Source organism: Paenibacillus sp. Y951 (genome assembly GCF_056786395.1).
The window spans coordinates 1-55,690 of the sequence record NZ_JBXCIY010000025.1 but is presented as its reverse complement, the minus strand read 5'-3'; the positions used below and the strand labels follow the sequence as shown (position 1 = coordinate 55,690).

Genomic DNA, 55,690 nt, shown 5'->3' with positions numbered 1-55,690 from the left:
TATTCAGCTTCCTTGGCCTTCGTCTATATGAGCGAGACTCAGCTTCCTCTTGTCCCTCTTGCGAGGCCTTTTTGACGACGCGGCAGGATTCACTTTATGTTACGGCCTGGCATGTTGCTCGCCCTATCTCTGACAGGTACTTTCGTTGATACGCTTCTACGCACAGATTTCGCCATACGCAGGTATCCCAGCTACGAAGGTGGCTTGGTCCCTCCTTCGGTTGGACTTTCACCAACTAGATAATGTGTGCCTCTGGGCACGCCCCACAAAAATAAGACGTCTGTTAAACACAGACGCCATTGCATTAATCATTTACAATCCTCTAACCAGTCCTACTACCACAATTCATACTCAACACTAACATGACACAACAGCTTATACTCTATATCTTTGTACCTACATCGTGCTGCATAATTTCCTCTTATATCTGAACTTATAATTTCACCCCAATATGGGATATTTCTTTTTAATCTACTTATACATTGGCGAATCGAATCGACTGTAACTGTAACATCTATTTCTAAAGCTTCAATTTTATCTCGGATATCTTTTGCTTCAAGATATAGCGAAGACATCATAATATGATGTAAAACAAATAATTCTGTTAGCGATATAGCAATTGGTTGCATCCCCTTATAAAGTATCTCTCGTTTGTACAGACCATAATTAATAACTAGTTCATTTTCTTTTACCACCTTAGTTTCTTGTACATACATTTCATCTGATATATTTTCAACACTCTTCGGATCTACCCGTATGTACATGCACTCTTCTAATCTTTCTTCATAATCAGTGATCAATTGATCAAGACGTTGACGTCGTTCTTCATTATCTCTAGCAAATTGCTCAAGATAGCGACGCCGTTTTTCCTGCTCTTTAGGATCCATACTTTGAGTGTCTTGCATACTGTACATATGAACTTTTTCTTCAGCTTCTTCGGCCAACAAAACTCCGCATTTTGCTTTAATAATATTTGCAATCATCCGCTGAGTATCCGTTAAAATTCTCTTATGACGACTTTCTAACGCTAGTTTGAAGTGATGAAGCGATGCCTCATACTCTTTATCCAAATACATAAGATGCGCATAACGATAATTAGCAGGGGGATGATCCTTTTGTAGTATTAAAGCTTTTAGTAAGCATATTTTTGCTGCCTCTTGGTCTGGTTGCTTTGAGCCCTTGTATTGCTCTCCATAACGTACATATAAATTGACTAATGCTGCCTTATTATATTCAATTTGTTCTCTATCTCTATTTTTTCTTGCAGTTTTATATTCGATTTCATACTTCTTTTCAATATCATACGGAAATCCATCATCATATTCCTCGATCACTCTTGATCACTCCTATTTCACTGTGACTGCGTGTCACACTCGTATATTACACTAACCTTACAAGAAAAAAGGAGATGATTCAATATGAATACAACACAATTACTAGCTCGATATGGAATCCAGAAAACGGATCAGTTTGCAGAATATAAGGGGGAACCAAGTATAGCAAATAAACTGCTCAATAGCACATTAATGAAATTAGGTAAAGATATTGAACAGTTATCAACTATTTCAGAAGAAGAATGGATGAAGGCTCTTAAAGCTTCATCTTATGAATTCCGCATTGGCGGCGAAACTTTAATAGATCCTACACAACAAGAACTTCCACTTGCAGATATTGATATCTATTTGAAGGGAATCTGTCGTTGGATGAATGATCTACAAATGTATACCCTATTTAGTTGTCAACCACATAAATCTCGCTTACCTGTAATTGGGATGCTTTCGCCTCTTACTACGATACAAATTGAATTATTAAAAGAAATAGCACCAGCAGGTTTGATGCTTTCTATATTACCTAATCGAATTACATTAGATTGCGGTGGCCAGCTAGAATTACTTCTGGAACTAGCTGAAAGACTTTATCATTTGACACTTGAATCTGCAGTACCACTACCTCAAAACATAGCGAAATTCAAGAATTCTTTAATTCAATTGCTATCTATACCAGGGGAAAGTCGTAATGAAGAACAAATACGACAATATCTTTATTCCAAGCTAGAACATACCGCTAATCACATATATGTCGATTCTGCTGGAAATCTATGCGCTACTTTCTATAAAGGAGAGGGACCTACTATTTTACTTTGTTCACATATGGATATCTATTCAGAACTCGAGCAAGACAGATTAATTATCCAAGATAATAATTACTTACGATCTTCTCACGGTATATTAGGGGCAGATGATCGCGCAGGCATAGCTATCATTTTAGAAGTAATAGATCATATAGACCAAATCGACTTTACAGGAACATTGAAAATAGCATTTACAGTTGAGGAAGAAATCGGATTAATCGGGTCCAGCAAACTAGACTCCTATTTTCTAAAAGATGTAGATGCAGCTATTGTTGTGGATAGAAGATCTACTCGAGATATCGTTACGTCCTATGCAGATATGATCCCATTTTGCACTAGAAAATATGGCCGGTTATTTGAACGGGCAGGAAGACTAATTGGAATGTCGGACTGGAAAATGACCGCTGGCGGCTCAAGTGATGCGAGAATACTATCTCAATCATTTGGTATTCCTTCTGTTAATTTATCTGCAGGCTATATGAATGAACATTGTGAAGAGGAAATCGTTGATTTTATTGCCAGCTATGAAACTTATCTTCTCATTACATGCGTATTGCATCATCGGCTCATTGTAAGAAAATCACCACTAATCAAAAGTCACTACTAAGAAGGGAGGTGATACCATCATGGACGAATTAAACCGTAGTAAGAAATTATACCGTAGTAGTGTAAGAGCTTATATTCTCAGTATTATTTCAGTAATTGTTTGTACTATTGCAGTAATCCTTTCTATGATTAATTTGTTCTACTAGCGGTATGTAATAATACCTCCTTAGACAATTGGGTCAATTAATAGACACTAGATGTGTCCAAGGAGGTACCAAGCAACTTTAAACCTTTATCGCCATTATTCGTATCCGTTTATAATCGGCATACCAAGAGCCATTTTGGAATAATTGATCCTTTGCTTTGCTAGCGACCTTTTCAAATATAATGTTTTTCTCCTGCTCACCGAACCCCTGGAAATAGCTATCTGTGAAGGATGCTAACCAATCCCTCAATCCATGCTCACCATCATCTAATCGCGTTGGTCGATCAAAATGATCTGCATACGTTACTCGAAAACCTTGTTTCTCTAGCAAAGAACTATATTCTCCTATCGTTGGAAAGCACCAAGGATTTTCATTATTTATTCAGTTGCCAAAGTTGATTTCTAAACATCTCTTTTGCCCAGTCTGCGTTTTCCCTTCCTTGACAAGCCATCCAAAGCATATATGTTTCTTTCCTTTTATAATTTGCTTCTTTCATAGCGATAATAAAATCACTGACTCTAACCGTAGTGATATTTTCACTCATTCCAGTGTTCATATGAATATCAAGAAACTCCTGCAGGCTTCGTTCATCAGATAAAAAATACTGCATACCCGTTGCCTTCGCAAAAGCGATGGATAATGTCTCTCCCCAGTTTTTTCCTCCAACTTTCGTATTGGGATCTGCATTTTTTAATAGAGTAATCGTATCCTCGTATACCATTTTGCTATAATCGTCATCCTTAAAATATTCAATACCGACAATCTCAGCTTTGCCCTCGCTAACTAAATGATCAATCTGTATTCTTGTTCTCTTGGGTGTAAATATTTCATTCTCGTATACATACTCATGAATATATAACTTCCTTACTAAAGCCGACAGGTATTCAATAATAGCATCAACATCATTTAATTTATTCATCTTTATAGCAAAATCAGTGTCTATAATGGCCTTATCCCATTTATATTCAGTCATCACCATCGTAGTCCTCCATAACGGCTTCCCACTCCTCATCAGAAAAAACCTCATCGGAATGAATTCCAAAATGATCAGGGGACTTTTGAATCAACGACAATAAATATGATAACTTCTTCTCATTTATTAAACCTTTTCCATATGCATCCAAAGCATTTTCAACCAGTCCCTCGAAAGCCATCTCTCCTGTCCGAGTTTGCGAGGAGTCGTTTATTTGAAGAATCTTTCGTTGTAACAAAACACCGCTGTCCGGGTCACGATCTGGAATATCAATTAAGTCCCTCATTCGACTTTCGGTAATGTATTCGATCTCATAAAGACGTCGTACAATGGTTTTGTAAGGAACTAAAAAAATAGCCATCAATCTGATGATATCACTCATTCCGAGTTTTTCTTTCTTAATATCTAGTGATTCAAGTTGGTTAATTAAAATCTCCTTCGGAACCAACAGCATCGCAGCAAATAAGTTTGCCTTTAGTTCGCCGATATTTTCTGTTCTATTTTCAATCGTGTTGCTATTAAGCAGTTCAGGTTTATTTAATTGTTCTTGATCGTACCATATATGATATAGCTCATGTGCCGCCGCAAAGATTTGTTTTTCTAAGGGAATATAAGTATTTATGTATACAAAAAGATGCCCCTGTTTTTTGCAAACAAAAGCACATAGTTCGTCATCTTGAATTGGATATTTAAGTAGCGTTGCTCCCTCTTCGACGATCGCGAATATCTCTTCCCGCAAAATCCTACCTGTTTTACGTAGAACAGCCAACTTCGCTAATACTTTAGATTCAATTTCCTGCATTTCCACAAGGGTTAGTTTTGGTAACTTCATCGTAATTCTCCTTGGTTATGTTCCTTTGTCAGCTCTTCAAGTTCAATCAACTCATCCATAACATGATCCAGGAACTGGAGTTTCTCTTTTGTACGACCATTTGTATGTTTAAGATTTCCAATCATAAACATTATGGGATCTTCAATACCATTTGACCTAAATGGGGTACCCATCAATTTGTCGATCGGCATATTCATTACTTCGGAAATTTGCTGAATTTCCTTAATGTTTATGGACTTTTGACCTAACATGATTTTACTCATCACTTGTTTTGAAACTCCTAACCGTTCTGCTAAGTCATTCTGTGTATAACCATTTTCACTTAACCATGTAGTAATCCTCTCTCCAACTTGTTCGAAGATCGTTGTCATCATAAGCACCTCTTTAACATTTGAATTATTTTATTTGTTCTTAAAGTATATTGAATTATAAGCAGTTAGTCAACGAAACGTTGACTAACACAAGGGTTGTGTGATGAATTCGGGGATTCACGTACGATGCGCTCAGCTTTTGTCTCGCTGAATTGGTACTGTAGTTATATGTTGATCTGGATATTCGTATTCATTAGGTAATTGTTTTAATTCAAAGTTATTCAACACTGAATTTCCGATCTCAATAACACCTGTATTTGTTGATGAACAACCGCAAAGCAAAAGAATTATTGATAATGAAATTAATAATAATGATGATCTTTTCATAATAATTCCTCATTGTCTTCGTAATATTCAAGCTCAACCTTCAATTTCCCCATAGTAAACACTCCATATTTCCACAATATGGCTTGCAAGTTTCGAAGGCCTCATGCGCCATCTCTGCGTCATCAAACACGTAGTTCAATCCCCAATGCCAAGGATGCTGGTGATGCTTCATAACATAGAAAACAAAATCTTCCTAGTTCTAGAAATCTTATTCTCACAAATATCTTTGACGTAAAACTAAGGAGACCCCATGAAAATCCAAATCATCGGTGCCTCTGGCACCGGTAAAAGCACTCTAGCAAAATATAATAGCAAAAAAGAGAACATAAAGTGGATCGATACCGATCAATATTTGTGGAAGGACGCTTCCTTTACAGAGATTAATCCGATAAATTTACGTCTTGCTCTGTATCAGCATGACATCGAAACTAACGATAGCTACATCGTTTCTGGCTCTATTTTTCCCTGGTGTCCTGGAGGGTTTGTAGATCGTGACCTTCTAGTTTTTCTTTCGCTTGACGCGGAGTTATTGTTTAATCGCCATAACTCTTATCCGCTTATAATCCGCATACCAAGAACCATTTTGAAATAGCTCTGCTCTAGCTTTGTTGGCGGATTTTTCAATTATAATGTTTTTCTCCGCTTCTCCGACATCTTTGAAATAGTTGTCTGCAAATGAGGTCAACCAATCTCTTAATCCATTTTCACAGTCTTCTAGTTTCGTTGGTCGATCAAAATGAACCGCATACGTTACTCGAAAACCTTGCTTCTCTAGCAAAGAACTATAATCTCCTATCGTTGGAAAGTACCATGGATTGTATATGGTAGCATCTTTTCCGTAATCCTCTGCAAATACGTCATTGATTGCCTTAATAATAGCAGCAACATTACCGTAGCCTCCAAATTCAGCAACAAACCTTCCGCCAGTAACGAGTGCATCCCATACACATTTCAACACCTTCTCGGGATTTTTCATCCAATGCAGCGCTGCGTTCGAAAAGACAGCATCGAAGGATTGTTTAACGGTAAAATCTTCACCGTTTTCAAGCTCGAAATTAATAAGAGGATACTTTTTGCGAGCCTTTTCAATCATCTCTTTAGAGAAATCCATACCGATAACGCTCGCTCCATGGCTTGATATTTCATATGCCAAATCACCTGTGCCACAGCCCAAATCAAGGATACTTTCCCTTTTTGTGGATTAAGCAGTTCAACGACATCTTTGCCGAATTCAGAAATAAAGCTTAATCTTTTGTCGTACAACTCCGACTTCCAAACTTGATTTGAATCCATAGTAGTCCAGCTCCTTAGACTTCATGATATATACCTAATACTAGCGCACCTCACAACGAACATTTATAATTAACGAATCAATCATGTATTAGTTACATTTTGTTACAATTCCATCTGTAAGGGAAATATATATATCCTATCTCACTTATAGTTTGAAACTATAAATAAACTCAAGTTAATAGGATTAGCTGTCAGTGAACTGAATAATACCGTTTCGTTGTTTAGTAAATAAGAGGATGATATACAAAATTTATTTTAGATGCTTTACATGCAGGAGAAAAAGCGCAAGTGTACATTATTGGTATGTGCGTGCCTACATTAACCTAAAAGGACACAGAAACCGTTATTTGTGAATATCAGGGTCGAATGGCATTCTAGAGGACAGAGAATCCGTTATTTGCCCTTAATGAAGTCCAATTGTATCAAAATATGTGAAATAAGTGCATCTGTGTCCGGTAAAATGGATAATAGAGACCTACATAGCAAATAAGGTCTCTGGTGTCCGTCAAATTGGTATACGCGGCCCTACAATGTTTCTGTAAGAAACAGACATCAAAAGCTCATGCTTAGCTTTCGATGGGGAGGCATACTTAAGTTATAGCGCTGACAATGCATCCCTATTTATAATGCGAATAATACCTTGTCCTACTTGTTCGATCCAGTTCTGTTCTTGAAATTCTGTTAGCTTCCTACTAACGGTTTCCGGTGTTGTACCGAGATAGGAGGCAAGATCCTTCTTCGTCATGGGCAATGTAATCAAGGCTACCTGTTGACCTTCAGCTAGCTCAACCAAGTAAGTGCCAATCCGCTTTTCAGCAGCTTCTGAAGTAAGACTGCTTACTTGTTTTTCCGCTTGACCAAGACGTCGACTAAATTCCTCCATAATTTTGAACGAGATCATTGGATATTGCAGTAATAAAGCTTGTAAGTCATTACGCTGCATGACGCATAGCTCCGTTTTCTCCAATGCTACAGCGAAGTTTTCATGTACCGACTCTGTAAATAAAGCTTGTTCGCCCACGAAATCACCTGGCTCTAATATGCGAATTAATTGCTCCTTACCTAATTCCGATAGCCGATATACTTTCACCTTACCTCGATGCACAATATATAAGCTATCGGAATTAGTCCCTGCCTCGAATATTTCCTCATTACGCTCATAGTAGTTAGATTTCGTCGTACTAGCAATCTCCTTCATAACATCTACTGGCAAATGATTAAAGATCGGCACTAAAGAGATGCAAAGCTGCTGCATCTCTTCTTTATCTCGATGATCCGAATGCCCACACAAGCTCACTCCTAACACATCCTCTCGTTATTGGTACATGCTAAACTTTCCAAGTTCGCTCCATATTCGATGTCGAATAACCTACGTTAGCCAATCATCGTTATCAAAGCCTGCTTTTTGAACTTCCCCTTCCAATAAAGGTTCAAAATGCGGGCTTTCAGAATCGAGATGATGAAGCGCTACTTGAGAAAGACGGAAGCGCAAGTGTACGTTATTGGTACACGCGAACCGTACTTTCCAAGTTCGCTTCATATTCGATGTCGAATAACCTACGTTAGCCAATCATCGTTATCAAAGCCCGCTTTTTGAACTTCCCCTCCCACTATTATATCTTACAAGCCTGATCGCGTTAATAATCACGAGTAATACACTCAATTCGTGAATAAGCATACCTAGTGAGAGAAATACTTTTTGCAATAATACACCAATGAGAAGTACGACAACGGTGCCAATTGCCAGAAACGTATTTTGCTTCATATTACTGACGGTAGCTTTGGCCAATGAGTAAGCATGAGCGAATTGATCCAACTTATCTGCCATCAGAACAACATCCGCTGTTTCCATGGAAACATCAGTTCCAGTCGCTCCCATTGCAATGCCAATATCAGCTGTGGCAAGTGCTGGAGCATCATTAATGCCATCACCAACCATCGCAACGACAAAACCAGATCCCTTCAGCTCTTGAACTTTAGCTACTTTATCCTCTGGTAGCATCTCAGCAAAAACATGATCGATACCTAAGTCGGCTGCAACTAACTCTGCTGTATGGCAATTATCGCCTGTTAGCATATAGAACTGTTTAATTCCCGCTTCACGTAATCGTTTGATCGCCTCGCTAGCCTCTGGTCGGATTTGATCTGCGATTGAAATTATCCCCTCTAGATTACCATCGACAGCAGCAAATATCGTCGTATTACCTTGCTTCTCACGCTTAAGCGCATAAGCTTCCGCTTCTGCAGTAATAGCTATCGTATATTTATGCATAAGCTTACGATTCCCGATCACAAGCTCTCTTCCAGCTATATTTGCCCTAATCCCATTTCCTATAATCACTTCAGCACCATCCAGCTGACCAATTAAAGCGAGTTTTCTTGATTTTGCTTCTTTGACAATTGTTTGTCCCAGATGGTGCTCAGAAATCATTTCTGCCTCAGCCACCATTCGTAAAAGTTCGTTCTCGTGCATCGAAAACGTCTGAATATCCGTTACTTCTGGCCGCCCTTTCGTCAATGTTCCTGTTTTATCAAATACAATCGTATTAACTTTAGCCAGACTCTCGACAATTTCTCCACCTTTAATTAATACGCCATGCTTTGCACCATTACCAATGCCTGCAACGATCGATACTGGCGCCGAAATAACGAGTGCTCCTGGACATGCAATCACAAGGAATGTTAATGTAAACTCAATATTTCTTGTTACGATATAGACAATAATGGACAATACGATAATGGCAGGTGTATAAATCGCTGCAAATTTCTCAAGGAATTTCTCGGTTTTAGTCTTTGATTCCTGTGCTTCCTCCACAAGTTCAATAATTTTTGCGAAAGTAGTATCATCACCAACTTTTTCAGCAATAACCTCTATATAGCCATTGTCTACAATCGTCCCACTATAGACATGATCTGATATTTTTTTGCTTGCTGGCGCGGATTCCCCAGTAATCGTTGCCTCGTTAATGAATGCATGACCAGCGCGTACTTTTCCATCAACAGCAATTTTTTCACCTGATTGAATAACGACACAATCACCTTCTACCACATCATCAATCGCTAGCGTCTGTCGTTCTCCGTCTCGAATAACAGTAGCCTCGAGTGGAGCCATATCCATTAGCTTCTTCAACGAAGATCTCGTCTTTTCTAACGTACGTGCTTCAAGATAAGCCCCAAATAAGAACAAAAAGGATACAACCGCAGATTCAACATATTCGCCGATCACTAAAGCTCCAACGATTGCGATAGATACGAGTAATTCAATGCTGAAAACCTTCATTTTCAACCCCTGTAATGCTTTACTAATGATCGGAACACCAGCAATAACTGTTGAATTGATCAGTAATGTATCCTTTGCTACATGCCAACCCGTTAGATGAAATATCAATGCTATTGCAAGCAGCGATCCTGTGATCGCTGCGATGTAGGCTTTAACTTTTCCAGTCATAGCTGCTCACACTCCTTTCCAATAAAGCTATTAACTACTTTTTCCCTAAAACAGGATAGCCAAGCTTCGTAATCGTTTCGGCTAATTGCTCGGTAGATACGGTAGCTTCATTAAAATCTATTTTCACTTTGCTAGAATGGAATAGCACTTTCGCATTCTCGACGCCCGCTCGCTTATTAAGTGTCGTCTCAATTTTCTTGATGCACGATGGGCAAGTTAACGTATCTAATTGGAATTTAATTGTTGTCATATGAATCAGCTCCTTATTGGTTGTACATTGATCATAACGCCCTATAGCAGTTCTCGCCTTGATGTAGATCAAGATTACTCAAATTTACTATTTACGGTTGAGTAATCTACCTTTATAATTAAGCTATCTTAACTATTAAGCGAGGTAATGCTTATAATGAAAAATCATTATATTAATCGTATGAACGTTTTACATAACGAGATCAATATTCAAATAGCAAAAAAATTTGAAAGTAAGCTAGACAATGAGTTAACTACAAAACAAGTATTAATACTAGAATTAATACAATCGGGTTTGACCTCAACGAAAGATTTAGCCGATAAGTTAAGTGTTTCAACAAGTGCAGTAAGTCAGCTACTCAATAAACTAGAAGATAAATATTATATTGAAAGGTTTATTAATCCGAACAATCGCCGTGAAATCGTCTTAATTCTCGCTGATAAAGCCAATCAATATTTTAACGATATCGCCTTTTTGAAAGACGAAATTAATAGAGACATCTATGGAAAGCTGTCGTTAGAAGAATTGAAGCAGTTAACGGACATATTAGAAAAATTACAGGTCATTACTCTAGCAAAATAGCTCATTTTTTGCTAGAGCAAATCATTGCTAGGAAGCGAGGATTAATCGAGATGACATTACACTATCAAGAATATGGAAATAAAAGCGCCGATCTCATGTTGTTTTTACATGGTGGTGGAGTGAGTGGTTGGATGTGGGATAAACAAATTCAATATTTCACCAATTTTCATTGTGTTGTTCCAGATTTACCTGAGCAAGGTCAAAGCAATGATACTGAAAATTTTTCAATTAAAAATAGCGCAGAAAAGCTGATTGAATTAATCCAAGAAAAAGCAACTGGTAAAAGGGTGATTGTCATTGGTTTTTCTTTAGGTGCTCAAGTAGCAATTCAACTCATTAGTATGAAACCCAATTTAATTGACTTTGCTATTATTAATAGCGCCTTGGTAAGACCAATTACATATATTAAAAAGTGGATTCGACCTTCTATTAGAATGACATCTCCATTAATACGCAATAGGTTATTTGCCAAGCTACAAGCAAGAACATTATATGTGAATAAACAATATTTCGAAAAATATTTTAAAGAAAGTAGTCAAATGAGTTCCGATACGCTAGTTCGAATATTAGAGGAAAATATGTCGTTTGAAATACCTGAAGATTTCACAAAAGCGACTGGTAAAATATTAGTTACGGTCGGTGAGCGAGAAAAAACTGTTATGAAAAAATCTGCAAAAGATATTGTAGCAAGTAATGCAAATTGCACGGGTGTTATCCTGCCTCGAATGGGTCATGGAATATCTATGGAAAATCCTGATCTTTTCAATGAAATGGTAGACATGTGGATAGATAAAGGGATTTTACCCCGCTATATATTTACCTACAAAAATACCACTAGCCGCCGCTTGTGATAATGAATGTGTAACACCTGAGCAATCTCCAATTACATATAATCCATCAATATTTGTTTGAAAGTTTCCGTCTGTTTCAATTATTGGCGAATAAAACTTTCCGTCCATACCATAAAGCAATGTATCCTCATCTAGGATTCATGCAATAAGTACTTGAAATGATATCTTCATGTGCATAAGCCAGTTTTGTTTCAAAGGTATCTTCCAAAATAAAACGTAGCTGTTGTTCTGCCATTTCAACTCTAATACCCAAATCCAAACGAGTTCTCCCTTGCTTAACTCCAAGACTAGCACATTGTTTCTTTAACCAATCTGTTCCAAATCGCCCTGTAGCAAATACTACTTGCTGAGAATGGACATCCCCTTTATTGGTCACTAAAGTAAAATAATTATTATCTTTAGTTAGCTCTTGCACATCCACCTCAAATTGAATATCTATCTTGCTTGATAAAACTTTATAAATTTGTTGGAATATTTTTATCGAAAGTGAAGTACCTAGATGCCTAACCTCAGTAGTTAGCATTTGTAAGTTGCATAATTCGGCTCTTTTTGATAGTTCTGTATTAGCTGTGGAATATTTCGTCTTGATCTAAAGGACAATTTCTCTCCTCTAAAGATTTTCCTTTTTCGAGAATTAATATCTTTTGATTACGTTGAGATAAGGTATATGCTAAAAAAACACTACTTACACCTGAACCGACAACAGTAATATCATACATCCATTTACACCTCAATTTTGCATTAAATAATTTATCCGTAATAAAAACCTGTTTTTCCTTATGGCTAACAGGTTTAGTGTGCATATTAGTTGGTTCTTTTCTAATCTTATCAATTGCCTATTTATTAAATATAAGATACAGAAAATACTATTTACAATGTATATAATATAAAGATTAACCTCAATATTTGTTTCTATTTATGGAGGGCGTAAACACTTCCAAATGAAAAATTCAGCAAGTGCTAAACACAACAACAAACATCAAACTGCGTTTAGTTACTAGCAACCATGATATTTTTGTGCAAGGATTGCAAGGTTTCATTTCCCACCATCACTTATAATAAAATTTGAAAGAAGGAATTGTATGGATTGGCTAGACCGCATGAATAACGCAATGGAATATGTCGAAATACACCTGTCTGAAACAATAGATTACGATCAAGTGGCTAGAATAGCCAGTTGTTCAACTTACAATTTTCAGCGGATGTTTTCGTTCATCACAAATGTTCCGCTGGCAGAGTATATTCGGCGCAGGCGGCTAACCCTTGCCGCATTTGAACTGCAAAGTAGTCGTATTAAAGTCATCGATGTGGCATTCAAGTACGGTTATGAATCGCCTGAGGCATTTTCTAGGGCGTTCAAAAAAATGCACGGTGTGATGCCAATGTCAGCGCGCGACAAAGGTGTTTCACTCAAGGCCTATCCTCGGTTATCCTTTCATATTTCGATTCGAGGAGATGAGGAGATGAATTACAAAATTGAGGAAAAACAAGGTTTTAGTATGTTCGGTGTTTCAACTCTAGTCAATGCAGATGCCGAGAATCCGTTTATTGAAATACCAAAATTTTGGGAGAAGTGTATTTCCAACGGAACAGTAAACCGAATCCGTGTCGCCGCAGGTTTGGGAGAACATGGCCAGATCCATGCGGTTTTATACGACAACAAAGGTGAGAGTTTCTCCTACATGATCGGTTACTTCTTTCCTCAGAGTGACTTGGCGCAAGGGTTTGAAATGCTTCAAATCCCCCCTCAGACTTACGCGATTTTCACAACCGGAATCAATCCGGATGGACAGAATGATATTCTTGGATTGTGGAAGCGAATCTGGGGCGAGTGGTTTCCGAGTTCTAATTACGAATTTGCAAATGGCCCTGAGCTTGAAATGACCTATGATCGAGGCAACGGCATGTATGAAATGGAAGTTTGGATCCCTGTCGTTATTAAAACTGAGTCGTAGGCATAGTACCATACCATTACTTTATTGTTAGGGACGATTTCTTTTGGAAGGTGTGAGCAGAATGGATTATGCACTCATTGCACAACATGCGCTGCAACAGTATGATATTAACGTTGTATCCGTATCGCCAGTAGCTCAAAGCGGCGCTGCGGTTTTCAAAATTGAAGATAATTGTGGTTTGTTATACAGCCTGCGTGTTCACAAATCTAAAATCAGTACGCTTGAAAAGATTTGGACGAACCCAGATGTGCTGGATTCTGAGTTGATATGGCTGGATGCGCTTAATTGCGATACTAGTCTCACCCTCCCAGTACCAAAACGCAATCAGCAAGGGTCATATGTTACACAAGTGCACGATACAATTTGCACGATGCTCAGTTGGGTGAAAGGCGAGCAAAATCAATACTTTACCAGCGAGCAACAATTGAAATCCACCGCTGAAATGACGGCAGCTTTGCACCACCATTCCATTAAGTGGCAGCCCCCTTCATCTTTTATCCGTCCAACGGTTAATCGTGCACGGATACAGAATGCTCTGGACTTGCTCAAACAGCAGTTGCGGGAAGGGTTATTAGACGCACACGATGTTCAGATCCTTGAAGACGCTGGGGAAAAAGCGATGGCCCTGCTCGACACTCTCCCTAAACATAAGTTGACTTGGGGTGTATTGCACGGTGATATCGTTCCTCCCAATATCGTGTTTGTAGATGGGGTTGCAAATCCCATTGACTTTGGCGCGTGTGTATTCGGTCCTTTTCTCACTGACTTGGCCATCACATTTACCTTTATTCATCCCAATGCCAGACAGCAATACATTGATTGGTATGGAAAGCACTTTCCGCTACCGAATGATTATGTGGCACAAATAGAAGCATTATTTATTTCGCTAGTGCTAATCGGGATGAGGAATTCACTTGGTATGCCTGAATCCAACAATTGGCTACCGGCGCATATGAAAAAGTGTGTATCTCGTGAATTTGGCAGGTATGCAAATGGGAAAGAGTTTTTATTTACAGGAACACCATTTTGGGAATGATAAGCAATTTAATTTTCAAAAAAAATCCACGATCCAGGAATAAGATCACTAGTTTACGCAAACGGAGAACTATACCTCAATAAACCCCATAGATTAAGCGCCGCTGTGATCCGCTGCTTCATTACGTTAACGGAGGATAATTTGACCATAATTGATCCTTACCATTATATTGATATGCTTAATTATTATCATTAAAAATGACAATATATATTACATGAATGAAGTTATTTATATGTCTCTCGATATTGAAAGGAGCTCTAATGTCTAAATTGAAACGCGGTAAAAGCTTGTGGAATATACCTTCAAGAGGTAGAGGTACCTGTCCGATATGTCTCTCGACTAGAATAAAGCTGCTATATTCTGTGACTAACTCGGACGGAAAGCTAGTGACAGTCTGCAAGAAATGTAGCTCAGTAAACGCGAAAACCGCTGATACAGCTGTTTCGACAGTGATTCTAGGATTTCGAGGAAAGCTTCGTAAAGAGGTAAATCGACAAAAGCAAACTGTATAGAAAGTATTTTCGCAAAGATGGCATTCCAACTCAATTTGAATTGGGATGCCATCTGATTGTATCATTTTGATGTAATAATCTGTCTCAATTTACGTTATAACTCACATAGACAGGAATTATTAGTTAGTTAAACTTCCGTTGTCTTAACGCTTCATACAACAATACCGTCGTCGCCATCGCTACATTCAACGACTCACTGTTGCCCTCCATCGGGATAATAACCGTTTTATTCACTAGCGCTTCTACTTCGCTAGACAGACCATCACCCTCACTACCCATAACAAGCCAAGATCCAGCCTGCCAATTGTAGCTATAGCAATTATCTGTTGCCTGCAGGCTTGTCCCTACAATGTGAATACCTTGCTCCTTAGCCTGCTGAATATAAGTAGTTAGATCACCTTCAATAATCGGCAAATGAAATAGTGACCCCATCGTTGAACGGACCGTCTTCGGATTGTAAAGATCAACGCAGCCCCTGCCGAGAATAACTGCATTGGCTCCAACAGCGTCGCTACTGCGAATAATCGTGCCTACATTTCCAGGATCACGTACACCGTCTAAGACAACGACTAGACCTTTTTTATCGTATAACGCTTCCTCGGAAACTTTGAATTTCCCAAGTACAGCAAAGATTGGCGGAGCAGATTCCGTTCCCGTACATTTGGCCATTACTTGCTTCGATGCTTTATACCACTGTGTATAATGTGGTACTAGCTCACTTATTGCAGCAATTTCTTCAGGCATACCGCGTTCAGTATCATAGATAATCGCCTCGATTTCAGCTCCAGATGATACTGCCTCTTTCACAAGATGAATTCCCTCTATAATAAACATATTTTGGCGATCACGATTTTTCTTCTCCAGTAATGATGACCATAGCTTGACACGTTCATTTGCAACGGAGGAAAGAAGTAGATGTTCTCTCGTCATTTTAATTCACAGACCTTCCTCAAATTTGTTCAATAAGTTGAATGATACCCCATTTAACTGGGAACAGTAAAGCTATAACCGTCAAATTTAACAATATGCTTTCTGGGGTCATCTCCTCAAGATTAATGAATACGATTAGGGGGCACTATTTGCATGCAAAATTTTGATCTAAGACAAGCTATTATTCAACGCGTTCAAGAGAGCAGCATAACTGAATTAAATGAGACGATTACAGATTCCGTAGATGCTGATGAACGAGCGTTGCCAGGACTAGGCGTTCTATTTGAGATTATCTGGAAAGATGCGAATGAAACATTACAAACTTCTATGGTCAATACGCTTTTCGAGCATTTGCAATCCGATCATAATTCTACAACAGCATCACCTTCGTATTAACGTTCCATATACGGTCTAGCTTCGTATACAACGACGCCATTCACAATTGTCGTATGGACGAAGGGAATCTGGTGGAAGTGGTCGACAATAATAATGTCGGCCGCTTTGCCAACTGCAATAGATCCAAGCTGATCCGCTATTCTCATTGCCTCGGCAGGATACAATGTTGCTAGCTTTGTTGCTTCATGAAGTGGGAGCACCTCATCGTTAGCAAGCTTGAAAATCGCTTGTAGTATAGACGAAGGATGATAATCAGAACATAGAATATGCGCCGCTCCATGCTGCAATGCCTCGATTGCTTTCAAATTATTATCATGCGATGCCCCACGAACGACATTCGGAGCACCTACGCACACTTTCATCCCACTACTTGTTGCATATTGCGCTACTTCTAATGTGATCGGAAACTCACTTACGCTTACCCTACTTTGCACTGCTTGATCAATTTTCGCAATCGTATCATCATCATGTGAAGCAACGGCAATGTTGTGCTCATTGGCTAATATTGCTAACTGTTTCAAATGACTCCAATCTACTTCGCTTTGTCGCTCTAGCAGTTCATCAACGATAACTTTTACTTCATCAGAGGTTATGCCTTGATTTTTCATAACATACTTTTCAAATGAACCTGGCGCCCGGTATTGTCCTTGTCCAGGTGAATGATCCATATAAGATAAATAATGAATGTAGTTTTCATTAATGTATTGCTCGACAATAGGTAGCCCTGCGTGGTATGTCACCTCGAACCGCAAATGAATCCGATTCCTTACCATCCCCCGCTCCGTATTATAGCGATGAATAAGCTGAACTAACTCAGTCATAAGGTTAACGCCACGTAGACTTAGCCCCACACCTAGAGATAATGAATGATACATCGTTGTAATACCATGAAGTGGTAGCTTTCGTTCAAATTCTAGCAAAGACAGCTCAAGCGGAAATATGGTGTTAGGTCTAGGCTGCACTTCCTTTTCGATCGCATCACAATGAATATCTATTAATCCGGGTAATACATAATGACCCGTAGCTTCAATAATTTTTGCCTGAGGATACTCTAATAACCAATCTGCTACTTGAGCTTCCACTGTTATAATCTGCTCAATTAACCCGTGATGTATGACGATCGAAGCTTGAATAGTCTCAACCTCAGTTACTATATTACCATTATGAATAAGAATATATGTAGCATCCTGAGCTATCGTTAATTTCTCACTAGATTGCATTGTCATAAAGGACCCTCGACTTCCTACTTTATTTACAATTATATTATATTTCTATTATATGGTTATCTTACATATTTATCTAGTGCATAGTAAAAAGCCTACTTCAATTGTTACATTGAAGTAGGCTTTTCATAATAGCATTATATATAATAGTTGTAATCTTTACATAATTTCAAAGTCACGTTTACCAAGAGGGCGAAGCGCTGGCTTTTCGCAGCTGCTCTTCATCATATAATGTTTCCCCTCTGCTGCTGCATCATGAATACCATGCATAGCCTCAAGTACGTGATAGCCTAATTGACCACTCGCTCGATGACTGCGTCCTTCAATAATTGCTGCTGCCATGTCTGCGGCACCCAAGCCTCGACTATTATCTGTATTACTGAATAAATACGGAATGTTCGTCCATTCTGAAGCTCCAGCTCGGTTAATTTTGATTTCCCCACCGAAATTGTTAGGGTCTGGAACTAATAATGTTCCTTGGCTACCGTAAACTTCAATTCTTGGCAATGTCGATTGTCCTGGTGTATCAAATGTTGTAAGTATCGTTCCCATTGCTCCACAAGCAAAATCCAATACTCCAGCAATATGAGTTGGAACTTCTACTTTAATCTTCGTGCCGTGCTTTGGTTGACTTGTAATTGTACGCTCAGGATAAGAGATATTAGCAGAGCCTGTCACTCGCGTAAGTGGCCCTAGCATCGCAACTAAAGCCGTCAAGTAGTATGGACCCATATCAAACATCGGTCCTCCACCAACTTGGTAGTAAAATTCAGGATTTGGATGCCAACGTTCGTGACCACCCGTTAACATAAATGCAGTTGCACCAATTGGTGTTCCAATCCAACCGTCTTCGATTACTTTAATCGCAGTTTGAATTCCGCCTCCTAGAAACGTATCCGGTGCACTACCTACATATAGTCCCTTTTGCTCTGCTATCGCATTAACTTGCTCCGCTTCTTCACGAGTTACAGTAAATGGTTTTTCGACGTACACATGCTTACCAGCTTCAAGAGCTCGAATACTTACACTTGCATGCGCTTGCGGAATAGTTAAATTAATGACCATCTGAACATCTGGATCAGCCATTAACTCATCGACAGAGTAACCTTTAATGCCATGCTGCTCTGCTTTTTCAACCGCACGTTGTACATCCAAATCTGCAATAGCGATAACTTCCATAGAATCGAATTTACTACCGTTTTCCAAATAAATGCCACTAATATTTCCTGCTCCGATAATTCCAACCTTAATTTTATCCATTCCTGCAGTCACCCTTATCCTTACATATCAGTTTTAGTATTGAGTATTTATAAATGCATCCCACAATTACGCTACCTACATCACTTCGTTATCAAAGTCCGATTTTTGAACTTCCCCTTATAATGAAGGTTCAAAAATCGGGCTTTCAGAATCGAGCAGGTGAAACGCTACTTGAGAAAGGCGGAAGCGCAAGTGTACGTTACTGGTACACGCGATCCTACAATGTTTCTGCAAGAAACATACATCGGAAGCCTATGCTATACTTTCCAAGTTCGTTTCAGATGCGATGCCGAATAATCTACGTTAGCCTAATCATCGTTATCAAAGTCCGATTTTTGAACTTCCCCTTGTAATGAAGGTTCAAAAATCGGGCTTTCAGAATCGAGCAGGTGAAACGCTACTTGAGAAAGGCGGAAGCGCAAGTGTACGTTACTGGTACACGCGATCCTACAATGTTTCTGCAAGAAACATACATCGGAAGCCTATGCTATACTTTCCAAGTTCGTTTCAGATGCGATGCCGAATAATCTACGTTAGCATAACTTCGTTATCAAAGTCCGATTTTTGAACTTCCCCTTAAAGTTGATTGTCTTGCATACCTGTGTAGGCAGCTTTAGTTGCCTGCCCCGCTTGCGCTAATGTTTTTCCTTCTGCACTCCATAAGAAGCCGCGACGCATCATTTCTTTCACTTCATCAATTTCCATAATATTCGCTTGATGACCAAGTGAATTATAGTATACACGTCCAACGCCCCAACGTTTCGTCCAAACGACCGGCATATCTACTGCCTTATTCAAAGCATGCGGACCATCTACAATCGGGAAGCGAGTTGTCGCTAGTACCTCTACCGCTGGATCAACATGCATATAATATTGCTCAGTTGATACTTCAAAATTACTAATTCCATCAACTAAAGGGCTGGTGCTATTGTTAATTTCCACTGTATATTGAACGCCATCATTACCAGGGTGAGCAACCCACTGACCACCTGTCATGAACTGCCAATCTACATTTTTGCGGAATGCATCACACATTCCACCATGACAACCCGCAAGACCAACTCCACTTTGTACAGCTATAGAAACATTATCAACTAGCTTCTGATCGATTTCTCCCATCGTCCATGCTGGAATAATCAGATCTAGACTTTTCAAATATTCAACATCAGCAAATGCCTCCAATGATGATTGAACATCAACCTGAAAGCCTTCTGCTTCTAGCTGTTGCCTAAATATTGCCGCCACTTGCTCCGGTTGATGACCATCCCATCCACCCCATACGATCAATGCCTTACGCATATCTATTCCCCCTAAAAACTTTTCGTATCGTATAATTGATAGCTTCCTTTTAACGAAAATTTACTTCGAAAGCATATGCCTACTAAACTTCGCTAATAGCTACCCATCTGCGTTCATCAATCGAACGTTCAACCGCTTCCAACACTTCTTGACATTTCACGCCATCTACAAAGTTAGGACTTGGTTGTCTGTCCTCTTCAAATGCTTTCATAAGTTCTACCATCTCATGTGTGAACGTGTGCTCATAACCGATTGTATGCCCTGCTGGCCACCAAGCGTCCATATAAGCATGCGGGGCATCAGTAGCAAGTACGCGACGGAAGCCTTGCACATCAGGAGCATCGTCAGTGAAGTATACTTCTAGTTCATTCATACGTTCAAAGTCAAAACGTATACTACCTTTGCTACCATTAATCTCAAATCCGTTCGTACAGCGATGTCCACCTGCAAATCTAGTTGCTTCAATGCTACCTAGTGCTCCGTTCTCGAAACGTGCCATCATAAGTGTTGCATCATCAACAGTTACTTGACCCATTTCAGTAGAATTCGTGCCGCCAGTTGCACTAAGTCCTGTCATAGCTGTAGCAATTGGACGCTCTTTAATAAATGTATCACTCATACCGATAACTTCCTGGAATTCGCCGACTAAGAAGCGAGCCATATCGATAACATGTGCTCCTAAGTCACCAAGCGATCCTGAACCAGCAATTTCTTTTTGCAGTCGCCATACAAGCGGGAATTGTGGATCCATAATCCAATCCTGTAAAAACTGTCCGCGGAAATGATAAATTTGACCGATTCGCCCTTCTTCAATTAGCTTTTTAGCTAGTTGAACAGCAGGTGCAAAACGATAGTTGAAGCCTACCATATGCTTCACACCAGCGGCTTCAGCCTCCGCTAGCATTTCTCTTGAATCAGCCAATGTAAGTGCTAATGGCTTTTCGCAGAATAGATGCTTACCAGCTTTAGCAGCAGCTACGGCAATTTCCTTATGCGCATCACTTGGTGCATTGATATCAATAAGATCAATATCATCTCGCTTTAATAGCTCTTTCCAATCTGTAACAGCCTCTTCCCATCCGAATTGCACTCTTGCTTGCTCGAGTGCCTCTGGATTACGACCACATATTACCTTCATCTCAGGTGCAACCGAATGTGGGAAGAACATTGGCAACACACGATATGCATTACTATGTGCTTTCCCCATAAATTTATATCCAACCATACCAACGCGAACTTTTTTCATTATAATTTCCACCCTTCATATTAAGTTATTGTACGTGTTCAAAAAGTAGGCTTTCGAAAATAGAGAAGATGTAATTATGAACTTTGTCTAATGACTAGTTTTACAGGTAGTATGCGACTTTTTAGTTGCTCTTGATCAATGGTTAATTCTCGATCATTGGTTCGTTCTAGTAGCATACTTGCTGCTTGTACGCCCATATCATAAAAAGGAACTGCTACGGATGATAATTTTGGTGAAACAATGCGTGCCCCATCCGAATCATCATAACCAATAATGCGGTAATCCTTCCCCGCTTCAAGACCATGGTTAGCTAATCCCTCCATGACTCCTATCGCCATTCGATCATTAGCAGCAAATATCCCATCGATATGACCTTCTTTAATCAGAACAACTAACGCTTCGGAAGCAAGAACACCACTTTTCCGGCTATAATTCCCTTCGAAAAGCCATTCTCTATTTATAGCGATACCATGGTCGGCTAATGCGTGGACATAGCCATTGTATCTATCAATACTATTAGAATATTGAACAGGCCCATTCAAAAATGCTATTTGTTTGCTACCGCGCTCAAGAAGATGATTAACTGCTTCATAGCTGCCTCGTTCATGATCTCCGTCCACGAATGCATACTGTTTCCCATGGAATTTTTGATTAATAATTACAAATGGATACTCATTATCTTCTAGTTCCTGTAATGCCTCTCGCTCATTTACAGTATCTGTTGCGCCGAGAATGATACAACTGTCGATCTTTTTAGAACGAAATAACCTACTATAATCTTTTTGTCTCGAGGTATCTTGAAAGAGCATAAGAAGATCAACATTTGCTTGTTTAGCCACTTCTGCTATTCCACTTAATATTTCAGAAAAGTAGTAAGTGGAAAACAAATGAACTTTGGGAACATAAGGTAATACGACACCGATATTCCCACTTTTTTGACGGGCAAGTTGCTGAGCAAGTGCATTAAGCTCATAGCCGAGTTGTGCTGCTGCATTCATGACCTTTTCACGCGTTTCCTTCTTGATTGGTCCTACATTATTCATGACGCGTGAAACCGTCGCTTCAGATACTCCCGCGAGCTTAGCAACATCCTTCCTGCTCATTCATTAACCTCCTTCAACTTTTCATTACTTCTAGATATTACTTCTTCGCATATGAAAAGTACTTCGAAAGCATATGCTTCAACTTTTCATTACTTCTAGATATTACTTCTTCGCATATGAAAAGTACTTCGAAAGCATACGCTTCAACTTTTCATTACTTCTAGATATTACTTCTTCGCATATGAAAAGTACTTCGAAAGCATATCCTTCAACTTTTCATTATTTCTAGATATAACTTCTTTGCATATGAAAAGTACTTCGAAAGCATACGCTTCAACTTTTCATTACTTATAGTTACTGCTTCATCGAAATGAAATATGCTGCGAAAGCATGTCTTTTTCTGTTCATATAAACGTTTTAAGTCCAAAGTGTACACGCGTTCATTATTTCATGTAATCGTTTTCCTGTCAATCCCTCAAATGCTCTAAAAATAAATTTAAGGACTAGCTATTCACAAATATTGTCCCGATAAATTTCCATCTGTACAAGGCTAATTCGTCCCACAGATCGCTGTTCACCAAAAAAGATCGCCCCTTAAGGAGCGACCTCTAAAAATTTAGTATTCGGGTTTTTATCTACTGCTGTACGCATCGCATACTCATTTTCGAATAGAGCAACATAATTGTCTTTCTTATCTCGAACGAGCGTAGAATTGATACGGAATTTGCTTGGATCAATCTTCTCATCAACAATCCATCGAGCAAATTGGAACGTCAAACGATGAAGTTGGAGTTCAACACCATACTCGGCTAACATTCGATGCTGGAATACTTCAAATTGCAATTGACCAACTACTCCAAGAATAATTTCGCTGAAATTACCAACGGAATAGAATACTTGAATCGTACCCTCTTCTGTTAACTGATCGATTCCTTTTTGATACTGCTTTTGTTTCAACGCATTTTTCACAGTAACTTTAGCAAATATTTCTGGAGAGAACGTAGGTAGTTCATTGAAAACAATATCGCTACCTTGCGATAAAGAATCCCCAATTCGGAATATACCTGGATCGAACAATCCGATAATGTCACCTGGATAAGCAACATCGACAACATCGCGATCCTGAGCAAGAAACTGCTGTGGCTGAGAAAGCTTAATCGTCTTCCCATTACGCACATGCTTAACGGACATGCCGCGATCGAAACGACCAGAACAAATACGCAAGAAAGCTATACGATCTCGGTGAGCCGGATTCATATTCGCTTGGATTTTGAACACATAGCCGCTGAACTTCTCATCCGATGGTTCAACAAGACCATTGGCACTTAGTTTCGGACCTGGTTTTGGAGCAAGATCCAAGAAGTTATCAAGGAATGTCTGCACTCCAAAATTATTAACCGCACTACCAAAGAAGATTGGCGTCAATTCACCTGAACGAACCTTATCATAATCGAAAGCATCTCCAGCAACATCCAATAGTTCAAGATCAGAGATCAATTGATCAGTTAGAAAATCACCGGCCATCTCACGAATGATTGGATCGTTATAATCATCAACCTTTTTCACTTCAATCGTAGTATGGTCTTTCCCTTGGAACAATTCGACTCGGTTCTTCATACGGTCATATACGCCGCATAGCTCACGACCAGAACCGATTGGCCAGTTCATCGGTACAGAGCGAATACCAAGTACTTGCTCCAGCTCTTCCATTAGATCGAACGGCGATTTACCTTCACGGTCTAATTTATTAATAAATGTAAAAATCGGAATACCACGTTGACGACATACTTGGAATAACTTAATCGTCTGCGCCTCGACACCTTTAGCTACGTCAATCAACATTACTGCACTATCCGCAGCAGTTAATGTACGATATGTATCCTCAGAGAAATCTTGGTGACCTGGTGTATCCAAAATATTTATGCGATGTCCCAAATAATCAAACTGCATCACAGAAGATGTAACCGAGATACCACGTTGCTTCTCAATTTCCATCCAGTCAGATGTAGCATGACGGCTAGCCTTACGTGCCTTTACAGACCCCGCAAGACGAATGGCTCCCCCAAATAGGAGGAGCTTCTCTGTTAATGTCGTCTTACCCGCATCGGGATGGGCGATAATAGCAAACGTACGTCGCTTGTCAACTTCTTGTATAATTTCTTTGCTTAGACTCATACTTGCCTTCCCTTCATTACTCAAAGTACAAGAGTAACTAACTTCTTATTTCAATGTTCACTTCATATTCATTATCAAAAGCGATGAAACAAAACCCAGCAACGTGTACATGAGTACACCAGCGGTCAATGTTCAGCACGAAGCTTATAATCGAGGTTCAAAAAGTGGGCTTTAAGAACCGAGAAGATGGAGTGCTACTTGAGAAAGACGGAAGCGCAAGTGTACGTAGTTGGTACACGCGAACCGTACTTTCCAAGTTCACTTCATATTCGATGTCGAATACGCTACGTTAGCATACCCTTCGTTATCAAAGTCCGCTTATTGAACTTCCTCTATTAGCGGCTATTTGTAATCCATAGCACATTGTCTTCATCCTGACCATTGACTGGCCACCAGTGGAAACCATCTTTAGCTAACAATTCATCTGCAGCTGTTGGACCCCAAGAGCCAGCAGGATAAAATTGTAGATCATCGGATTGTTCACGCCAAGCTTGAGCGATTGTATCAACAAATGACCATGCATGCGATACTTCATCCCAACGTGTAAAGTAAGTAGAATCACCATGTGCAGCATCATTAATTAGACGCTCATATGCTTCTGGTGTATTAATACCTACTAAGCAACTTTGACAGAACTCCATATTTACTGGTTGAACTTCATTGTCAGATCCCGGTTTCTTAGCATTTAATTTTATATAAATACCTTCCATAGGATTAACTCGGATCACTAATAAATTCGGGGCAAGATCATGCTTTGTGCCAAATAAAATATTGTTCGCAACCGGCTTAAATTCGATAACAACCTCTGTCGTTTTGACTGGTAGACGTTTACCTGTACGAATGTAGAAAGGTACGCCTGCCCAACGGAAATTATCAATCATTACTTTAGCAGAAAAATAAGTTTCAGTTGTAGAACTGTCATCAACTGAATCCTCTTCACGGTAACCAGGTAACGCTTTGTCACCAAATTTACCAGCAGAATATTGACCATGAATAACATTATTACGAACATCATCGCTTGAAGTATAGTTACGCAATGAACGAAGAACTTTTACTTTCTCATCGCGAATATCTTCACCAATTAGTCTACTAGGTGGTTCCATGGCGATCATCGACAGCATTTGAATCATATGGTTTTGTCCCATATCACGCAATGCTCCTGATTTGTCATAGTATCCACCACGATCTTCTACGCCAACCGTCTCAGAAAGTGTAATTTGTACATTCGCAATATGCTTGTTATTCCACAGTGGCTCAAAGAATGAGTTCGAGAAACGAAGCACTTGAATATTTTGCACCATTTCTTTACCAAGATAGTGGTCAATTCGGAAAATTTCTTCTTCCTTAAACACTTGGTTAAGCTGTTTGTTCAACTCCTGCGCAGATGGTAGATCATAACCGAAAGGTTTTTCGATGACTAGACGATGCCAACCTTTAGACTGCAGCATGCCGCCGTCACGCATATTGAATGAAACCGGACCGAATAACGACGGCGCTAGCGCTAGATAGAACAAACGATTACCAGGAATATTGAATTGTTCATCAAGCTCAGCAGATAGTACATCTAATGCTTTAAAGCCTTCCACATCGTTAATATCAAGAGACATATATACGAAATGTTCAGCAAAACGATTCCACATAGTTAGATCGTCAGCTTTATATCGACAGAATTCATTAATGGAATCATATAAATCTGAGCGAAACTGCTCATTGGTACGGGGACGGCGAGCTAATCCAACTACCGCAAAGTTTTCCGACAATTTTCCTTCTTTATATAAACTGAACAATGCCGGGAATAGCTTACGTCGCGCCAAATCTCCAGTTGCACCAAACAAATAATAAATAGCACCTTCTGGTGAAACAGGTTCAATTGAAGTATTGTAGGTCATATGTCTCATTCTTTCTTTATAAATTTTATACGCATTTACATGTAATGTAGTTTAGCATATTCATCCTCAATTCGCCATGAAGTTTGCATAAAAATTACTAATAGACAACGTAAGCTCTTCTAATTAGTTGTATTTTCGACGATAACCTCACCAAATTCCCCACTAATCAGTGGAATTGCTAATGTTATGGTTACGTTAGCGTCTATACTACTACGATGTTCTGATAATTGTAAATTAGCCATTTTTCCATCATTGACCCATCGAGATGTTTGAACGCTATTTGTAAATAATGTACTACTTTTCGTGCCGACATCCTCATACTGTTCCACGATTTGACTAACGGATAGCTTCTGTAATGTCTTTAAGCTTTGATCATTTTGAGCTGTCCCAAATACTTTCATACTCATTTGCGCTTGCGGATCTTGTGCAATAATTAAACGATTCAATTGGCTCACATAAGTTTTCATACTTTCAAATCTATCTATATTACCTTGCTCAATTTGCAACAAAATTATTGTCAGATTACTATCATTTAACTGCTCCATTGCGCTTAATTGCAAATGACTCCCCTTGTATGATCCCATTCCATCAATTGTTGCGCTATTTTTCCTGATATTTTTCGGTAAAGGCGCTCCGTTTGCATCTTTGAAAAATTGATCTGTTAATTGTTGAAAGCTTGCAGAAGATAATGTTGTATCCCAGCGCAAATACCATTTCCCTTTAGCTGCACCATCTAGTAACAGCTCGTCACTCCATTTCCATAATAGCGACAGATCTGATAATTCCGCCTGTTGATTAGCTTGCTGCGCCGTTGATTCCCCTTGCATCCAAGCAAATAACATTAATATTGCGATAATCGTTACCGTTACAACTAGCTTCCATCGAGATTGTTTCTTTGGTTTGGCCTTAGGTGTCATCATATAAACCATCATTAATCCCCCTCGCCTATCTTACTACCTCATTAACCTTGTAAGGTATAGTAATACGCTTTCAACGAACGATGTCCTGCAATACTTTGGCAACTTTCGTGCGACATTACGGACGCAAATTCCGCTACGTAGCGAGGCTTTAGAGACTTTCGACAGCGACAATGATGTCACTGTCGCTAAGCTGCCATTAGGCAACAATTGTTCGTTTTCCTCGACAGAAAAAGAGCATAAAAAATCACGCAATATCAATGATCGTTGTACGTTCATTGATATTGCGTGATACGATAAGGGCTATTATTTACTCAGCAACTCCATGCTTATGTGCGTAAATTGCTGCTTGCGTGCGATCTTCTACATCTAATTTGTTAAATATGTTCGTAATATGGAACTTCACCGTCTTAACACCAATAAATAACTCGTCAGCGATCTCTTGGTTCGACAGCCCTCTTGCTACACTTTTCAATACGTCCATCTCACGATCTGTCAATAGATCATGTAGTTGTTGCTTTGGCTCAGTCTTCGGCTGACGCAGTCTATTCATCATCTTAGCAGCAACTTGTGCTTCGATGACCGATTGTCCTCTTGCAGCTGCACGAATTGCATCTGCAATTTCCGTTGCTCGCGAAGTTTTCAACAAATAGCTGAATGCTCCCGCTTCAATAACAGGATATAGCTTACTATCGTCAATAAAACTAGTAAGCACAATTACTTTACAATCAGGATGAACTTCCAATATTTGTCTAGTGGTCTCAACGCCGTCAATAGGCTCCATAACAAGATCCATCAATATAATATCAGGTCGATAGCTTGTTGCCATTCTAATGCCATCGTAGCCGTTGCTTGCTTCGCCAACCACTTCAATTCCATCCTCTGTATCCAACACTGCTGCTAATCCTATTCTAACCATCTCATGGTCATCTACTAATAATACCGAAATCGGTCTATCCATGTATTAACCCCTTCCTAACCTTTGCTTACATTCGTAACGATTGGAGGCTCATAAGGGATCGTTACAAATACAGTTGTACCTTCACCAACGTTTGAAGAAAGCCTGAATTGCCCACCCAGTTCAATGACTCGCTCCTCCATCGTTAGTAGACCGTAGGAGCCTTGTTTGCGAGCGCCCATCTCGAACCCAACACCTTTATCTTGAATCATCATATGTACATCATGATCAAGCTTATACAGCTTCACAAGCATATGCTCAGCTTTAGAATGTCGTAATGCATTAGATAACGCTTCTTGAGCAATCCGAAATAGATGATCTTCAATCTCGACACGCATCACAATCGATGTATCCACATCTAATTCAATTTGCATCGGGATTTTCTGTTGTAGCTCATCGACAAGTGCGGTCAAGGCCATTCCCAGACTTTTTCCATTCAAATGTACAGGGCGTAAATGAAGCAATAACGCTCTCATCTCAGACTGTGCAACAGATGCCATCTCTTCAATAAGCTGAACCTGCCGCTTCGCACGCTCCCAATCACGTTCGATCGTCCTGCTAACAGCTGTCGCCGTCATCGATATCGCAAATAACTGTTGACTTACTGCATCATGCAGCTCTCTCGCTAGCCTTTGACGCTCCTCAATGACCGCCGTGAAACGCACTTGCTCTTCCCATAGTGAATCTTCTTCTGTCTGCTCATCGTCTTTAACTGGATCCTCGCTTCCAATCAATGTGATCGGCGAATAAGCCTTTCGCTGTGCAAGCAATTTTCTCATCGAAGCCTTTAATCGAGAATTAATAAAATATTGATAGATTGCCGATCCTGCGAGCCCTACTCCAAGTGCGCATAATCCTATAATTGCCCATGTTCCTTGCAAACTCATAATGTGCAGAAATCCTGCCCCTTGCAGTATAATTAGCAAGAAACTTCCGATGATTAATAACCAGATAAATGTCTCAAGCATGACTCTAGATCTGATTTTTTTTTCTTCGTTAGGTAACTCTTTCGAATTTTTCACGAAGCTCCTCGCTCTCAGTTCGTCATTATGCAAGAAAGAGCAGACCGATATTCGGTCCGCTTTCCTTGTATTCTATAATTATATACGATTACTCAACAGGATTAAGTTTATTCTTCATCGCTTGAATTTGTTCTTCTACTTTCATTTGACGCTCGATGTCAGCAGCAGTAAGTGGTGCTTGTGTAGTTGCCGCTGTAGATCTTGATGAGCTATAGCCATATGGTGAACGCTGCACATCAGCCTCTGCTTCCATCATCATAATTTTTTCTTCCATACGTTGGAAACCACGAGATGCTGTTCCATTTTCAAGCGTATGATTTGAAGAAATTGAGGTCATTTGTTTTTGAGCTTTAGCAAGCTGTGCTCTTGACGCAAGCTCGTTACGTTTATTACGCAATTGATAGAATTCATCCTTCATCTCATGCAATTGTTGCATAAGTGCTTCCGCTTGCTCCTTCGCATTGGCATGAAGATCTGTATACTCTACAATTTTTTGATCGAAATAAACTTTTTCTTCAAGCAATTTTCTTGCCAGCTCCTCTTGATCTGCACGAAGTGCTGCTTCAGCCTTAGATTCACGATCATTAGAATTACGAATGCTGTCATCAAGACGTTGCTGCATACTGCGTTCCCCAGCCATTTGTTTCGCTACCGTAACTTCAGCTTGATGAATCTCAGCCTCCATGTCACGTAGATATTGATTAATCATTACAACAGGATCCTCTAATTTGTCCAACCAGTCATTCACATTTGCCTTTGTCATATCTTTCATTCTTTTGAAAATACTCATAATATTATTCTCCCTTCTCGATTCGAGATAATTTTGTTTTCAATTCTTCTATTTCACGACGTAATGCTTTTTTCTCTAGATCATCCATCATCTGATCTGTGTTTTGCGGAGGAGCTTGATAAGCAGTGTTATCTGCTGGTCTAGATGAGCTCCAATTAGAATTATATGATGTACGTTGGTTCATTGGGTCATGACCTTGCATCGGGTTCTGGTATCCATAGGTATGGTTATTTGGACCACTAGTTGGACCATATGGATTGTATATATTCGGTGTCTTTGGAACAATCATGCTTACAATGATATAGACTAGTGCAAAACCTCCACTACTTAATATCGATAGGACCACTACCAATATACGATACAAGGTTGCGTCTATATTTGTTAGTTCAGATAATCCACCACAGAGTCCTGAAAGCATCTTATTCGTTCTGGAGCGGTATATTTTTCTCACAAGGACCATCCTTCCCCATTTAATTTTTTCTTAAGCTGTTCCATCTCACGGTCAACTGCGAGACTTTGACGACTTGCTACAGTTGGATCTCCATACATACCACCATTGTTCTTGCGAACTTCTCGCAAGCTTTGAGATTCATTCTCCATCTCATTCAAGCGTGAATCCATTTTTCGCATCACTTGCGCAGGGTTATTATTATTGTTGAAGCTCATTCGCTCGTTCATTCTTTGCTGCAAGCGAAGTGATTCCATACGCGATACATAAAAGGCACGTTTATCATATACAAGCTGATACTCTTGGCGTAGTTCTCTAAGCTGATCTTCCAGCTCCATTAATGAATCACTACTTTGCTCATATAACCCACGGTAGGAGTTAGCATTATCAACAAGCATTGTTTTTTCAGATAGAGCTGATCTTGCGATCATTTCTTCTCCAGCTTTCAAGGCCACCATCGCTTGATATTCTTTACGTTCAATTTGTTGTTCAGCTTGTAACCACTGTGACTTTAACTGGTGCGAGTGATTTAAGTATTGATGATGAAGACGCTCTGCTTGAATAATCTCATCGCGGGTTGACCATAGAAACTGGTCAATTAATTTTACTGGATCTTCTGCTTTTTCAAGTCGATCATTCAATGTTGCCATTGTAATGTCGCGAATGCGTTTAACAATTCCCATTCTCCAACCTCCTAAAACTTTTTATTAGCTTCTTGACATACTTCTTGTTAATAAAAAGTAGCTTCGAAAGCATATCCTAAAACTTTTTATTAACTCCTCGATATACTTCCTGCTAATAAAAAGTAGCTTCGAAAGCATATGCTAAAACTTTTTATTAACTCCTACCTTAGTAACGTGAACCAAACTTCCCTTTAATGAATGATATACCACCAACGATTAATACAATCGCTAATATTAAAGTAATGATAGATCCTAGATTGCCAAGCAACAATACAAAACCGATGATTAAGAATAAGCTACCGATGATTTTCTTACCACTTTTAAGTGCGTAAAATCCACACGCGATTAAAATAAATGGAAGTAAGAATGCGATAATCGGACCAAGCAGTATGTTGAAAAACTTTAGTGCGAGTATACCACCAATGACGATACAGATAATACCTAGCAATGATTTGCCATTCATTCCTTACACTCACCTCTTTCTGTTCTTTTGTTTGGTGCCTTGCGTTGCTCTCTTGCTTATGTACTTAGTATAGATTGTTTTCGCGATGTTCAAAACAGACCTATGACGGTATTTAACCTAGACTATAGACGGGGACAGTAATCCTCTCCAAGACTAGTATGCTATCGTCCTTGCTTTGCTAGAAAGGCATCAAACTGTTTTTGCTTGGCAACCATGATTTGATCGATGCCAGCACTTTTCAACTTTTCAATATATTCAGGTAACACGATTGCTGGATCTACCGAACCCGATTCTAATGCGACCACATATTGCTTATCTACATTAATAACAGCTGCAACCTCTGAACGAACCGATTCGCCATCAAATATAAAGCCAAGACCAGGTGAGCTGACTGCTTCTTCATTGAAGGCAATGAATTGTTTCCATTTATCCGGGTCTTCCGTATCCCATAAATAATTAATAAATTGATTTCCTAGCATCCAATTAGAGCCTGGGCTATAGCGTGAAGTTAATTCAGTCCCTGTAATCGTGTTATTCGCCGTTTTCTCATAATGGATACCTTCAATCCCAAAATTAATGAGGTTGTTCAAATAGACATCCGTATGCAATAAATTTATTAATGTCATTGCTAGTTCGGAATGTCGGGTCGTTGATGAAATAGCGAGCATCGAACCTGCGGTCTCCGAAGTTGCAAGCGATTTTTGATTCAACTCAATTTGAGCGAGCAGACCTGACAAGCCCGTTTGTACTCCTAGTTCATCTGCCTTGCCTGGCTTAATTGGCGAGACAACTGAAAAATATTCATGAGATGCTAGTGCATCACTAACCATCATCTGTGTCGTTGTAGCATCTTTATTCGTATAGTTCTTCAGAAAATAATCTCTAGCTAAATATAAATTTTCAATGTAACGATCAATCTCATATAGTGGTTTGATCGTCGTAGATTCTCGATCCTTTAGAATATATCCTGGAATCGACGTATCACCTAGCCCATCATAATTGACCATATAATGAGAGTTAAAGTTTTCACCATTTTTAATGAATAAAGGAGTGATGTTTGGCATTTCCCGCTGAATTGTGGCATAAATCTCATCCAAATCTCGCAAACTTTGAACTTTACTCATATCCAAATTAAGCTGCTTAGCAATATCTTTACGATAAATAAGTCCTCCTTGTGCGGCGAACTCCTTATTCGTTGGTATTCCATAGTTAATTCCTTCAATCTGTGAGCCTTTTAATAGCTTCGGATCAAGACTTTCGATTATCCCTTGGCCATATTGCTGAAGTAAGTCATTCAATGGTAGATATGCTCCCCGTGATACATTCGAAGAATGCTTGCTCCATTGCGAAGTAAATACAACGTCAACCTCTTCACGTGATGCAATCATAATATTTTGCTTGTTATCCCAAGATCCCCAATCTAACACGATTAGATCGAGCTTTGCATTTAACTTTTTCAATAAATACTTATTAAGTTCTGCCTCTATTAATGGTTCATCCTGTTGCGGCGTACCTATATAAACTAACTTCAATGTGTATCCTTCACCATTTACAGCTAAATCTTCTACTAGATTCTCTTCAATTAAATCGCTTTCATTGTCAGATAGCTCCTTATGTTGCACAAAAGAACAACCAACTAAAGCAATAGAAAGGGCAATCATAATATGTACTATCACTACTCGACGAAACGTAAGCATCACAATAACATCCCCCGCATCTCATCCCAGTTTATACCTTTATATTATAGGTTTGGACTGAAAACGCAATAGCTTTCGTTCATCTTATTTCCTCTATATACAAAAAAGCAGCGCCAATAGTTTTCACTATTGGCGCTACTACATTCATTTTAATTAATTGTTAGCAAGGAATTCATCAAATTGTGTTTGCTTTTCAGCGATAACTTTATCAAGTCCAGCTGCTTTAAGTGCTGCAATATATTCTGGAAGTACAGAATCAACATCTACTGCACCACGATCGATAGCAACTTGGTACTGTTTAATTACGTTCGCTAGAGCACCAACTTCACTCTTAACAGGCTCACTGTCAAATACGAAACCTAGAGCAGGAGACTTAACAGCACCCTCGTTGAATTCTTTGAATTTAGCCCATTTATCTGGATCTTCAGAATCCCATAGGTAGTTCAAGAATTGGTTACCGAACATCCAAGCATGACCAGGAGTATAGTCAGCAGTTCGATCAGTTGAGGTCATAATTTCACCATTAAGCGTGTAGTGAATATCTTTGATACCGAAGTTAATTAGATTGTTGATTTCTTTATCGCTATGCAATAGATTAATGAACATCATCGCACGTTCTGGGTTTTTAGAAGCTGTAGGAATACCTAACATAGAACCAGCTGTTTCAGATGTTGCAATTGTTTTGTTTGTTAATTGGATTTGACCAAGTTTACCACTAAGAAGAGCAGCACTTGCAACTTCTTCGTCTTTACCAGGCTTCAATGCCTCGATAGATGAGAATACGATTCCTGCTTTCCAAGCATCAGCAGAAGCTACTTTACTTGTCGCAGAGTCTGCATTGATATAACCTTTATTGAAGAAATCACGAGTCGTTTTTACTGTTTCTAAGAAACGAGCGGTTTCTTCGATTGGAGCTACTTTAGTATCAGTACCATCTTTAAAGATAGCACCAGGGATCGTAGCATCACCAAGGAAATCATAATTTCCGAAGAAGTGAGCATTGAATGTATTATCTGTTGAAGAGATATAAAGAGGAATTAGGTCAGGTCTCTTTTCTTTTACAACTGCATATACAGCGTCAAGATCTTGAATTGTTTTAACATTTGTCATATCAATTCCTAGTTCAGTAGTAACTTCTTTGTTGTAGACGATACCACCAGCAGCTGCTAGCTCTTTCGTTGTTGGAACACCATAGTTTTTACCATTGATCTTTGCACCATCTAAAAATGCAGGATCTTGAGAAGAAGTAACACCTTCACCGTACTTTGCAATTAGGTCATTAAGCTCAAGGAATGCACCTTTACCTACATTACTAGCATGACCGTTCCATTGTGCTGTGAAAAGAACATCAACTTCTTCACGAGAAGCAATCATTAGATTGATTGTATCATCCCATGCGCCCCAATCTACAGGAGTAAGGTCAATGGTTGCATTGATTTTCTCAGTAAGCAATTTGTTCAATTCTTCCTCAATTAGCTTTTCATCCTTTTGAGGGCCACCCGGATATACTACTACTAATTTGACAGCTTTCAATTCTTCTTCTTTCGGAGTCTCATCAGCTGGAGTTGGAGTAGGGTCCGTGTTATTACCTGGAGTATTCGATGGTGCTGGGTTATTATTGCCACCACATGCTGTAACAATCAGAGATATTGCCAAAATCATTGTCACTAACAGTGAAGCGCTTTTTTTGCTTTTTCTCATTATTGCGACCTCCCATAATTTTTATATGCTAACCAGCAATGCTGGGTATAGCTGAACATAATTATAATGAAGGTTCAAAAAACGGGCTTTCAGAATCGAGCAGGTGAAACGCTACTTGAGAAAGGCGGAAGCGCAAGTGTACGTTATTGGTACACGCGAACCGTACTTTCCAAGTTCGTTTCAGATGCGATGTCGAATATGCTTCGTTAGCATCCTCATCGTTATCAAAGTCCGCTTTTTGAACTACCTCACATTTAACCTTTTACTGCTCCTACCGTAAGCCCCTTGACAAAATATTTCTGGAAGAACGGATAAGCAAAGATAATTGGACCAATTCCGATAATAACCATTGCCATACGAACACTTTCACTTGGGAATTTGAACGTACCGCCCGCTGCGATAATGGCAGAAGCTGCTGTACTGTTCGTAGATAGATATTGAATATTCAACATCGTCTTATACATCAAGTACTGTAGCGTTATATTATCTTCCTTCGTAATGAACACCAGACTGAGAAACCAATCATTCCAGTAAGCTAACGTTTGGAACAAGGCTACAGTCGCTAGTACAGGTAAAGATAATGGCAATACAATTTGGAAAAATATTCTCATCTCACCGGCGCCATCCATATTGGCTGATTCTAAAATGGCAGCTGGAATCGTTGTTTGGAAAAACGTTCGTGTAATAAGCACAAAGAATGCGGCAACTAAGAGCGGTATAATTAGTGCTGCCATCGTATTTTTCAAATCTAGCAATTGCACATATACTAAGTACCATGGTACTAGACCACCATTGAATAACATGGTGAAAAATACGAAGAAGGTAAAAAACTTAGCATGTGGGAAATCTTTACGCGAGATTGGATAAGCATACAAGGCGATGATAATCATACTTAAGCATGTACCAACAACCGTTACAATGATCGAGATTGAGTATGCTCTTATTATGGATGTTGCATCCTTGAATAGAAATTCATAAGCATCAAAGCTGAAAACACTTGGCCAGAAACTATATCCCTCTCTTACAATCGCGCCCTCATCCGTTATCGATACCATAATTACGAGAATGATAGGAATGATACAAAGTAACGAGTATACGGTGAACATAGAATGAATTCCGAACGTCGCTAACTTCGGCAATCTATTTTTGGGATTAGCTTGTGTAGTCACTTTTTCTATTTGTGCATTCATTAGATCACCTCTCTAGAATAATGCGTTATCGCTGTCAATTTTCCTTACAATCCAGTTTGATAAAAATACAAGTGAGAAGCCTACAACAGACTGTACTAGGCCTGCTGCTGAAGATAATCCGATATCACCAACCGTTAAGAAGGTTCGATATACATACGTATCAATTACATTCGTTACTGGAAATAATACGCCTGACTCCCTTGGTACTTGGAAGAACAATCCGAAGTCAGCATTGAAAATACGACCTACTTGAAGCAATGTCATAATCGTAATGATTGGCGTTAGTAATGGAATCGTAATCGTGAATATTTGCTTAAACTTACTCGCACCATCGATTGTAGCGGCTTCATAATACTCTTCATCGATACCGATAATAGCTGCCATGTAGATTACCGTATAGTAACCCATATTTTTCCATGTATTGACCATTGATAAAATGTAAGGCCAAAAATCTTTGGTGAAATACCATTTGATCGCTTCGATATCTAGCATTGGTAATAATGAATTATTGATATATCCATTTGTATCGCTTAGAAACGCGTAGGCAAGATAACTGATAACAACCATGGATAGGAAGTATGGTAAAAACATTACCGTTTGATAAAATTTCGCCAAAAATCTATTTTTAATTTCATTCAACAATATTGCAAACGTTAATGGGAAAACTAGATTTAGCACAATGAAGCTACTGTTATACAACAATGTGTTTCTCGTAATAATTAAAGCGTCCTTTGTCATGAACAAATACTTAAAGTTTTCAAATTTGCTCCAAGGACTTCCCAGTATGCCGTCTACATAGTTAATATTTTTGAAGGCAATAATAATCCCAAACATCGGGATATAGTTGTTCAGCAATAAAATAAGAATTGCTGGAAGCATCATAATGTAGAACATCCAGTATTTCTTCATCGTCTTTAGGATTGATACTTTCTTCTTAGGTGCTTGCTTCACCGTTGCATTTATGGTCTCTGTACTCATAACCCCCACATTCCTCTCTATATTGTCTCGTTGCTATATTCAAATTGTATAAAAAAAAGACACCGAACATTGTCGGTGTCGTGACTCGATTAACGCTATAATGACTACTTGAGTTCATCTACTACACTTTTTGAACCATTTTTCGATATTCTTGTGGCGTTAGCCCAGTCGTTTTTTTGAATAATTTAGAAAAATGCGAGAAATTAGCATATCCTACTTCCATTGCGATATCACTTACCCGCTGCTGACTATGCTCTAGTTGCTCTTTCGCCTTCGTTATTCGATTCTTAACTAAATAATCGGTTAATGAAAGGCCAGTCTCCCGACGAAATAAGCGTGATAAATACGCAGGATTCAAATAGACCTGTTCTGCTAATCGTTCTCTACTAAACTCTTCATCCATATGCGCAATCATATATTGCTGCACCTTCTCAATGACAGTGGAAACCTGCTTCCCTTCCGCAAACAAATTCCCATTAACTTGATGGCAAATTTGAATCGTCCATGCTTTTAGCCGCGATAAGGATTTCAATAGACCATCATTCATTTCCCAATGCTGAAGACTTAATATCCCATGACTACTTATCCCCTTCATCTGTAGCCATTGCATTAAACTATTCATAAATCCGAAATAGAAAGCAGCAAGATCATGGTAGCTCACTTGATCCTGTTGAAGTTTATCAAAATAAACATCAATTTGATAATCAAGCTGTGTCATTTTTCCCGTTTCAAGCAATATGATCCAATCTGGGAAGTGTACAACAGCTGTAGTATTGGATTCCAGCTTAACCGCTAGCTCCTTTTCTGATTTTACCGTACAAGATTGTGTAACATTTTGCTTCTCAATTGCAAGCAGATTTCGAATACCATCACGAATCGATGGTATTGGAATACTATCGCCAATGTAACAAGATAAGTAGCAATGTAAGTGCTCTCGACAATGCGCGATAAACTGATAAGATATATTCGTTAATGATAATTGCTGCTCAGCACTCGGCTCATACATAATAAGATAGAGAACTCCTTGACCATCTTGAATACAATGCCCCGTTCTATCAGCTAAGAAAAATTCCTCCGCTACATTTTTGATCGCGTAGGTCATTATTTCCTCATCTCGTGCTGACCATTCTTCCTTCCATTGCTCAATGCTAATGAAGATAACTTGAATATGGCTGTCCGATTGAAGTGGAATACTATAATTTTTCATCGCCGCATCCAAATATACGGTAGCAAGTGATTGCCGATAATGAATAAGATCATGCCAAAATCGTTCAACTAATAGTGGTCTCTCTAATTGCCATTGTTGAAAAAATTGATCATACGTTGAACGAATAGAATCTAATGATGTAATCTCTTCCGCTTTCTTATATGCTTCCGCCAATGCTTCTTGTAATAAACTATGATCGATTGGCTTCAATAAATATTTGAAGCTAGACAACTGTACAGCTTGTTGTGCGTATTTGAAGTCTGCATGTCCGGTTAGAAATAACGTTACGCAATTCATGGCATGTTCATTCATCCATTCAAGTAGATCGAGTCCATTTTGCCCCGGCATATCAATATCCGATAATACAACGTGTACTTGATGCATCCGCATAATTTCCTGCGCTTCCTCCACATCCATAGCTGTATAAATCTCTTGATATTGCAGCTTGTCCCACTGAATACCTTTCATAATGCCTCTTATCGCAATCTCCTCATCATCAACAATTAACAAATTGAATGACAAATTACTTCAACTCCTCATGAATAGGAAAATATATTTCGATGACTGCACCGCTCGCTGCATCATTATTGCGAAATTCTATCGTTGCTAGTTCTCCATAAAGCAATTCAAGCCGATTAATAACATTCATAATACCTAGACTTGTACGTTGACCTTCTTCAATCGCCTCATGCCGCCTTAGCTTAGTAAGAACATCCTCAGGGAAGCCAGTTCCATTATCGGAAATTGTAATTACAAAGCTGTGATCCGAGTTACGCTGTGCAGCAATTGTAATTTCAAATATTTGTTTGCGATTTTTGAAGCCATGAATAATCGCATTTTCTATGAATGGTTGGATCGTTAGCGCTGCGATTGGATAATCCAAAAACGGTTCGATATCTTCAATCGTCATAACTAATCGATTAGGGAAACGTAATTGCTGAATCGTAATATAGTTTTCAATATGCTTCAATTCTTCTTTCAATGTAATCATTTCTCTATTCGTTGTCATAATGAAGCGGAAATAATCTGCTAGATGTAACGACATTTTCTTCACGGAATCCATTTCTTCAAGGACAGCAAAGTTATAAATAATATTTAACGAGTTCATATAGAAATGCGGATTGATTTGCGATTGTAGTTGCTTCAGCTCGCCTTGCTTCACTCGTAGCTGTTCCTCGTACACATCAATTTTCAAGTTTTTCACTTGCTCCGCCATATCGTTAAATGTGTTCGCTAGAAAATCAAATTCAATAGTATGATTACGTTGCAAGCGCACTTCCAAATTTCCCAATGAAACCTTTTTCATACCGAGCATTAACTCATGCAAAGGTTTAAATAGCATACGTTGCATAAATAGAATGTATAGAACGAGAATAACAAAGAAAAAGATAGGAGCAACAATCGTTGCATTTCGAAAAAACAATAGTTCACGCATAATTGTTTTTTCAGGTATCGCAAGACGATATGCCATATTCGCTACATGACTGCGTTGCTCAAGTAACACATAATCACTGGCATTCGCATCAATAATTTCAGAGCTTGATTCGCCTTCTAATCTACTATATGCCGTTAATACATTTGATAGCTGATCATTCTCTACATTGAAAATATCGGTAAATCCAATATCCCCATCATTCCACTGAATCAACAGTAGATCGTGAATATCTTGAATCGTTACAATCGCTCCAAAAAATAGATCATCGGTTACTTTTATGTAGTTGATCAAAAAGTATCTACCAGCAATATGATCACTTTCACCTAATTGCCAACTTGATTTACCGTACTGATACATGTCAAATTTCAATGGTGACGCGTCCATATATTCCGTTATTAACTTATAAGTATTACTGTATACGCTTTCAGTACCAAAAATAATATCGTCTGTTTGATACAGAAAGATAGAATCTACGAGATTATATACTCCAGCATCACGATCCAATTTGGCATCAACTCTAACTTTGGTTAATGTATACTCATTGCTGCTTACAGGGTAAGAAGTTAACAATCCAATATCCGCGTCCAAAACGCCCATCTTATATAGATAGTCATCAATTTGTTCTAAATAGTGATCGATTTGACCGGTGAATATAGTTAACGTATTGTTATACGTTTCTGATACTTTCACTCGTACAAGATCGCGAGAATTGGAATTGTTAATTAACATATAGGTCACTATAGGGATCATAACTACAATAAAACCTACCATAAGTTTGTATTTCACAGATTGATGATGAAACATAAATCAACCTCACCTATTCTCTTTAATAGTAACCATCACTATTATTATATAGCACTTGCTTAATTTTACTAGTTTTACTATTCTCATACAACAGAACTAATCTATTAATAAAACTTCTATCCATCATTTTTTTGAACTACCTCTATAAGAAAAGCCGATTTCAAGGTAGTTGAGTCCACCCTGAAATCGGCCATTGAATTAATTTTTTAGCGATTATTCACTATTTTTATACTTCGTTTATTTCCACCGGATTTGGCCTATTTCAGTTGCTTTTCTGCCAAATCTCCAACAAGCGGCAATTTGAACCATTTCCCCTGATAAGCCTTCACCATTAAAACGATCCACAAGATCAAAGATAACGGCGCTAACAAGATGCTCACAAGCAGCCCTAATAGTGGAATCACGTTGAGCACCATACTTACGACAAATATAGCTGCGAACGTAAAGATCGATTGCAATGCATGGAATCGAATAAATCGGTTTTCTTTTTCGATCAACAAAAATATTATGCCCGTAACAAACCCAAAGAGATAACATAATAGCCCTGCCAAGTTTTCCTCCAAGCCTGAAGCTGTCTTTCCTTTTCCAGAATTAAAACCTTCCATCGGAGCCCCCCCTTCTTCTTTAAACACCGTCTGATTAATTTGATTTTTATCCAAATCACTCATTATCTTATCCTCCTCCTTAATGTGCAAAAAAAGATAGATTGATCTTCAAAATAAATCTCATTTCGCAAATAAATAACCGAAGCCACGAACCGTGCGAATGTACTGTAAATGAGCTGAATCCGTTTCTAGCTTGCGACGTAAATTACTGATGTGTACCTTCACCGTTTCAATATTGCCGGTCGATTCCAAGCCCCATATATGATCATATAATTGTTCGGCGCTCCACACCTGATTGGGATGCTGAACCAGTAGCATTAGCAACTGTGCTTCTTTGGCAGATAACTCTAATGGCTCACCGTTCAGTTTAAATTGATAACAATTTAGATCAATTTCTAACTCACCGTATTTTAGTATGGCGCTCGACTGTTCCATATCGGAACCAAATTGACGGTATCGACGCAGATTCACCTCAATCCGAGCTTGGAGTTCTCTAAAATCAAATGGCTTCGTAATATAATCATCGCCGCCCAGTTCGAAGCACTTCAATTTGTCAGAGACTCCCCTTCTACTACTCAAGTAAATAATAGGCAACGTTAATTTGGTTCTTACTTGCCTGCATAGTTCAAAACCATCCATCCTCGGCATTTCAATATCTAACAAAATGAGTTGGGGGTGTACTCGTTCCAAAATCGTTAAAGCTTCTTCACCATCGCTAGCAGTTAGAACATGGTAGCCATTCTTCTGCAAATACAATTGGATGAGTTCCCTAATCCCGATCTCATCTTCAACGATAAGAATGTTTTCACCAGCCACTATCTCCCTCCTTTCTAGATTAGATGCTTGACGAATTATATTCCTATAGAAGATACATTGCTTTCTTCGTAAACTCAATAGTTATTATTTAATAGATCCAATGATTCGCCTAATCACCTGAATTAAGCATACTTTCAATCTTCTTTCTTTTCAGTAAATGTCATCCAGACACGATGCTGTCCCTCCGCATTTGTATCGAATACAATAGCACCTCCATAATTTATCCCAGATATATGTCCAATTACAATATAACCATGCCCTATACTAGTCTCCATCATCGCATTCGCAGTTACCTCATAACCATGTTCAAGTAATAACTGCTCATACAGCTTAGCGTTAGCCTCCATGTCATCTTCATAAATGTATTCAGCAGTCCACCCTCGCTTTTTCCCCGTTGCCAATTCAGCAAATGGTTCCCCTTCGGTCCAACCATCCAGTATTGGTAAAGGAAATTGATCCGGAATCTGTGCTGGCTCAGCACTGCGCTTCGCATCCAACTCATTGATAAGCTGTGATCCATCCTCAACTTCATTGACACTTTCATTGACACCTTCTACTTTTTTTTCCCCGCAGCCACTTAGCAAAACGACGACCAACAATACCGATACTATTAAAAATCCTCTTCTCATATTCAAAACTCCTTTTTTTCATTTTTCCTACTTAAAGTAGATACGTATTTCAATTATGCCAGCTTAAAGTTAAGTCGAGGTTAAGTGATGAAAAAGAAATTTGAGATTTCGCGCAACCCTTTACCTATATTTAACCTACAAATATTAGAATAGACCTAACGTATTAATCATCTTTTTTTACATGTAAACTGAAAAAGGGAGTGTGTATAACTTGAAAAAAAGTAGACATTTATTCATCTGTTTCTTATTATTGTTTTCCTTACTACCCACGATGCAAGGAAAAGCTGCTTCGTCCTACGCAATTACACCGCAATATGAGATGGTGCAAAACTTTAGCGAGGGATTAGCTGCAGTTTTTTCCAATGAACACTGGGGTTATATTGACAAAAAGGGAATTCATGTGATTCCGCAGCAGTATGATTATGCCTTGCCATTTCATGATGGTTTGGCTGGGGTCGCAAGCAATGGATACTGGGGATTTATTAACAATACTGGGCAAATGATCATCGAACCGCAATTCGAAATGTTGGATATTCAGCCGGATAATATTGGAGGGTTTAGTGAAGGACTAGCTTCTGTATCCATTAATGATCGCTGGGGATTCATTGACAAATTCGGTAATATTGTAATCGAACCGCGATATGATTACGCCTTTTCCTTCAGTGAAGGACTTGCTGCTGTTTCCCTTGATGACAAATGGGGCTACATTAACAAGCAAGGAGATATTGTCATCGAACTTATGTATGAATTAGCCTCGCCATTCAGCGAAGGGGCTGCAGCCGTATATTATTGGGAGGGCTGGGGCTTTATTGACAAAGCAGGTGAGGCCTTCACGGGTTTTATATACTCCTCGCCATCTATGTTCAAAGAGGGACATGCACCTGTAGATGAAGGTTTTATTGACCTCAATGGCAATCTAACCATAAACTTTATGGATGAGCATTATTATGATATGGCTGATCCTTTTCACGACGGAATTGCAGCCGTATATAAAATCATGCAGAGAGAGTTTTATTACGGATTTATGGATCGCCAAGGCAATGAAATTATTGCCCCCCAATTTCCTCTAGCAAGAAAAATTGAATTCCGCGATGGAAGAGGAGCAATTAATGAAAATGGGCTTTGGGGATTCATCGATCGAACAGGTGATATAGTCATATCTCCACAATTCGAGGATATTTCAGGTGACTTTAATGAAGGACTCGTTGGTGTTTCGGTTGGGGGCAAATGGGGATTCATTGATACAAACTTCCAGACGACATTAGCAACACCAAACATAGAGAAGCCTTCCAGATGGGCAGTTGCTGAGATAGAAGCAGCGGTAACACTGAATCTCGTACCTAACGCTATGAACAAAAGTTATACATCTCATATCAATCGCCAGCAATTTAGTGAATTAATCGTCAATCTGTTTAGTGTCATTGATGGCTTGTCTGTTAACGATTGGATCACACAAATTCAAGGGAATCTCCCGAAAAATGTGTTCGATGATACGAATGATCCCATCGTGCTTGCTGCATATCATCTGGGCATTGTGAATGGTAAAGGAGTTCGAAGGTTTGATCCAGACGGCAAAATTACTCGGCAAGAAGCAGCGGTAATGCTGCAAAGAGCTGCGCTCAAATTAGGAATAAAAACAACTCCTCAATCGTCTCCCTACGCGGATCAGGCATCCATAGCTAGTTGGGCACTGGATGGAGTCATGTACGTAGCTGCTCTTGAAGATAAGACGACTCGTATAGCGGTCATGGGTGGAGTAGCAAACAATCGATTTGATCCTTCAGGAAATTATACACGTGAGCAAGCATTCATCACGATCAAAAGGCTTTTTCATACATTGTAAGCCATTACGTATTACCGCATAATAAGAAAACTAGAATCGATTCAATTGCTATTCCATAAAAAGGTGGCAGCGCCCTTTTCTACTTAAAGTGGCTGCCACCCTAACTATAATCAATCAAATCATTCGTTGTCACCTCGAATCTCTCCTTCTTTTGTGTCGATATCTATCGCTATGAATTGATCATATTGTAGTACACCAAGGTTAAGTAATGTAAAACGTGACTAATGACCCAATAAAAAGCTTATTTGACAAAAATATCTGTTTTTAAGTTATAGTATGGAAGGATATATATATTAATGTTTGCGTAATAATAATGTAACTTCTTGAAGAGGAGTGAATTGATTCGTGTTAAAATCTAAATCCAAATATGTTTTTATTCTTCTAATTATTATTTTGTTTACCGTTAATGTCCTTCCTACTGAAGCCCAAGAATATCAAGGCGACACTCTTATTTTGCGTGAGTCTACCGAAAAGGTAGATTTATATTCTTATTTGTATATGCTGGAAGACAACGAGAAGCGTCTAACCATCGACGATGTTTCTTCCGTTAGCTATGCGGATAAATTTACTTATTCAGAGCAAATGCCACAAAAAGGCGGCTTTTTTGAAGCTGCACTATGGACTCGGTTTGAAGTAAATAACCAAACGGATCAAGAACAATGGTTATTTGAAATCGCTTTCCCACTTGTTTATTTTATTAATATTTATTCTGCAGATGAATCAGGGATAATAGAACTTCATAATGCAGGGACTATCTACCCATTTGAACAACGAGAGATCAACCATCGTAACTTCATTTTTGATTTGAAGATAGAAGCGAACGAGACGAAAATCTTTTACATTTTACTTCATGGGGCAGGTGGTCTACATCCACCTTTTCACCTTTGGAATACTCAATCTATGATTCAGAAAAGTCAAACTGAATTTACATTGCTTGGTATTTTTTACGGCATGGTTTTAGTCATGATATTATACAATTTGTTTCTTTATTTCAGTTTGCGCTTGAGAAGTTACTTATACTATGTGCTTGCTATTACTTGTACAGTCATAGGGCAATTATCACTTAATGGACTCGGTTTTCAATATTTGTGGCCATATTCTCCTTGGTGGAATACAATTTCTACTCCTTTTTGGGTAAGCCTAGCATGCATTGGTATTCTTATGTTTGCCAGAAGCTTTTTGGATACTGATCGCTATTTCCCCAAATTCAAACAGGCTTCATATATACTGATGATTCTAAATGCTGTCGTCATCGCCATGCTGTTTATATCGAATTTAGTCGCACTAAATATCATGCTCCTTAGTACGGTCAGTACGTTTATTGCAGTACTAACCGTCGCTTTCATATGCTTAAAGCGAGGGGCACGCCAGGCACGCTTTTTTATAGTCGGTTGGCCATTCTTCTTTATTGGGATATCTATCACGATACTAGAGAGAGCAGCAGTCATTCCTTTTTCGAATTACACAGAATATGCGGGGCAGATTACTTTAGTAGTAGAGGTCGTTTTATTATCTCTAGCGCTGGCAGATAAAATCAATATTATGCGTTCTGAAAAGGAGCTAGCAGAACACGAAGCTACAGAAAGTCATGCTCTGGCTATAGAAAGTTTAAAGCAGGCAGATGAACTTAAAGATGAGTTTTTAGCAATTACATCGCATGAATTACGTACACCACTATATGGAATGATCGGCCTTGCTGAATCAATACGTGATGGTGCGACTGGAGATGTTCCTGCTGAGATGAGCAATCAACTCGCAATGATCATAACTAGTGGTAATCGATTGAGTTATTTAATAAACGATATATTAGATTTTTCAAAATTAAAACATAATGCTTTAGATGTACATAAAAAGCCAATCTACCTGCCAGGACTAGTCGATATCATCCTTACTATTTGTCAGCCATTAGTGAAGCATAAGGCGATAAAACTTATTAATCTTACTGATGATACCCTACCAGCTGTAAATGCGGATCAAGATCGTCTCCAGCAAATTTTGTATAACCTAGTGGGCAATGCTATTAAATATACTGATCATGGTGAAGTAGTTATTTCAGCTGAACTTAAAGAGAAACAAATGAAAATAAGTGTTTCGGATACTGGAAAAGGGATTTCTAAAGAACAACAGAGCATTATATTCGAACCATTCCAGCAAGGTGATGTTTCTCTTTCGAGAGATGTTGGGGGTACTGGCATCGGTTTAAACATAACAAAGCAGTTAGTCGAGTTGCATGGCGGCATTATTGAAGTACATTCGAAGGTAGGAATAGGTTCAATATTTAGTTTTACCCTGCCTATACAACCGGGCGATGAGTATGTAAAGGAAATTGCAATTACAGTAGAACCTCTCTTAATAGAAGAGATAAAACTGTTAACGACAAGCTATCAACCACAAGGCAACACATTATCCAAAATATTAGTCGCTGATGACGAGCCTATCAACTTACAAGTACTAATGAATCAACTCACATTAGAAGGCTATCAAGTATTGACAGCTTCTAATGGAGAGGAAGTACTAAGCATCATCGCCGAGCACGAGATTGAATTGCTAATCCTCGATATTATGATGCCAAAAATGTCTGGTTACGAAGTGTGTCGACGTTTACGAAATAACTATTCATTAATGGAATTACCAATTTTGATGCTCACGGCAAAAAATCAAGTTCGTGATAGAATTACAGCATTCGAGGTCGGGGCTAATGATTATTTACTCAAGCCTTGTGATAAGCAAGAACTACTTTCTCGTGTGAAGACATTAGTTCGACTAAGAAGCTTAAATCAGAAACTAATCATATTGAACCTTGAGCTTGAGGAAAAAGTACAAGAACGCACACAAGCATTGGAAGTCGCTAATATTGATCTGACACAAATGAACGAAGATTTAATTGCCATGGCGGAATCACGCCGCCATCTTCTAGCAAATATAGCACATGAACTAGGGACACCTGTTACGTTAATTCATAGTTATGTGCAAGCACTACAAAGTGGATTAGTTGACTCAGATGATGCTTATTTTAGTAATCTCGTTCATAACAAGATGAATGTCCTCAGTCGATTAATCAGTGATTTATCTGACTTATCCAAGCTTGAAGCTGGGCATTCGAATTTAAATCTCCAAAATATCAACTTAGATACATGGCTTGGACAAATCTATCATAAGTTCGAGTTTGATGTTACTCAATATGGTAGGATTGTCGAAACAACTAACATTATTAAGGGAACAAAACATTTTAACTGCTCTATCGATAATGGACGAATGGATCAAGTGTTTTCAAACTTAATATCTAATGCTGTTAAAAATACATCTGAAGGTGCTGGAAAAATATCTATACAAGTTAAAGTCAATAAGACTGATGAGGAAGTTATTATCCAGATTAAAGATAACGGCTATGGCATCAGTGAAGACAAACTGCCATTTATATTCGATCGATTTTATAAAGCATCTGCGTCTACTGCAGCAGCGGAACAGACTGGTACCGGATTAGGATTAGCTATCGTTAAAGAACTTGTTCATGCCCATAAAGGGAGAATCTGGGTAGAAAGTAAATTGAATAAAGGTAGCACTTTTTATGTTGCGTTGCCAATCCGGGTTGGCTAGTAGGATATCTGCCCACCACAGTAATCTTTGTATGAATACATAACGATGGAGACTCGTTCTCGCACCCGCTACGCTTAAAAATAAAAGGAGGGCAATCTGCCCACCTTTTCCCGATCTGTATTATTGGCTTGGATATCTACCTAGCATAGGTTCACCAATTACACTCAATACTCCATTCGTTCTAACATAAAACTTTTCCACATTGCTAATTTCTACTTCCAAATCATAATACTTACCAAATTGTACGTCTTCACCTTCCATTACCACAATCGGACCCGAACCATCCAATCCAATTACTTCGATAAACGGTGCTTTTTGCAATGCGCTTTCCTTTGAGTCCTCAAGCCAAATTCTCGTTTTGAATACATCAAAATTTTTACTGTTATCAACTGTCATTCTTAGATAATAGGAATGTATGGAATCATTGGCATAGCCATATTCAAAATCACTTTTAGGTCCTCGATTTAGAATTTTGGGCTCCTTGCTTTTTAATCGGTATGCCCCGGCATCAGCAGCATCGACATACTCCGTAGTTACAGGAGTATAGATCGTTCCATCCTCGCCAACAATCTCCTCCTCCTTTTCATCACCTAGATGGATCGTTTGCGTACTTCCGTCCCAACCTACTTCAATTCCTGTTACTTCAGCTACTGCTCTCAGCGGCAAATATGTTCTACCTTTGTAAGTAATCGGTGAAAGTTTTTCTCCTGTTACCTCATCAATTGCCACAAAGCTCTTCCCATTTAACAAAATCGTTAGTCCTGAATTCAAATATGCCGTTATTTTTGTCATTTGACTCGCCGCAATAACACTTCCGGTGGCACTGAACATCAATACGACTGACAGCACTACGATTAACTTTTTCTGATTAAACCATTGTTTCATTGTAATTTCCCTCCTGGAATCCTCATTTTTAATACACCCCCTATCCTATCCGTTCAAGGTTAAATCTAGGTAAAGATTTTGAACTATTTTTCGAGTAATTTTAATATTTCCTTTAAGTCTTCCAATTCCTTTCGTTCATCAGGATCCATCTGAGTTATATACTCATCTGAATGAATAATATCTTGCAAATTGATGGATTCTGTAAAAGGGATTTCCGATTCTTCCATACCGCAAACATCCCAGTACACAGAGCCCCCACCAATGAATGGCAGTTCAAATCCTAAGTCAGCGAGCGGATTGACTGTCGGATTTTTATGGCGAACCGTATAATGACCTTGAAAACTGCCCCTTATAGTACCAATTAAATGGACCGTACTCATATTTTCTTCTGATGATAGGTAATCCTTATATTCTGCTGCCTCTACCTCGCCTTGTATCGTACCGCTAATCCAGACGTGATGATGCTCAGAACCCAATTGGGTAAATTCGTCAATGGTCACCGTCGCTTTCAGTTCATCACTCATCGGCTCTGCGTTTCCGTCACGTAATGCCGGCGGTGGTATCATGTAGAAACCGTTTGGATGATGTGGACTCGGTACACCCGCTATCGCTCCATTCTTAAATAGCACGGATCTGTCGGACATTTCGTTGCCTACGTTAATTATCTTCACTGGATAAGTACCTTGATCGCCAGGTAAAGGACCATTTCCTTCAAATATAATTTGAAGGTTTTCTCCGTTTAATAGGTTTGTAAAAAGCAATTTCGTTAAGCGCCCCTCGCCATCTTCTCCTGCACGTTCCATGCGAGATGTATCAGAGCTTTGTTTTTCCTGAAAAGAACTAATTTCCCATTCAGCCGAACATGTGCAATCTCCCACTCGAACCGGAACACTCTTCTTCAAAGAAGGATCAGCAACACTTGTTGCGGTAACGGTAACGATTGCAACTTGATCCGGAGCAGTAAATAAGCCACTTCCATCTATCGTGCCTGCACTTGCAGCCCAAGTTACCCTCTGATTGGAAAAGTTATGAACGACGGCTTGAAAAGCCTGCTGTTCGCCCGGTTCTACACAGCATTCATTGGGCGAAATTTCAATGCTACTGCTCGTGCTACGCAAAAGCGCGTGTCCTTCACGACGCGGAGCATCAGACAGCGCCCTTAGACCCATGCTGGATGTACTGACCGCAGTAATCGTAACGGGAAAATCTGCTTCATTATAAGAGGTATCTATCATCAGTATAGATTTCCCATTCGGCTCCGTTCTTACTGTAATCCGATGCGCGCCTGCAGGGTGAACCTCCCAAGCGACTCCCGTATCATTGGCATTATGGACCGTTGCCCTGACTTGGGTAGATGTTCCAGGCTTAAACGTCATTTCACTTGGAGAGACGATAACTTCAATCGGCAACACTTCAATCCTCGTATCTTTAAAAAAGAACGTTCCATTGGGATTAAATGCACGGCGGCCAAACCTGTCCCCGCGAGGCGATACTTCCAGCGTCGCTTCTCCCGTGGCTTGAGCGCGGTACGTATAGCGATCCACTAAATATACCGGTGCCGTAGCTTCCGGATTGATACGCACATCGCTCCAATTTTCATCCGTGATATCCGTCGGTCCGAACTCGCATGGAGGGAATTCGTATACACCTGTTCGATTCGTTCCTTTGCCAAAGAGTCGATTGGTCAGATGCGAATCCCACAGCTGACTTGTAAATCCCCCCATTGCTTTCGTACCTTCATCAAATTTGAGCTTATAATGCTTTTGCGCACCTTTACTGACCCTACTTCCCAATACATTTAACAGAGTTTCAAAAGCCGCTTTGTCCGCACTCCAGCCACTACTTTGGGCTGTAACTAACGCTTTGTCCCATGATCCATCCAAATTTTCATCATCTTCTAGAAATGTAGCAGGGTTTATATCTACCTTCAACTCAACAAATTCGCTTGGTAGTAGCCCCTCCATCGCTTCGTAACGTATTTTCGTCAAATTGATTGCGGTTCCTACTACATTTGAAACCTTAGTAGCCTGAGGAACACCGCCTGCTGCGGCCAATACACCGGCAGCCCCCCACATCAGTCCTGCAGCATCCAACAACTCTGTGCCATCACCGTAAATTTCATTTTTGATCTGCATATTCATCATTTTATCAAGCAAGGCAGCGTCGGGGCGATGCCATCCCGTGCCACACGTTAATGGTATCTCTTCGACACTGCTGATGGTGACAAGCCCGCTTATCTTTGAAGTTCGAAAGGCTAGCGATTCATTGAGCGATAGAGCCTCCATATTATCAAGATTTGCGGTATACTCTGTCAGCGCATGTAGAATCCCACTTTGTTCCACCAACCCATCAATCAGCTTCCACCGCTTCACTGATAGTTCACCGACCAACGGAGAGTCATTATCTGCAATTCGCATGATTGAATTCGGATTCTGTGCTCCTTGCAAAATTTCATCAACAACAAAGTGTGCAGCAGCGAATGGATTCTCTTCCAACAGCTGCGCATGTGCAGCTACCGTAACATCAGTGCCTAACAAACGAGCTTGTGCATTACCCATCTTAACAAGCGAGTTAGCTAGCTTTTTGAAAGCGCCGGGAGAGTCCGGCAATGCATGAATCGTAAAGGGTACGGAATCACAATAGTTATCCTTCTCATCAATTAGCCTCATACTCACTTCCCCGCCGCTGCTAAGCAGTTCGGGATGTACCGGCAGATGAAAAGTTGCTCCTACCCCATCCTCATCGCGCTCGACAGGAACGAGTAAACTATATTCACCATTGTCGCTAATCGCGATTAGCGACAAAAGCTTTTCGAACTCAGAAGGAGCCCCATTAAGCTTGATCATGTCCATCGGCATTCCAGCGGTAGCTGAATATCGAACATCTGCACAAGCAAGGTTCATTCCTTCAAATTGTTCAGTCTTGACTTTCTGACATGCTGTAAAGATGACAACTATTACAAGACATACAGCGAATGTAACAATGTAGTTACGATATCGGAAATTCAGCATGATCCATTCCTTTCTATTCAAGATCCGTTAAGTACATCAAAATACTAATCAGAAATCCAAGTAATGAAAACACATTGATGACCATACTCAGAATAAATAGGCTACGAATTTGAAGATCGACTGCGGGGCATGGAACCGTACAAAACGATTTTCTTTTGAAGTTACGGATTCCTCTTCCGTAAAAATGGTTTTTTTTAGATTTCACCTAACCATCTCAGATTTTTGGTTACTTCTTCTCTGAAAACACAATCTCCACATACGCTTGCCCCTTGCCCCATTCGCTGTATTCATCGCCAATATTGAAAGTAAATGTACCGTGATAAGTGACTCCTGCTAACTCTGCCGTCCCTATCTTAAATACTTCATTCAATAAGGTTTGGGTCTCATACCCTAATTCTTCGATTACTTCCTTATAAGCGAGAGCCTGCTCCACCTCATCTCCATCGAAAGTGAAGATAGCCTCCCAGTCCATCCCTTCGTCATACTCTCGAACCTCAAACTTCTCCTCTTTCCAGCCAGATGGCACAGGGAATGGGTATATGTCCAGATGGTCAATAAAGGGCGGTATTCCAACTGAATCCGTTGACTTTGTCTCGCTGTGATGAACAGCAGCAGTGTCATTTGGTTGCTCAACAATCGGTAATTGTGAACGATCTTGCTTATTCTGGTCGCCTCCTAAATCTTGTTTTTCCCCACAGCCATTTAATATTGTGATGAACAACGCACATATTAAAACAAGTATTCCTTTTCTCATATTCCACTTCCCCTTTCTCAATTAAAGGATAATCAACAAAGGTTAAGTCTTGGTTAAATCGGCAAAATAAAATCTAACGAAAGAGTTTTATCATGTTTGTTATCCGTGCGTCCATTTTAATCCTCGCTATCGCTCCCCACCACCACCGTTTTGATTCTTTTTCACAAAAAACATCGAACGGAGGATCCGAATATGATAAAATCAATCTATGGGATTACTACTCGTTTTGTAATCATGATAATTTTCAGCAATTTATACATTACGAATTTCAACAGGAGACTAATACACAATGAACAAGATTATTTCAACAAAAGATACCATCATCATCGGACTTATGCTGTTTGCTCTATTTTTTGGTGCTGGCAACCTAGTGTTCCCTATAATGCTAGGGCAATCTGCTGGTACGGAAGTTTGGTCAGCAAATCTAGGATTTCTCATCACTGGAGTAGGCTTACCTCTTTTAGCCATCATCGCTTTCAGTTTTTCAGGAAAACAGGATTTACTTTCTTTAGCTAAAAGAGCTCACCCTATATTCGGACTCGTATTTACAACTACACTCTATTTAACAATAGGTCCACTGTTTGCGATGCCTAGAACAGGTAGTGTCGCTTATGAAATTGCCATTAAGCCTTTTTTAGGCGAACAAGCTAGCTTTGTCCCATTGCTGCTGTTTAGTATTTTATTTTTCGGCATAACATTTTTATGCTCTTTAAATCCTTCAAGGATGATTGATATCGTCGGAAAAATACTTACACCTGTATTAATTTTATTTATTGCCATTTTAGCTGCAGTTGCTTTAATCAATCCACTTGGGATTCCTCAAGAGCCACAAGCTAATTATCAGGCTAATGCGTTATTTCATGGGTTTCAAGAAGGCTATTTGACAATGGATGCGCTCGCCGCTTTCGTATTTGGAATTATTATTATCAACGCAATTAAAGAAAAAGGGGCTCAATCAAAAAAACTGTTACTTATTACAGGCGTGAAGTCATCTCTTATATCAGCAGCAGTTCTTGCGATTATTTATACATTGCTTGCCTATATTGGAGCCACCAGTGTGGAACAGTTTGGCTATTTAAATAATGGGGGAGAAATCCTCGCCAATATATCTCAGCATTATTTCGGTAATTTTGGTGGGATCATTTTAGGCATTATTGTCATGCTTGCTTGTCTAACGACAAGTATTGGGCTAACGACCTCATGTAGTGTCTATCTGTATCAATTAATGCCACGTGTCTCGTATAAGGTATGGGCTATCCTTTTATCAATAACTAGCGCATTGCTTGCTAATATCGGATTAAGCCAACTAATTGAATTTTCGGTTCCAGTTTTAACTATTCTTTATCCAATTTCTATAGTGCTTATCTTTTTAACCTTCCTGCATCCGCTTTTCAAAGGTAAAAAACAGGTTTATTGGGGAAGTCTAGCGCTAACCTTACTATTCAGTTTCGTCGAGGGTCTATCTATTTCAAAACTGAATTTGTCTTTCATTACCGATTGGCTTGGAGGTTTCCTGCCGATTCACAATATTTTAGAGTCCTTCACCGACTTGCTTAGCGACTTCTTACCCTTTTATGACATTGGTCTTGGCTGGGTGTGCCTTGCTGTAGCTGGAGCTCTCATTGGCTATATATGGCCAGTCCGCAAGGCTCAAATATGACGCGGCTAGTTTCTCCAAATGTGGAATGAAACAACGCGTGTCGGTTGATCGTTTTCATCGAGTACGGATTTGAGAGTCCTTCGCCCTGTAATTTAAAGGACGAAGGACTCTTTCTTTGCTTTGCAATGGGTAATCGAATTATAATTCCAAAGTTTCTTCAGCGCAGACAATGAGTGGGGGTTGGGCTATACAACAAAAAAAGCCCACCAGATAAATTATCTGATGAACCATTGATTTAAAGTGGTACCGGCGAGAGGACTCGAACCTCCACGGTCTCCCATTCGATTTTGAGTCGAACGCGTCTGCCATTCCGCCACGCCGGCGTAGTAAAAAGAAAAAATATGGCGCGCCCTAAGAGATTCGAACTCCTGGCCTTTTGATTCGTAGTCAAACGCTCTATCCAGCTGAGCTAAGGGCGCAAATCTATTAGTTGTATTATGGAGGCGCCACCCAGATTTGAACTGGGGATAAAGCTTTTGCAGAGCTTTGCCTTACCACTTGGCTATGGCGCCAACTTTATGGAGCGGAAGACGGGAATCGAACCCGCGACCCTCGCCTTGGCAAGGCGATGCTCTACCGCTGAGCCACTTCCGCATATATATGGCTGGGGATTCAGGATTCGAACCTGAGATGACGGAGTCAAAGTCCGTTGCCTTACCGCTTGGCTAAACCCCAACGTTTAACCGAGTGTATTGTTTTTGAATAAATGGGGCGACCGATGGGACTTGAACCCACGAATGCCGGATCCACAAACCGGTGCGTTAACCCCTTCGCCACGACCGCCATATGTTATTCAACAAAGTTCATCTGGCAGGGGCAGCAG

52 protein-coding genes, 6 tRNA genes and 1 pseudogene are annotated in these 55,690 nt (G+C 39.4%); 13 read left to right on the top strand and 46 right to left on the bottom strand.

Going from position 1 to position 55,690, the window contains the following annotated elements; genetic code table 11:
• Positions 1-335 precede the first annotated feature (335 nt).
• Positions 336-1,334, bottom strand: coding sequence for a hypothetical protein (locus AC1TPB_RS22735; protein ID WP_482078567.1), 999 nt, complete (start codon positions 1,332-1,334; stop codon positions 336-338).
• An 84-nt stretch (positions 1,335-1,418) separates the two neighbouring features.
• Here AC1TPB_RS22735 and AC1TPB_RS22730 point away from each other — a divergent pair, with 84 nt between their 5' ends.
• Complete coding sequence (locus tag AC1TPB_RS22730) at positions 1,419-2,738, top strand: M28 family peptidase (protein WP_482078566.1); 1,320 nt, start codon at positions 1,419-1,421, stop codon at positions 2,736-2,738.
• Positions 2,739-2,961: 223 nt separating this feature from the next.
• Here the strand turns inward: AC1TPB_RS22730 and AC1TPB_RS22725 are convergent, their stop codons facing one another.
• The 11 genes from AC1TPB_RS22725 to AC1TPB_RS22675 all read right to left on the bottom strand — a co-directional run bounded on the left by AC1TPB_RS22725 (position 2,962) and on the right by AC1TPB_RS22675 (position 10,377).
• Positions 2,962-3,213, bottom strand: coding sequence for a hypothetical protein (locus AC1TPB_RS22725; protein WP_482078565.1), 252 nt, complete (start codon positions 3,211-3,213; stop codon positions 2,962-2,964).
• A gap of 43 nt (positions 3,214-3,256) precedes the next feature.
• Complete coding sequence (locus tag AC1TPB_RS22720) at positions 3,257-3,862, bottom strand: hypothetical protein (protein ID WP_482078564.1); 606 nt, start codon at positions 3,860-3,862, stop codon at positions 3,257-3,259.
• A complete protein-coding gene (locus AC1TPB_RS22715; RefSeq protein WP_482078563.1) occupies positions 3,849-4,688 on the bottom strand; it encodes an ImmA/IrrE family metallo-endopeptidase in 840 nt (279 codons plus the stop codon). Before AC1TPB_RS22715 ends, AC1TPB_RS22720 begins: the two co-directional genes overlap by 14 nt.
• Positions 4,685-5,062 (bottom strand): helix-turn-helix domain-containing protein, encoded by a 378-nt coding sequence (locus tag AC1TPB_RS22710; protein WP_482078562.1) that lies wholly within the window; start codon positions 5,060-5,062, stop codon positions 4,685-4,687. The genes AC1TPB_RS22715 and AC1TPB_RS22710 overlap by 4 nt, the downstream gene beginning before the upstream one ends.
• 129 nt (positions 5,063-5,191) lie before the next feature.
• A complete protein-coding gene (locus AC1TPB_RS22705; RefSeq protein WP_482078561.1) occupies positions 5,192-5,386 on the bottom strand; it encodes a hypothetical protein in 195 nt (64 codons plus the stop codon).
• 526 nt (positions 5,387-5,912) lie between these two features.
• Positions 5,913-6,539, bottom strand: a complete 627-nt coding sequence (locus AC1TPB_RS22700) for a methyltransferase domain-containing protein (RefSeq protein ID WP_482078560.1) — start codon at positions 6,537-6,539, stop codon at positions 5,913-5,915.
• Positions 6,476-6,679 carry a hypothetical protein gene (locus tag AC1TPB_RS22695; protein WP_482078559.1) on the bottom strand — a complete coding sequence of 68 codons (204 nt, stop codon included), beginning with the start codon at positions 6,677-6,679 and terminating at the stop codon, positions 6,476-6,478. The genes AC1TPB_RS22700 and AC1TPB_RS22695 overlap by 64 nt, the downstream gene beginning before the upstream one ends.
• A gap of 595 nt (positions 6,680-7,274) precedes the next feature.
• Entirely contained in the window at positions 7,275-7,976 is a 702-nt protein-coding gene (locus AC1TPB_RS22690) for a Crp/Fnr family transcriptional regulator (RefSeq protein ID WP_482078558.1), read from the bottom strand.
• 72 nt (positions 7,977-8,048) lie between these two features.
• On the bottom strand, positions 8,049-8,249 hold the full coding sequence (locus AC1TPB_RS22685; RefSeq protein ID WP_482078557.1) for a hypothetical protein: 201 nt from the start codon (positions 8,247-8,249) through the stop codon (positions 8,049-8,051).
• 9 nt (positions 8,250-8,258) lie between these two features.
• The gene (locus AC1TPB_RS22680) at positions 8,259-10,127 is read right to left on the bottom strand and encodes a heavy metal translocating P-type ATPase (protein ID WP_482078556.1); all 1,869 of its coding nucleotides are present in this window, start codon (positions 10,125-10,127) and stop codon (positions 8,259-8,261) included.
• A gap of 34 nt (positions 10,128-10,161) precedes the next feature.
• The gene (locus AC1TPB_RS22675) at positions 10,162-10,377 is read right to left on the bottom strand and encodes a heavy-metal-associated domain-containing protein (protein ID WP_482078555.1); all 216 of its coding nucleotides are present in this window, start codon (positions 10,375-10,377) and stop codon (positions 10,162-10,164) included.
• A gap of 180 nt (positions 10,378-10,557) precedes the next feature.
• Between AC1TPB_RS22675 and AC1TPB_RS22670 the strand changes: the two genes are divergently transcribed.
• Together AC1TPB_RS22670 and AC1TPB_RS22665 are read left to right on the top strand one after the other, a co-directional pair.
• The gene (locus AC1TPB_RS22670) at positions 10,558-10,959 is read left to right on the top strand and encodes a MarR family winged helix-turn-helix transcriptional regulator (protein WP_482078554.1); all 402 of its coding nucleotides are present in this window, start codon (positions 10,558-10,560) and stop codon (positions 10,957-10,959) included.
• Between the two features lie 50 nt (positions 10,960-11,009).
• Positions 11,010-11,810: an alpha/beta fold hydrolase gene (locus tag AC1TPB_RS22665; RefSeq protein ID WP_482078553.1), complete on the top strand. Its 801-nt coding sequence runs from the start codon at positions 11,010-11,012 to the stop codon at positions 11,808-11,810.
• Here AC1TPB_RS22665 and AC1TPB_RS22660 read toward each other — a convergent pair.
• Positions 11,760-12,529: pseudogene (locus AC1TPB_RS22660) on the bottom strand (FAD-dependent oxidoreductase). The gene AC1TPB_RS22665 and the pseudogene AC1TPB_RS22660 sit on opposite strands and share 51 nt — an antisense overlap.
• 363 nt (positions 12,530-12,892) lie before the next feature.
• Between AC1TPB_RS22660 and AC1TPB_RS22655 the strand changes: the two are divergent.
• Positions 12,893-13,765 (top strand): AraC family transcriptional regulator, encoded by an 873-nt coding sequence (locus AC1TPB_RS22655; protein WP_482078552.1) that lies wholly within the window; start codon positions 12,893-12,895, stop codon positions 13,763-13,765.
• A 61-nt stretch (positions 13,766-13,826) separates the two neighbouring features.
• Positions 13,827-14,801, top strand: a complete 975-nt coding sequence (locus tag AC1TPB_RS22650; protein ID WP_482078551.1) for a phosphotransferase enzyme family protein — start codon at positions 13,827-13,829, stop codon at positions 14,799-14,801.
• Positions 14,802-15,436: 635 nt separating this feature from the next.
• Here AC1TPB_RS22650 and AC1TPB_RS22645 read toward each other — a convergent pair.
• On the bottom strand, positions 15,437-16,243 hold the full coding sequence (locus AC1TPB_RS22645) for a TrmH family RNA methyltransferase (protein WP_482078550.1): 807 nt from the start codon (positions 16,241-16,243) through the stop codon (positions 15,437-15,439).
• A gap of 153 nt (positions 16,244-16,396) precedes the next feature.
• Here AC1TPB_RS22645 and sspI point away from each other — a divergent pair, with 153 nt between their 5' ends.
• Positions 16,397-16,639 carry a small acid-soluble spore protein SspI gene (gene sspI, locus AC1TPB_RS22640; RefSeq protein WP_482061749.1) on the top strand — a complete coding sequence of 81 codons (243 nt, stop codon included), beginning with the start codon at positions 16,397-16,399 and terminating at the stop codon, positions 16,637-16,639.
• Here sspI and AC1TPB_RS22635 read toward each other — a convergent pair.
• Both AC1TPB_RS22635 and AC1TPB_RS22630 read right to left on the bottom strand, forming a co-directional pair.
• Positions 16,636-17,865, bottom strand: a complete 1,230-nt coding sequence (locus AC1TPB_RS22635) for an alpha-D-ribose 1-methylphosphonate 5-triphosphate diphosphatase (protein ID WP_482078549.1) — start codon at positions 17,863-17,865, stop codon at positions 16,636-16,638. The two genes, sspI and AC1TPB_RS22635, sit on opposite strands and share 4 nt — an antisense overlap.
• Positions 17,866-18,021: 156 nt before the next feature.
• The gene (locus tag AC1TPB_RS22630) at positions 18,022-19,122 is read right to left on the bottom strand and encodes a Gfo/Idh/MocA family protein (protein WP_482061751.1); all 1,101 of its coding nucleotides are present in this window, start codon (positions 19,120-19,122) and stop codon (positions 18,022-18,024) included.
• 122 nt (positions 19,123-19,244) lie between these two features.
• Here AC1TPB_RS22630 and AC1TPB_RS22625 point away from each other — a divergent pair, with 122 nt between their 5' ends.
• Both AC1TPB_RS22625 and AC1TPB_RS22620 read left to right on the top strand, forming a co-directional pair.
• Positions 19,245-19,475 (top strand): hypothetical protein, encoded by a 231-nt coding sequence (locus AC1TPB_RS22625; RefSeq protein WP_482078548.1) that lies wholly within the window; start codon positions 19,245-19,247, stop codon positions 19,473-19,475.
• Positions 19,475-19,690, top strand: coding sequence for a hypothetical protein (locus AC1TPB_RS22620; RefSeq protein WP_482078547.1), 216 nt, complete (start codon positions 19,475-19,477; stop codon positions 19,688-19,690). The genes AC1TPB_RS22625 and AC1TPB_RS22620 overlap by 1 nt, the downstream gene beginning before the upstream one ends.
• Before the next feature lie 8 nt (positions 19,691-19,698).
• Here the strand turns inward: AC1TPB_RS22620 and AC1TPB_RS22615 are convergent, their stop codons facing one another.
• The 4 genes from AC1TPB_RS22615 to AC1TPB_RS22600 form a co-directional block, all read right to left on the bottom strand.
• On the bottom strand, positions 19,699-20,421 hold the full coding sequence (locus tag AC1TPB_RS22615) for a ThuA domain-containing protein (protein WP_482078546.1): 723 nt from the start codon (positions 20,419-20,421) through the stop codon (positions 19,699-19,701).
• 82 nt (positions 20,422-20,503) lie between these two features.
• Entirely contained in the window at positions 20,504-21,667 is a 1,164-nt protein-coding gene (locus AC1TPB_RS22610; RefSeq protein WP_482078545.1) for a Gfo/Idh/MocA family protein, read from the bottom strand.
• A gap of 74 nt (positions 21,668-21,741) precedes the next feature.
• Positions 21,742-22,770 carry a LacI family DNA-binding transcriptional regulator gene (locus AC1TPB_RS22605; RefSeq protein ID WP_482078544.1) on the bottom strand — a complete coding sequence of 343 codons (1,029 nt, stop codon included), beginning with the start codon at positions 22,768-22,770 and terminating at the stop codon, positions 21,742-21,744.
• A gap of 534 nt (positions 22,771-23,304) precedes the next feature.
• Positions 23,305-24,885, bottom strand: a complete 1,581-nt coding sequence (locus AC1TPB_RS22600; RefSeq protein ID WP_482078543.1) for a peptide chain release factor 3 — start codon at positions 24,883-24,885, stop codon at positions 23,305-23,307.
• Between the two features lie 128 nt (positions 24,886-25,013).
• Here AC1TPB_RS22600 and AC1TPB_RS22595 point away from each other — a divergent pair, with 128 nt between their 5' ends.
• Positions 25,014-25,178, top strand: a complete 165-nt coding sequence (locus AC1TPB_RS22595) for a hypothetical protein (protein ID WP_482078542.1) — start codon at positions 25,014-25,016, stop codon at positions 25,176-25,178.
• A 42-nt stretch (positions 25,179-25,220) separates the two neighbouring features.
• Here AC1TPB_RS22595 and zwf read toward each other — a convergent pair whose 3' ends face one another.
• The 10 genes from zwf to AC1TPB_RS22545 form a co-directional block, all read right to left on the bottom strand.
• Positions 25,221-26,774, bottom strand: coding sequence for a glucose-6-phosphate dehydrogenase (gene zwf, locus AC1TPB_RS22590; RefSeq protein WP_482078569.1), 1,554 nt, complete (start codon positions 26,772-26,774; stop codon positions 25,221-25,223).
• Between the two features lie 119 nt (positions 26,775-26,893).
• Positions 26,894-27,706: a YwmB family TATA-box binding protein gene (locus AC1TPB_RS22585; RefSeq protein ID WP_482078541.1), complete on the bottom strand. Its 813-nt coding sequence runs from the start codon at positions 27,704-27,706 to the stop codon at positions 26,894-26,896.
• A 295-nt stretch (positions 27,707-28,001) separates the two neighbouring features.
• Positions 28,002-28,652 (bottom strand): response regulator, encoded by a 651-nt coding sequence (locus AC1TPB_RS22580; RefSeq protein ID WP_482061758.1) that lies wholly within the window; start codon positions 28,650-28,652, stop codon positions 28,002-28,004.
• Positions 28,653-28,666: 14 nt separating this feature from the next.
• The gene (locus AC1TPB_RS22575) at positions 28,667-29,671 is read right to left on the bottom strand and encodes a sensor histidine kinase (RefSeq protein WP_482078540.1); all 1,005 of its coding nucleotides are present in this window, start codon (positions 29,669-29,671) and stop codon (positions 28,667-28,669) included.
• An 88-nt stretch (positions 29,672-29,759) separates the two neighbouring features.
• On the bottom strand, positions 29,760-30,461 hold the full coding sequence (locus AC1TPB_RS22570) for a PspA/IM30 family protein (protein ID WP_482078539.1): 702 nt from the start codon (positions 30,459-30,461) through the stop codon (positions 29,760-29,762).
• 4 nt (positions 30,462-30,465) lie between these two features.
• Complete coding sequence (locus AC1TPB_RS22565) at positions 30,466-30,921, bottom strand: PspC domain-containing protein (protein ID WP_482061761.1); 456 nt, start codon at positions 30,919-30,921, stop codon at positions 30,466-30,468.
• Complete coding sequence (locus AC1TPB_RS22560) at positions 30,909-31,592, bottom strand: PspA/IM30 family protein (RefSeq protein ID WP_482078538.1); 684 nt, start codon at positions 31,590-31,592, stop codon at positions 30,909-30,911. Before AC1TPB_RS22560 ends, AC1TPB_RS22565 begins: the two co-directional genes overlap by 13 nt.
• A 166-nt stretch (positions 31,593-31,758) precedes the next feature.
• The gene (locus AC1TPB_RS22555) at positions 31,759-32,055 is read right to left on the bottom strand and encodes a LiaF transmembrane domain-containing protein (protein WP_482078537.1); all 297 of its coding nucleotides are present in this window, start codon (positions 32,053-32,055) and stop codon (positions 31,759-31,761) included.
• Between the two features lie 161 nt (positions 32,056-32,216).
• Positions 32,217-33,752: an ABC transporter substrate-binding protein gene (locus AC1TPB_RS22550; RefSeq protein WP_482078568.1), complete on the bottom strand. Its 1,536-nt coding sequence runs from the start codon at positions 33,750-33,752 to the stop codon at positions 32,217-32,219.
• A 153-nt stretch (positions 33,753-33,905) separates the two neighbouring features.
• Positions 33,906-35,453 (bottom strand): ABC transporter substrate-binding protein, encoded by a 1,548-nt coding sequence (locus AC1TPB_RS22545; protein ID WP_482078536.1) that lies wholly within the window; start codon positions 35,451-35,453, stop codon positions 33,906-33,908.
• Positions 35,454-35,519: 66 nt separating this feature from the next.
• On the opposite strand from AC1TPB_RS22545, the gene AC1TPB_RS22540 reads away from it, so the two are divergent.
• A complete protein-coding gene (locus AC1TPB_RS22540; RefSeq protein ID WP_482078535.1) occupies positions 35,520-35,663 on the top strand; it encodes a hypothetical protein in 144 nt (47 codons plus the stop codon).
• 44 nt (positions 35,664-35,707) lie between these two features.
• Here the strand turns inward: AC1TPB_RS22540 and AC1TPB_RS22535 are convergent, their stop codons facing one another.
• The 7 genes from AC1TPB_RS22535 to AC1TPB_RS22505 form a co-directional block, all read right to left on the bottom strand.
• Positions 35,708-36,643 carry a carbohydrate ABC transporter permease gene (locus AC1TPB_RS22535; protein WP_482061765.1) on the bottom strand — a complete coding sequence of 312 codons (936 nt, stop codon included), beginning with the start codon at positions 36,641-36,643 and terminating at the stop codon, positions 35,708-35,710.
• Positions 36,644-36,655: 12 nt separating this feature from the next.
• Entirely contained in the window at positions 36,656-37,621 is a 966-nt protein-coding gene (locus AC1TPB_RS22530; RefSeq protein ID WP_482078534.1) for an ABC transporter permease, read from the bottom strand.
• A 121-nt stretch (positions 37,622-37,742) separates the two neighbouring features.
• On the bottom strand, positions 37,743-39,350 hold the full coding sequence (locus tag AC1TPB_RS22525; RefSeq protein WP_482078533.1) for a response regulator: 1,608 nt from the start codon (positions 39,348-39,350) through the stop codon (positions 37,743-37,745).
• A gap of 1 nt (position 39,351) precedes the next feature.
• Positions 39,352-41,067: a sensor histidine kinase gene (locus AC1TPB_RS22520; protein WP_482078532.1), complete on the bottom strand. Its 1,716-nt coding sequence runs from the start codon at positions 41,065-41,067 to the stop codon at positions 39,352-39,354.
• 257 nt (positions 41,068-41,324) lie between these two features.
• Positions 41,325-41,735, bottom strand: coding sequence for a DUF4870 domain-containing protein (locus tag AC1TPB_RS22515; RefSeq protein WP_482078531.1), 411 nt, complete (start codon positions 41,733-41,735; stop codon positions 41,325-41,327).
• Between the two features lie 57 nt (positions 41,736-41,792).
• Positions 41,793-42,488 (bottom strand): response regulator transcription factor, encoded by a 696-nt coding sequence (locus AC1TPB_RS22510; protein WP_482078530.1) that lies wholly within the window; start codon positions 42,486-42,488, stop codon positions 41,793-41,795.
• 134 nt (positions 42,489-42,622) lie between these two features.
• A complete protein-coding gene (locus AC1TPB_RS22505; RefSeq protein ID WP_482078529.1) occupies positions 42,623-43,117 on the bottom strand; it encodes a hypothetical protein in 495 nt (164 codons plus the stop codon).
• 211 nt (positions 43,118-43,328) lie between these two features.
• Here AC1TPB_RS22505 and AC1TPB_RS22500 point away from each other — a divergent pair, with 211 nt between their 5' ends.
• On the top strand, positions 43,329-44,960 hold the full coding sequence (locus AC1TPB_RS22500; protein ID WP_482078528.1) for a WG repeat-containing protein: 1,632 nt from the start codon (positions 43,329-43,331) through the stop codon (positions 44,958-44,960).
• Between the two features lie 345 nt (positions 44,961-45,305).
• Positions 45,306-48,557: an ATP-binding protein gene (locus AC1TPB_RS22495; RefSeq protein WP_482078527.1), complete on the top strand. Its 3,252-nt coding sequence runs from the start codon at positions 45,306-45,308 to the stop codon at positions 48,555-48,557.
• Positions 48,558-48,677: 120 nt separating this feature from the next.
• Here AC1TPB_RS22495 and AC1TPB_RS22490 read toward each other — a convergent pair whose 3' ends face one another.
• The 3 genes from AC1TPB_RS22490 to AC1TPB_RS22480 form a co-directional block, all read right to left on the bottom strand.
• Complete coding sequence (locus AC1TPB_RS22490; RefSeq protein WP_482061777.1) at positions 48,678-49,442, bottom strand: stalk domain-containing protein; 765 nt, start codon at positions 49,440-49,442, stop codon at positions 48,678-48,680.
• A gap of 83 nt (positions 49,443-49,525) precedes the next feature.
• Complete coding sequence (locus AC1TPB_RS22485) at positions 49,526-52,453, bottom strand: COG1470 family protein (protein WP_482078526.1); 2,928 nt, start codon at positions 52,451-52,453, stop codon at positions 49,526-49,528.
• Between the two features lie 226 nt (positions 52,454-52,679).
• Positions 52,680-53,207, bottom strand: coding sequence for a hypothetical protein (locus AC1TPB_RS22480; protein WP_482078525.1), 528 nt, complete (start codon positions 53,205-53,207; stop codon positions 52,680-52,682).
• A gap of 289 nt (positions 53,208-53,496) precedes the next feature.
• Here AC1TPB_RS22480 and brnQ point away from each other — a divergent pair, with 289 nt between their 5' ends.
• Positions 53,497-54,867, top strand: a complete 1,371-nt coding sequence (brnQ, locus tag AC1TPB_RS22475; RefSeq protein ID WP_482061781.1) for a branched-chain amino acid transport system II carrier protein — start codon at positions 53,497-53,499, stop codon at positions 54,865-54,867.
• Positions 54,868-55,108: 241 nt separating this feature from the next.
• Here the strand turns inward: brnQ and AC1TPB_RS22470 are convergent.
• From AC1TPB_RS22470 to AC1TPB_RS22445, 6 genes are all read right to left on the bottom strand, one after another.
• Positions 55,109-55,190: transfer RNA gene (locus tag AC1TPB_RS22470), tRNA-Leu, on the bottom strand.
• 19 nt (positions 55,191-55,209) lie between these two features.
• A tRNA-Arg gene (locus tag AC1TPB_RS22465) sits at positions 55,210-55,286 on the bottom strand.
• A gap of 19 nt (positions 55,287-55,305) precedes the next feature.
• Positions 55,306-55,379: transfer RNA gene (locus AC1TPB_RS22460), tRNA-Cys, on the bottom strand.
• Positions 55,380-55,386: 7 nt separating this feature from the next.
• Positions 55,387-55,461: transfer RNA gene (locus AC1TPB_RS22455), tRNA-Gly, on the bottom strand.
• 7 nt (positions 55,462-55,468) lie between these two features.
• A tRNA-Gln gene (locus tag AC1TPB_RS22450) sits at positions 55,469-55,542 on the bottom strand.
• A gap of 32 nt (positions 55,543-55,574) precedes the next feature.
• Positions 55,575-55,650, bottom strand: a tRNA-His gene (locus AC1TPB_RS22445).
• Between the last annotated feature and the right edge of the window lie 40 nt (positions 55,651-55,690).

What these genes read in the sequence shown, in the direction of transcription:
- AC1TPB_RS22610 (WP_482078545.1), bottom strand. Translation starts at nt 21,667, where the DNA reads ATGAAAAAAGTTCGCGTTGGTATGGTTGGATATAAATTTATGGGGAAA.
- AC1TPB_RS22665 (WP_482078553.1), top strand. Translation starts at nt 11,010, where the DNA reads ATGACATTACACTATCAAGAATATGGAAATAAAAGCGCCGATCTCATG.
- AC1TPB_RS22580 (WP_482061758.1), bottom strand. Translation starts at nt 28,652, where the DNA reads ATGGATAGACCGATTTCGGTATTATTAGTAGATGACCATGAGATGGTT.
- AC1TPB_RS22630 (WP_482061751.1), bottom strand. Translation starts at nt 19,122, where the DNA reads ATGGATAAAATTAAGGTTGGAATTATCGGAGCAGGAAATATTAGTGGC.
- AC1TPB_RS22555 (WP_482078537.1), bottom strand. Translation starts at nt 32,055, where the DNA reads ATGAATGGCAAATCATTGCTAGGTATTATCTGTATCGTCATTGGTGGT.
- AC1TPB_RS22715 (WP_482078563.1), bottom strand. Translation starts at nt 4,688, where the DNA reads ATGAAGTTACCAAAACTAACCCTTGTGGAAATGCAGGAAATTGAATCT.
- AC1TPB_RS22710 (WP_482078562.1), bottom strand. Translation starts at nt 5,062, where the DNA reads ATGATGACAACGATCTTCGAACAAGTTGGAGAGAGGATTACTACATGG.
- AC1TPB_RS22620 (WP_482078547.1), top strand. Translation starts at nt 19,475, where the DNA reads ATGAAGGTTCAAAAATCGGGCTTTCAGAATCGAGCAGGTGAAACGCTA.
- AC1TPB_RS22490 (WP_482061777.1), bottom strand. Translation starts at nt 49,442, where the DNA reads ATGAAACAATGGTTTAATCAGAAAAAGTTAATCGTAGTGCTGTCAGTC.
- AC1TPB_RS22530 (WP_482078534.1), bottom strand. Translation starts at nt 37,621, where the DNA reads ATGAGTACAGAGACCATAAATGCAACGGTGAAGCAAGCACCTAAGAAG.
- AC1TPB_RS22585 (WP_482078541.1), bottom strand. Translation starts at nt 27,706, where the DNA reads ATGATGGTTTATATGATGACACCTAAGGCCAAACCAAAGAAACAATCT.
- AC1TPB_RS22570 (WP_482078539.1), bottom strand. Translation starts at nt 30,461, where the DNA reads ATGAGTATTTTCAAAAGAATGAAAGATATGACAAAGGCAAATGTGAAT.
- AC1TPB_RS22535 (WP_482061765.1), bottom strand. Translation starts at nt 36,643, where the DNA reads ATGAATGCACAAATAGAAAAAGTGACTACACAAGCTAATCCCAAAAAT.
- AC1TPB_RS22720 (WP_482078564.1), bottom strand. Translation starts at nt 3,862, where the DNA reads ATGGTGATGACTGAATATAAATGGGATAAGGCCATTATAGACACTGAT.
- AC1TPB_RS22545 (WP_482078536.1), bottom strand. Translation starts at nt 35,453, where the DNA reads ATGAGAAAAAGCAAAAAAAGCGCTTCACTGTTAGTGACAATGATTTTG.
- AC1TPB_RS22680 (WP_482078556.1), bottom strand. Translation starts at nt 10,127, where the DNA reads ATGACTGGAAAAGTTAAAGCCTACATCGCAGCGATCACAGGATCGCTG.
- AC1TPB_RS22670 (WP_482078554.1), top strand. Translation starts at nt 10,558, where the DNA reads ATGAACGTTTTACATAACGAGATCAATATTCAAATAGCAAAAAAATTT.
- AC1TPB_RS22480 (WP_482078525.1), bottom strand. Translation starts at nt 53,207, where the DNA reads ATGAGAAAAGGAATACTTGTTTTAATATGTGCGTTGTTCATCACAATA.
- AC1TPB_RS22485 (WP_482078526.1), bottom strand. Translation starts at nt 52,453, where the DNA reads ATGCTGAATTTCCGATATCGTAACTACATTGTTACATTCGCTGTATGT.
- AC1TPB_RS22600 (WP_482078543.1), bottom strand. Translation starts at nt 24,885, where the DNA reads ATGAGTCTAAGCAAAGAAATTATACAAGAAGTTGACAAGCGACGTACG.
- AC1TPB_RS22515 (WP_482078531.1), bottom strand. Translation starts at nt 41,735, where the DNA reads ATGAGTGATTTGGATAAAAATCAAATTAATCAGACGGTGTTTAAAGAA.
- AC1TPB_RS22550 (WP_482078568.1), bottom strand. Translation starts at nt 33,752, where the DNA reads ATGCTTACGTTTCGTCGAGTAGTGATAGTACATATTATGATTGCCCTT.
- zwf (WP_482078569.1), bottom strand. Translation starts at nt 26,774, where the DNA reads ATGACCTACAATACTTCAATTGAACCTGTTTCACCAGAAGGTGCTATT.
- AC1TPB_RS22595 (WP_482078542.1), top strand. Translation starts at nt 25,014, where the DNA reads ATGTTCAGCACGAAGCTTATAATCGAGGTTCAAAAAGTGGGCTTTAAG.
- AC1TPB_RS22695 (WP_482078559.1), bottom strand. Translation starts at nt 6,679, where the DNA reads ATGGATTCAAATCAAGTTTGGAAGTCGGAGTTGTACGACAAAAGATTA.
- sspI (WP_482061749.1), top strand. Translation starts at nt 16,397, where the DNA reads ATGCAAAATTTTGATCTAAGACAAGCTATTATTCAACGCGTTCAAGAG.
- AC1TPB_RS22675 (WP_482078555.1), bottom strand. Translation starts at nt 10,377, where the DNA reads ATGACAACAATTAAATTCCAATTAGATACGTTAACTTGCCCATCGTGC.
- AC1TPB_RS22730 (WP_482078566.1), top strand. Translation starts at nt 1,419, where the DNA reads ATGAATACAACACAATTACTAGCTCGATATGGAATCCAGAAAACGGAT.
- AC1TPB_RS22705 (WP_482078561.1), bottom strand. Translation starts at nt 5,386, where the DNA reads ATGAAAAGATCATCATTATTATTAATTTCATTATCAATAATTCTTTTG.
- AC1TPB_RS22635 (WP_482078549.1), bottom strand. Translation starts at nt 17,865, where the DNA reads ATGACAATGCAATCTAGTGAGAAATTAACGATAGCTCAGGATGCTACA.
- AC1TPB_RS22645 (WP_482078550.1), bottom strand. Translation starts at nt 16,243, where the DNA reads ATGACGAGAGAACATCTACTTCTTTCCTCCGTTGCAAATGAACGTGTC.
- AC1TPB_RS22565 (WP_482061761.1), bottom strand. Translation starts at nt 30,921, where the DNA reads ATGGTCCTTGTGAGAAAAATATACCGCTCCAGAACGAATAAGATGCTT.
- AC1TPB_RS22605 (WP_482078544.1), bottom strand. Translation starts at nt 22,770, where the DNA reads ATGAGCAGGAAGGATGTTGCTAAGCTCGCGGGAGTATCTGAAGCGACG.
- AC1TPB_RS22625 (WP_482078548.1), top strand. Translation starts at nt 19,245, where the DNA reads ATGAAGGTTCAAAAATCGGGCTTTCAGAATCGAGCAGGTGAAACGCTA.
- AC1TPB_RS22540 (WP_482078535.1), top strand. Translation starts at nt 35,520, where the DNA reads ATGAAGGTTCAAAAAACGGGCTTTCAGAATCGAGCAGGTGAAACGCTA.
- AC1TPB_RS22650 (WP_482078551.1), top strand. Translation starts at nt 13,827, where the DNA reads ATGGATTATGCACTCATTGCACAACATGCGCTGCAACAGTATGATATT.
- AC1TPB_RS22560 (WP_482078538.1), bottom strand. Translation starts at nt 31,592, where the DNA reads ATGGGAATTGTTAAACGCATTCGCGACATTACAATGGCAACATTGAAT.
- AC1TPB_RS22520 (WP_482078532.1), bottom strand. Translation starts at nt 41,067, where the DNA reads ATGTTTCATCATCAATCTGTGAAATACAAACTTATGGTAGGTTTTATT.
- AC1TPB_RS22655 (WP_482078552.1), top strand. Translation starts at nt 12,893, where the DNA reads ATGGATTGGCTAGACCGCATGAATAACGCAATGGAATATGTCGAAATA.
- AC1TPB_RS22615 (WP_482078546.1), bottom strand. Translation starts at nt 20,421, where the DNA reads ATGCGTAAGGCATTGATCGTATGGGGTGGATGGGATGGTCATCAACCG.
- brnQ (WP_482061781.1), top strand. Translation starts at nt 53,497, where the DNA reads ATGAACAAGATTATTTCAACAAAAGATACCATCATCATCGGACTTATG.
- AC1TPB_RS22505 (WP_482078529.1), bottom strand. Translation starts at nt 43,117, where the DNA reads ATGAGAAGAGGATTTTTAATAGTATCGGTATTGTTGGTCGTCGTTTTG.